We start from the raw sequence: 57671 nt of genomic DNA, 5'->3' as shown, positions 1-57671 counted from the left end.
TCACGGCGCAGCTCGGTCCAGGAGGTGGCGGACCACACGTCGGCGGCCACGCCCCACTCGGCGGCGAGCAGCTTCTGCGCCTCCAGGGCCCAGTGGATGGCCGTGCCGGAGGAGAGCAGCTGGATGCGGGTGGCGTTCGCGGGCAGCTCCAGGCCGGCGGACTCGGCCGTGTTGAAGCGGTACAGGCCCTTGATGATGCCCTCGTCGACCCCGGCCGGCTTGGCGGGCTGCGGCATGGGCTCGTTGTAGACGGTGAGGTAGTAGAAGACGTTCTGGTCCTCGCCCTCGGCCGCCTCGCCGTACATGCGGCGCAGGCCCTCCTTGACGATGGCCGCGACCTCGTAGGCGAACGCCGGGTCGTAGGTCAGCGCCGCCGGGTTGGTGGCCGCGATGACGGGGGAGTGGCCGTCGGCGTGCTGCAGGCCCTCACCGGTCAGGGTGGTGCGGCCGGCGGTGGCGCCGACGAGGAAGCCGCGGCCGAGCTGGTCGCCGAGCTGCCACATCTGGTCGGCGGTCCGCTGCCAGCCGAACATCGAGTAGAAGATGTAGAACGGGATCATCGCCTCGCCGTGCGTCGCGTACGCGGTGGACGCGGCGATGAAGTCGGCCATGGAGCCGGCCTCGGTGATGCCCTCGTTCAGGATCTGGCCGTTGACGGCCTCCTTGTAGTACATCAGCTGGTCGCGGTCGACCGGCTCGTACGTCTGCCCCTTCGGCGAGTAGATGCCGAGCGAGGGGAAGAGGGACTCCATACCGAAGGTACGGGCCTCGTCCGGGACGATCGGGACCCAGCGCTTGCCGGTCTCCTTGTCGCGGACCAGGTCCTTGACCAGGCGGACGAAGGCCATCGTGGTGGCGACGGACTGCGAGCCGGAGCCCTTGTCGAAGGCGGCGAAGGCCTTCTCGGCCGGGGCCGGCAGCGGCGCGAGCGGGTGCACGCGGCGGGCCGGGGCGGGGCCGCCGAGGGCCGCGCGGCGCTCCTGGAGGTAGCGGACCTCGGGGGAGTCGGCACCCGGGTGGCCGTAAGGGACCACGCCGTCGACGAACTGGGCGTCCGAGATCGGCAGGTCCAGCAGGTCCCGCATGGTCTTGAACTCGTCCGACGTCAGCTTCTTCATCTGGTGGTTCGCGTTCTTCGACGCGAAGCCCTCGCCCAGGGTGAAGCCCTTGACCGTCTGCGCCAGGATCACCGTCGGCGCGCCCTTGAACTCCAGGGCGGCCTTGTAGGCGGCGTACACCTTGCGCGGCTCGTGGCCACCACGGGAGAGGTGGAAGCACTCGAGGATCTTGTCGTCGGACAGCAGCTTCGCCATCTCGACGAGCGCCGGGTCCTTGCCGAAGAAGTCCTCGCGGATGTAGGCGGCGTCGCGGGTCTGGTACGTCTGGACCTGCGCGTCCGGTACCTCGCGGAGGCGGCGGACCAGGGCGCCGGTGGTGTCGAGTGCGAACAGCTCGTCCCAGGCGTTGCCCCACAGGGACTTGACCACGTTCCAGCCGGCGCCGCGGAACTGGGCCTCCAGCTCCTGCACGATCTTGAAGTTGGCGCGGACCGGGCCGTCGAGGCGCTGCAGGTTGCAGTTGATGACGAAGGTCAGGTTGTCCAGACCCTCGCGGGCGGCCAGTGCGAGGGCCGCCGTCGACTCGGGCTCGTCCATCTCGCCGTCGCCCAGGAAGGCCCAGACGTGCGAGGAGGAGACGTCCTTGATGCCGCGGTTGGTCAGGTAGCGGTTGAAGCGCGCCTGGTAGATCGCGGAGAGCGGGCCGAGACCCATGGAGACGGTGGGGAACTCCCACAGCCAGGGGAGGCGCCGCGGGTGCGGGTAGGAGGGCAGGCCGTTGCCGCCGGACTCCTGCCGGAAGTTGTCGAGGTGCGACTCGTTCAGGCGGCCGTCGAGGAAGGCGCGGGCGTAGATGCCGGGGGAGGCGTGGCCCTGGATGTACAGCTGGTCGCCGGAGCCGGCGGCCTCGCCGGACTCCTTGCCCTTGAAGAAGTGGTTGAAGCCGGTCTCGTAGAGCCAGGCCGCGGAGGCGAAGGTGGCGATGTGGCCGCCGACGCCGTGCTTGGAGCCGCGGGTGACCATCGCGGCCGCGTTCCAGCGGTTCCACGCGGTGATCCTGCGCTCCATCTCCTCGTCGCCGCCGAACTCGGCGATCGACGGCTCGGCGGAGGTGGGGATGGTGTTGACGTAGTCCGTCTCCAGCAGCTTCGGGAGGGCCAGGCCCGCGCCCTCGGCGTGCTGGAGCGTGCGGCGCATCAGGTAGGCGGCCCGGTGCGGGCCGGCGGCCTTGGTGACGGCGTCGAGGGAGGCCGCCCACTCGGCGGTCTCCTCGGTGTCACGGTCCGGGAGCTGGTCGAGCTCGCTCGGAATCTTGCCTACGGGATCGGTCATGATCGCCGCCTTCCGGACAGGTGGGGGTGGAGATAAAGGGGCCTTGTCTGGCAGGACAGGGCGAAGGGCCGGGGTGCGGCCCGCCGAAGACTGTAAGCCGCCGATCGATGATCGATCAAAGTGTTGAAGCGAAAAACTTGCCCGGAACGAGAAAGTCGGCACAGGGTGCCGCGAAACCGGGCACCCGGTGCCTTGTTTTCGAAGGATCGATGCAGGTGGCAGAGCGGTTGAGAGCCGGGACGCACGAATGAGCGGGCCTGTTCGACACAGACCCGCTCATGTGACTGCTCCGGACTCCGCCGGCGCTCCGGTGGCCGGATCACGCCCTCGGCGCGCACCCCAGCACGTGCGCCTTCACGAGTGCCCCGATGTTCGGGTCGCCCCGGCGGAACGCCTCCACGAGCTCCTCGTGCTCCTCCGCGTACGACTTCTGCACGGTGCCCAGCCAGCGGATCGACAGCGCCGTGAAGACCTCGATGCCCAGGCCCTCCCAGGTGTGCAGCAGCACGCTGTTGCCGGCCGCCTTCACCAGCTCCCGGTGGAAGGCCACCGTGTGCCGCACCTGCGCCGTGCCGTCCGAGGCCGCGTCCGCCTCGTACAGGGCCGCCACGTGCGGCTCCAGGGCCGAGCAGTCCGCGGCGAGCCGGCCCGCCGCCAACTCCGCCGCGATCTGCTCCAGTCCGGCACGGACGGGATAGCTCTCCTCCAGGTCCGCGGCCGTCAGATTGCGCACCCGGACGCCCTTGTTGGGCGCCGATTCGATCAGCCGCAGCGACTCCAGTTCGCGCAGCGCCTCCCGGACCGGGGTCTGCGAGACCTCCAGCTCCGTCGCGATCCGTCGCTCCACGATGCGCTCGCCCGGCTTCCAGCGGCCGCTGACGATGCCCTCCACGATGTGCTCGCGGATCTGCTCGCGCAGCGAATGGACGACGGGCATGGTCATGGGGGCCGCTCCTTAGGAGTCACTGGACACTTAGACAATACGGCGGCGCCCCCGCCCGGAAACACATCCGGGCGGGGGCGCCGCAGGTGAGGCTTGTTACGTTGCCTTTCGGCCGCGTGCCCCGCTGTCCGACCTACAGACCGAGGTCGACCTCGAACTCGCCGGCCTCCAGGATCGCCTTGACGGCCGTCAGGTAGCGGGCGGCGTCGGCGCCGTCCACCAGGCGGTGGTCGTACGACAGCGTCAGGTAGGTCATGTCGCGGACGCCGATGACGGTGCCCTCGGCGGTCTCGATGACGGCCGGACGCTTGACCGTGGCACCGATGCCCAGGATGGCGACCTGGTTCGGCGGCACGATGATCGTGTCGAAGAGCGCGCCGCGCGAGCCGGTGTTGCTGATCGTGAAGGTCGCACCGGACAGCTCGTCCGGCGTGATCTTGCTGGCGCGGACCTTGCCGGCCAGCTCGGCCGTGGCCTTGGAGATGCCGGCGATGTTCAGGTCGCCCGCACCCTTGATGACCGGCGTCATCAGACCCTTCTCGGAGTCCACGGCGATGCCGATGTTCTCCGAGTCGAAGTACGTGATGGTGCCCTCGTCCTCGTTGATCCGGGCGTTGATGACCGGGTGGGCCTTCAGCGCCTGGGCCGCCGCCTTCACGAAGAACGGCATCGGGGAGAGCTTGACGCCCTCGCGGGCGGCGAACGCGTCCTTGGCGCGGGCACGCAGCTTCATCAGCTTGGTGATGTCGACCTCGACGACCGAGGACAGCTGGGCCTGGCCGTGCAGCGCCTTCATCATGTTGTCGCCGATGACCTTGCGCATGCGGGTCATCTTGACCGTCTGGCCACGCAGCGGGGAGACCTCCAGGGCGGGGGTCTTCGGGGCGGCGGCCGGGGCGGCGACGGGGGCGGCAGCGGCGGCCTTCTTGGCCTCGGCGGCCGCGAGGACGTCCTGCTTGCGGATACGACCGCCGACGCCGGAGCCCTTGACGGTCGCCAGGTCGACACCGTTCTCGGTGGCGAGCTTGCGGACCAGCGGGGTCACGTAGGCACCGTCCTCCGCCGGCTGTGCGGCGGCGGGAGCGGCCGGAGCCGGGGTGACCGGGGCCGGGGCGGCGACCGGAGCGGCCGGGGCGGCCGGAGCCGGAGCGGCGACCGGGGCGGCCGGGGCGGCCGGGGCGGGCGCGGGCGCCGGAGCGGCGGGGGCGGCCGGGGCCGGAGCCGCGGCGGGGGCCGGGGCGGCCGGGGCCGGGGCGGCGGCCGGAGCGGCACCGGCGGCGCCGATGACGGCCAGCTTGGCACCGACCTCGGCGGTCTCGTCCTCGCCGACGACGATCTCGAGCAGCACACCGGAGGCCGGGGCGGGGATCTCGGTGTCGACCTTGTCCGTGGAGACCTCGAGCAGCGGCTCGTCGGCCTCGACGGTCTCGCCGACCGACTTCAGCCAGCGGGTCACGGTGCCCTCGGTGACGGACTCGCCCAGCGCGGGCAGCACGACGTCCGTGCCGGTGGCGCCACCGGCCGGGGCGGCCGGAGCGGCCGGGGCCTCGGCGGCGGGGGCCGGGGCGGCGGGGGCCTCGGCGACCGGCGCCGGGGCGGCGGCCGGGGCCGGAGCGGCGGCGGGCTCGGCGGCCGGGGCCGGAGCCGCGGCCGGGGCGCCGGTGCCGTCGTCGATGATGGCCAGCTCGGCGCCGACCTCGACCGTCTCGTCCTCGGCGACCTTGATGGAGGCCAGGATGCCCGAGGCGGGGGCGGGGATCTCGGTGTCGACCTTGTCGGTCGAGACCTCGAGCAGCGGCTCGTCGGCCTCGACACGCTCACCCTCGGCCTTGAGCCAGCGGGTGACGGTGCCCTCGGTGACGCTCTCGCCGAGCGCCGGCAGGGTTACGGAAACCGACATGGTTTCAGTTGCTCCTAACGAATTGCGGAAAGTGGTCGTCGCGCCCGTGTGACGTGAGCGTCAGTCGTGGGAGTGCAGAGGCTTGCCGGCCAGGGCCAGGTGGGCCTCGCCGAGCGCCTCGTTCTGCGTCGGGTGGGCGTGGATGAGCTGCGCGACCTCGGCCGGCAGCGCCTCCCAGTTGTAGATCAGCTGCGCTTCGCCGACCTGCTCGCCCATGCGGTCACCGACCATGTGGACGCCGACCACGGCACCGTCCTTGACCTGGACGAGCTTGATCTCGCCCGCGGTCTTGAGGATCTTGCTCTTGCCGTTGCCCGCGAGGTTGTACTTGAGGGCGACGACCTTGTCCGCGCCGTAGATCTCCTTGGCCTTGGCCTCGGTGATGCCGACGGAGGCGACCTCCGGGTGGCAGTACGTCACCCGCGGCACGCCGTCGTAGTCGATCGGGACGGGCTTGAGACCCGCGAGCCGCTCCGCCACGAGGATGCCCTCGGCGAAGCCGACGTGCGCGAGCTGGAGCGTCGGGACGAGGTCGCCGACCGCGGAGATCGTGGGCACGTTGGTGCGCATGTACTCGTCGACGAGGACGTAGCCGCGGTCCATCGCGACGCCCTGCTCCTCGTAGCCGAGACCGGCCGAGACCGGGCCGCGGCCGATGGCGACGAGCAGCACCTCGGCCTCGAAGGTCTTGCCGTCCGCCAGGGTGACCTTGACGCCGTTCTCGGTGTACTCGGCGGACTGGAAGAAGGTGCCCAGGTTGAACTTGATGCCGCGCTTGCGGAACGCGCGCTCCAGCAGCTTGGAGCTGTTCTCGTCCTCGACCGGCACGAGGTGCTTCAGGCCCTCGATGACCGTGACGTCGGTGCCGAAGGACTTCCACGCCGAGGCGAACTCGACGCCGATGACGCCGCCACCGAGGATGATCGCGGACTCCGGGACCCGGTCCAGGGTCAGCGCGTGGTCCGAGGAGATGATGCGGTTGCCGTCGATCTCCAGACCCGGCAGCGACTTCGGCACGGAACCGGTGGCGAGGAGGACGTGACGGCCCTCGACGCGACGCCCGTCCACGTCGACGGAGGTGGGGGAGGACAGGTGGCCGGTGCCCTCGATGTACGTCACCTTGCGGGAGGCGACCAGACCCTGCAGACCCTTGTACAGGCCCGAGATCACGTCGTCCTTGTACTTGTGCACGGCCTTGATGTCGATGCCCTCGAAGGAGGCCTTGACACCGAACTGCTCCGCCTCGCGCGCCTGGTCGGCGACCTCGCCGGCGTGGAGCAGGGCCTTCGTCGGGATGCAGCCGTTGTGCAGGCAGGTGCCGCCGAGCTTGTTCTTCTCGATCAGTGCGACGTCCAGGCCCAGCTGCGCTCCGCGCAGCGCCGCGGCGTAACCGCCGCTACCGCCGCCGAGGATCACTAGGTCGAAAACGGTGCTGGCGTCGTTCGCCACGTCACGTCCTCCATGCATGTGCGCTCGTCGCCGGTCTTCCCTGACCGGGCGGCGGCTGGTTCCGGCCGCATTTTCTTCGGCCCTGTGGTGGGGGCCCTGTCCTGCCGAGAACCCATCTTCGCACTTGTTGCCGGACGGCGGGACGCGGGGCCGGTGGATGAGACCGGCCGATCGTCCGTACGGACGGGTAACGCGGGCGTACGAACCTACGGATTTCGTCGTCGGCGAACGGGCAAGGCCCCGGGCGGGCTGCCCGGGGCCTTGCGCGATCGTGTGACGGAGGGGTCCCGGTCGGGATCCGCTCAGATCTCGCCCTCGGCGGTCAGCTCCGCCAGGCGCACCAGGGTGCGCACCGAGGAGCCGGTGCCGCCCTTCGGGGTGTAGCCGTACGGGGCGCCCTCGTGGAAGGCCGGGCCCGCGATGTCCAGGTGGGCCCAGGTGATGCCCTCGCCCACGAACTCCTGCAGGAACAGACCGGCGACCAGGCCGCCGCCCATGCGCTCGCCCATGTTGGCCATGTCGGCGGTGGGGGAGTCCATGCCCTTGCGCAGGTCCGCGGGGAGCGGCATCGGCCAGGACTGCTCGCCGACCTCCTCGGCGATCTCGTGGATCGCGGTGCGGTAGGCGTCGTCGTTGGCCATGATGCCGAAGGTGCGGTTGCCCAGCGCCAGGACCATGGCACCGGTCAGGGTGGCCACGTCGACGATCGCGTCCGGGTGCTCCTCCGAGGCCTTGGTCAGCGCGTCCGCGAGGACCAGCCGGCCCTCGGCGTCCGTGTTGAGGACCTCGACGGTCTTGCCGCTGTACATGCGCAGCACGTCGCCGGGGCGCAGCGCGTTGCCGGACGGCATGTTCTCGGCCAGGGCGAGCCAGCCGGTGACGTTGACGGCGAGGCCCAGGCGGGCGGCGGACACGACGGTGGCGAACACGGCGGCGGCACCGCTCATGTCGCACTTCATCGTCTCGTTGTGGCCGGCCGGCTTCAGGGAGATGCCGCCCGAGTCGTAGGTGATGCCCTTGCCGACCAGGGCCAGGGTCTTCTCCGCCTTCGGGTGCGTGTAGGCGACGCGGACGAGGCGCGGCTGGTGGGTCGCGCCCATGCCCACGCCCAGGATGCCGCCGTAGCCGCCCTTGGCGAGCGCCTTCTCGTCGAGCACCTGGACCTTGAGGCCGTGCTCCTTGCCGGCGGTCTGCACGGCGGCGGCGAAGGTGGCCGGGTACAGGTCGTTCGGCGGCATGTTGATCAGGTCGCGGGCGCGGTTGATCTCCTCCGCGACGGCGAGCGCGCGCTCGGCGGCGGCCTTGTGGGCCTTGTCGCGCGGCTTGGCCCCGAGGAGGGCGACGTCGGCCAGCGGCTTCTTGGCGCCCTGGCCGTTCTCCTGGTACGCGGTGTAGGCGTACGCGCCGAGCAGCGCGCCCTCGGCGACGGCGCCGACGGCCTCGGCGGAGGCCACGGGGAGGGCGAAGGCGGCCTTCTTCGAGCCGGTCAGGACCCGGGCGGCGGTGCCGGCGGCGCGGCGGAGCGCCTCGGTGCCGTACGCCTCGCCGTCCTCGGGGGCGGAGCCGAGACCGACGGCGACGACGACGGGGGCCTTGAGGCCGGCGGGGGAGGGCAGCTTGGTCGCCTCACCCTCGGAGCCGGAGGCACCCAGAGTCTCCAGGACAGCGGCCAGCCCGCCGTCGAAGGCCTGGTCGACGGCCTCTGCGCCCGGGGCGACGACGAGCGCCTTGCCCGACTTCGCGACGCCGACGACCAGGGCGTCGGCGCGCAGCGTCGCCGCTCCGGCAGTGCTGAGAGTGAGAGCAGTCACGGTGGTGATTTCTCGCTTCCGTTGAGTTCTGTGGCGGTCGAGGGATGGGCCGACCGTGCCCGCCGCATCGTATTTCGGCCCGATGAGCGCCGGTAACGAGCCTACGCTCGCTCGCTGCCTTCGCTCACGGCGGCGCTGATTCACTCATCCGTGGTGTCTCTGCCGGGTTTACCTCGCGGGTCCGGCGGGCTCGTTTCACACTCGCCTCAACCGTGCGAGGGCGGCGCATCCGTCCTTCGCCCCAGCTGCGACAACTCGCAGGTCCCGACGTTCCGGCGGGCCTGCCGAGGGGGGACACCCAACGATGGATTCCGGCCACTTCCGCACGCCCAGAACCGCCGCCCGCACCTCCGCCGCCGACGCCGCGACCACTTCCGGCACCGCGCCGCAGACCCGTACCGCCCGGGCCGCCCGCAGGCCCCGCGCCGCCCGAGCGCCCCGGGCCGCCCGGCTCGCCGCGCTGGCCGCCGCCGGGCTGCTCGCCACCGTCGTCCCCTCCGCGCACACGGCCGCCGCCGAGCCGACCCCGCGGGTCGACCTCGCCGTGCTCGTCGTCGACGACGGCGGCAGCGCGGTCCGGGCGATCACCGCCGAGCTGACCGGCTCCGGCATCCCGTACCGCACGCTCGACCTGAACGACGCGAACCGCCCGGTCCTCACGCCGGCCTTCCTCAGCGACACGGTCGACGGTCGGCCCCGCGCCCGGTACCAGGGCGTCGTCCTGCCGCACGAGGCGGTCTTCGGCCCCGACTCCGCCGAGCAGACCGCCCTCGTCGCGTACGAGAAGACCTTCGGCATCCCGCAGGTCGACGCCTACACCTGGGCGCACCCCGGCGTCGGCCTCGACTACACCTCCGACGGCGGCTGGTCCGGCGTCCTCGACGGCGCCCGCGCCTACGTCACGCCCGCCGGCCAGGCCGGGCCCTTCCGTGACCTCAGGGGCCCGGTGACCTTCGAGGACAACGCCCCGGACGTCTCCGAGAGCTACGGCTACGCGGGCCGCCCCCGGGCCGGTTACACCAGCTACCTCGACATGCCCGCCGCGGACGGCGGCCGGGTCAGCCTCATCGGCGAGTACGCCCACGACGGGCGCCGCGAACTCGTCGTCACCTTCGCCTACAACCCGTACCAGCGCCAGTTCCGGGCGCTCGCCCGCGGCATCGTCGAATGGCTCACCCAGGGCGTCCACCTCGGCCAGAGCCGCAACTACCTCTCCGTCCACGTCGACGACGTCTTCGCCCCCGACGCCCGCTGGGACACCGTCCGCAACTGCACCCCCGGCGACCTCGACTGCCCCGGCGGCGACGGAGAGGCCGAGAACCCGGTCCGGATGACCGCCGCCGACGCCGTGTACGCCGCCGCCTGGCAGAAGTCCTCCGGCTTCCTCCTCGACATGGTCTACAACGGCGGCCAGGGCGAGCAGTGGAAGACCGAGCACGGGGGCAGCGACCCGCTCGCCGCCCGGCTGATCGCCGACCGCGCCCAGTACCGGTGGATCAACCACACCTACACCCACCCCTTCCTCGGCTGCGTCCAGGACGCCGCCACCGTTCCCTGGAGCTGTGCCAAGACCGCCGCAGGGGCCACCCAGTGGGTCAGCAGGTCCGAGATCTCCGCGCAGATCCGCGACAACCTCAACTGGGCGCTCGGCAAGGGCATCTCCGTCGACCGCAGCGAGCTCGTCACCGGCGAGCACTCCGGTCTGAAGACCCTGCCGCAGCAGCCCGTCGACAACCCCAACCTCGCCGGCGCCCTCGCCGACAACGGCGTCAGGTGGACCGCGAGCGACAACTCCCGCGAACCGGCCCAGCGCTCCGTCGGCACCGGCTCCGGCGCCGCCCGGACCGTACCCCGGCACCCCATGAACGTGTACTACAACGTGGGCACCGCCGCCGAGATGACCGACGAGTACAACTGGATCTACACCTCGCGCGCCGACGGCGGCAGCGGCATCTGCGAGAACAACCCGGTCTCCACCTGCCTGCCCGCGCCCCTCGACACCGCCACCGGCTACGCCGCGTACATCGCCCCGCGCGAGGCCCGCACCGCCCTCACCCACGTGATGGGCAACGACCCGCGACCCCACTACGTGCACCAGTCCAACCTCGCCGAGGAACGCCTCCTCTACCCCGTCCTCGACAAGGTCCTCGCCGACTACCGGGAGCTGTTCGCCGACAACACCCCGCTGGTGAACCCGCGTCAGAAGGACGTCGGCACCGAGCTGAACCGCCGCGCCGCCTGGGAGGAGGCGCTCGCCGCCGGCCAGGTCACCGCCTACCGGATCGGCGGTACCGTCACCGTCAAGGCACCGTCCGGCGTCGCCGTCCCGCTCACCGCCCCCGAGGGCACCCGCAAGCAACTGCTCCTCGGCACCGCCGCGTTCGGCACGTCCTACGCGGGAAGCCGTTCGGCCTGGACCACGCCCGAACTGCTCCAGAGCGGGATCACGCTCAAGCTCCCGACCACCTGACCAGCACGTTCCGTCCGGGGGGAACGCACATGCCGAGCAGTGGCCGCCACGTCACCATGCTCACCGAAGGCACCTATCCGCACGTCCACGGCGGCGTCAGCACCTGGTGCGACCAGCTGATCCGGGGCATGCCCGAGGTCGACTTCCACGTCCTCGCCCTCACCGGCAGCGGCCGCGAACCCGTCACCTGGGAACTGCCGCCGAACCTCACCGCGCACACCTCCTACCCGCTCTGGGGCGCCGCCCCCGAGCGGGCCAGGACGGCCCCGCGCGGCGCCGCCCGCCGCCGCTTCCTCGACACCTACGAGCGCTTCCTGCTCGCCATCCTCGATCCCTCCGCGGGCTGCGACTTCGGCGAGAGCCTCTACGAACTCGCCGCGCACGCCCGCGCCGGACGGCTCACCGCCGCCCTCCGCACCGAGCGGGTGCTCCGCTCCCTGATGTGGATCTGGACCATGCCGCACCTGCCGACGGCCGCGGCCCGGCCCACCGTCCACGACGCCCTCACCGCCACCGACCTGCTCGAACACGCGCTGCGCCCGCTCGCCGCCCGGATATCCGGCGACCGCGTCGCGCACGCCGTCTCCAGCGGACTCGCCACCCTGCCGGCGCTCGCCGCCCAGCACTTCGAAGGGGTGCCCTTCCTGCTCACCGAACACGGCATCTACCTGCGCGAGCGCTACCTCGGCTACCGCACCGAGGCCCAGCGCTTCCCCGTGAAGTCCCTGCTGCTCGGCTTCTACCGGGAGCTCAACTCCCTCGGCTACCGCAAGGCCGACCTCATCACCCCGTGCAACCGGTACAACCGGCGCTGGGAGGAGCGCGGCGGCGCACCCACCGCCCGCATCCGCACCGTCTACAACGGCGTCGACCCCGCCGCCTTCCCCTGGGCCGGACCCGAGCCCGAGACCCCCACGCTCAGCTGGGTGGGCCGGGTCGACCCCATCAAGGACCTGGAGACCCTCGTCCGGGCCTACGCCATCTGCCGGGCCGAACTCCCCGAGCTGCGCCTGCGCCTCTTCGGCCCGGTCCCGGCCGGCAACGAGGACTACCGCACCCGCCTGGAGAAGCTCGCCGCCGAACTCGGCGTCACCGACGGCGTCACCTTCGAGGGCCGCACCTCCGACGTCGCCGGCGCCTACGCCTCCGGAAACGTCGTCATGCTCTCCTCCATCAGCGAGGGCTTCCCCTTCTCCCTGATCGAGTCCATGTCCTGCGGCCGGGCCACCGTCTCCACCGACGTCGGCGGTGTCCGCGAGGCCGTCGGCGACACCGGACTCGTCGTCCCGCCCCGCGAACCGGCCGTCATGGCCGCCGCCACCACCGAACTCCTCCGCGACCACGCCCGCCGCGCCGACCTCGCCCGCCGCGCCCGCCAGCGGGTCGTCGACCGCTTCACCCTGCACCGCTCGGTCGACGGCTTCCGCCGCATCTACCTGGAACTCGCCGGCCGGCCGACCGCCGCGCCCGCCGAACCGGACGACTGGACCGTCCGCCTGACCGACCCCTGGCGCACCGAACTGGCCGCAGGAGCCTGGACATGAGCGGATCCCTCTGGCTGAAGCCCGGCACCACCGGCGACTCCCTCCCGGCGATCCCGCGCCAACGTGCCACGGCGCGGCGGACGGTGGGACAGGGCGTCACCCCCGCCGCGCAACCCGGCCGCCCCGCGCCCTCCGGTCCGCCCGCCCGGGGCCGCCAGGCGGAGGCACGCCCCGCGGGCTGCCCGCAGGGCCGTGGCCCGCGCCCCGCCGGGTCGGCGCTCGCGGTGGCGGCGGCCGCCGGGCCCGCCGCGGGCGCCCCGCCCGCCGACGCACTCGCCCCCGACCCCCTGGACGAGCTCGCCGACCGGCTCGACGCCCTCGCCGCCGTCGCCGTGCACCCCGACGAGATAGCGGCGATCCTCGAGTCCGACGGCATGACGGACGATCACATCCGGCTCACCTACGACCGTGCCGACTCCTTCGCCCTGGCCGAGGACCTCTACGCCCGCACCGAGCGCCGCCACCCGGCCCCGGAGGCCCCGCCCGCCGGGCCCTGGCACACCGGGCTCGCCGGGTGTCTGCTGCGCGGGCTGGTCTTCGCGCTGCCCGGGCTCGCGTACGTGCTCGGGGCGCCGCTGCTGGCCGGCGGACCGGGCCGGTACGGGCTGCCGCCCGGGACCGTGCCGCTCTTCGCGGGGGCGGTCACCGGCTGGGTGTGGAACCAGTCGCTGGCGCATCGCGCCTACACCTGGCTCGGACTCGGCGACCGCCCGGCCGCCGTCCGGGCCCTGCTCACCGGAGCCCCGGCGGGCGCGCTCGCCGGGGCGGCCGTGGCGGCCGTCGCCGCGGGGCCGGGGGAGCGCCCGGCCGCGCTGTTCGGCGCGGGACAGGCGCTGTACCTGGCCGCGGCCACCGTCCTGCTCGTCCTCGGGCGCGAACGGGCCCTGCTGGTCAGCCTGCTGCCGCTCGCGGGCGTCGTCCCCGCGTTCCGTCACGACCTGCCGGAAGCCCTGCGCGTCGCGCTGCTGCTCCTCTCGCTCACGGCCAGCACGGTCTTCGCGGCGCTCGTGCTGCGCCCGGGACTCGGCCGGAGCACCCGGGGCCGCGGCGGACCGCCGTTCGCGCACTCCCTGCCGTACGGCCTGTTCGGTCTGGGCAGCGGGCTGCTCGTGCTGTACGCGGGGGCCGACGCGGTCATCGCTCTGAGCCTCTCCATGGGCCCGGCCGAGTGGCTGCTGCACCGTTTCCGCGGCGCGAGCCTGACCCGGCTGCGGCTCCTGACGTCGGCGTACGAGTTCCGGCGGGCCGTCACCGGCATGCTCGCCCGCTGCCTCGGCGGCTACCTCGCCGTGCTGGGCGTCCTCACGGTGACCGCCGCGCTCCTGTGGCCCGGCGCCGCCGCGGTGTCCGCCGGACGGGTCGGCTCGCTGCTGCTCGTCGGCGCCGTGCTGTGGCTGGGGCTGCTGCTCCAGGCCTTCGGCGCAGTGTCGAGCGCGGCCGTGGTGTGCCTGCTGGCCGCCGTCGCCCAGGCGCTCGCCCCGGCCACGGGTCCGGTCGCGGCGGGCGTGGCGGCGGCGGTGCTGTGCGTGCTGACCTGTGTTCTGCTGGTACGACCGACCGCCCACCGCTTCTAGGGGCCGGACCGTGAACTCCTCCCTCCTCGTGCCGTTCTACGAGCATCCCGCCGACCGCCCCGAGGACTGGGCCGCCGTCGTCGCGGCGGCCCCCTCCCTCTACGGCGTCGTCCTGAACCCGGCGAGCGGCGCGGGCCCGGCCCCCGACCCCGCGTTCGCCGAGGTCGCGGCCCGGCTGCGGGCCGCCGGGGTGCGGGTCCTCGGCTACGCGGACACCGACTACGGGCGCCGCCCGCATGCCGAGGTCGTCGCCGACCTGGTCCGGCACCGCGACTGGTACGGGGCCGACGGCGCGTTCCTCGACCAGGTGCCGACCGCGCCGGACGCGCTGCCGCACTACCGCCGGCTCGCGGTGTCCGCGCGGGCCGCCGGCTCGCGCACCCTCGTCCTCAACCACGGGGCCCACCCGGCCCCCGGCTACGAGGCGCTGGCCGACCTCCTCGTCACCTTCGAGGGTCCGTGGGACTCCTACCGGGGCCTGGACCTGCCGGTCGCCGACCACTACTGCCACCTCGTCTACGCGGCCCCCGTCGACGCGCGGCCGGTCACCCCGGTGCACTGCGCGGTCCCCGGCACCGGGGCGCACCCCTGGGGCACGCTTCCGCACACCCTGGAGCCCGCCCGGTGAGACGCCTCCTGCCCCTCCTGGCCCTGCTGCTGCTCGCGGCCTGCACGACGGCCCCGCCGCCCGCCGACCCCGTGCCGCCGGCCCCCCGCTGGAGGCCCGGTCCGGGCCTCGCCTGGCAGTGGCAGCTCAGCGGCAGGCTGGACCCCGCGGTGGACGTGCCCGTCTACGACATCGACGGCTTCGACCACACCGCCGCGACCGTCGCCGACCTGCACCGGCGCGGCCGCAAGGTCATCTGCTACGTCTCCACCGGCGCGTGGGAGGACTTCCGGCCGGACGCCGCGAAGTTCCCCGGCTCCCTGCTGGGCAGGAGCAACGGCTGGCCCGGTGAACGCTGGCTCGACATCCGCCGCACCGACCTCCTCGCCCCGCTGATGGCCGCCCGCCTCGACATGTGCCGCGCCAAGGGCTTCGACGCGGTCGAGCCCGACAACATGGACGGGTACCAGAACGAGACCGGCTTCCCCCTCACCCCCGCGGACCAGCTCCGCTACAACCGCCTCGTCGCCCGCCTGGCCCACGACCGCGGCCTCGCCGTCGCCCTGAAGAACGACCTCGACCAGATCCCCCAGCTCCTCCCCGACTTCGACTTCGCCGTCAACGAACAGTGCGCCGAGTACGCGGAGTGCGACCGGCTCACCCCCTTCGTGCGCGCAGGCAAGGCGGTCTTCCACGTCGAATACGAGCTGGATCCCCACGAGTTCTGCCCCCGGACCCGCGAGCTGGGCCTCAGCTCGATGCGGAAGGCGTACGAACTGGGGGCGTGGCGCCGGGCCTGCTAGGTCCAGCCCGGCGGATCAGGGTCGAACGGGCCCAGGCCTGCCTAGCCCAGCGTCAGCGTGATCAGCGCCGCCGTCGCCGCGGTCTCCTCGACCGCGCCGAAGACGTCGCCCGTCACCCCGCCGAAGCGCCGCACGCAGCGGCGGAGCAGCAGTTCGGCCGTGCCGAGGGCGACGAGGGCCGCCAGGAGGTGGCGGAGGGCGTCGTACCCGGAGAAGAGGACGCCGGACGCGGCGCACAGGGCGAGGACCGCGGCGGTCGTCAGGGCGGCGGCGCGGAGCGGGACGGTGGCGGCGACGATCGCGCCGAGGCCCTCGGGGCGGGCGGCCGGGACGCCGTGGCGGGACGCGTGGGTGAGGGCGAGGCGGGCGACCGTGGCGGCGAGGGCGGCGGCCACCGCGCCCTGGGCCCAGCCCTGGCCGTAGAGGTGGTGGAGGGCGGCGACCTGCGCCAGGAGCACGAAGAGCAGGGTGATCACGCCGAAGGGGCCGATGTCCGACTGCTTCATGATGCGCAGCGCGTCCTCGGCGGGCTTCGCGCTGCCGAGGCCGTCGGCGGTGTCGGCGAGGCCGTCGAGATGCAGGCCGCGGGTCAGCAGGGCGGGGACGGCGACCGTGAGGACGGCGGCGAGCAGCGGGCCCGAGCCGAGCAGCAGGAACACCCCGCCGACCGCGGCCGCGAACAGGCCGACGACGAGGCCCGCGAGCGGCGCCCAGAGCATCCCGGCGCGCGCCGCGTCGCGGTCCCAGCGGGTGATGCGCGCGGGGATCACGGTGAGGGTGCCGAAGGCGAAACGCAGGCCGTCCATCCGCGAAGGGTAATGCCTCGTCACGAACGCTAGATTGTCGATAACGTCTTGAAACCGATCAAAGCGGACCGATCGTCAGAGGATGGCATGGGTCACTGGTTCTCGCGCAACATCATCGAACCCGGGAAGCTCCCGACGTTCCTCGCCCTGACCTCGTTCGTGCTTACCTTCGTCGTCACCCGGACCGTCACCCGGCTCATCCGGGCGGGCAAAGGCCCCTTCCGGAACGTCTCCTCGGGCGGGGTGCACATCCACCACGTGGTGCCGGGCGTGGTGCTCACCGTCCTCGGCGGGTTCGGGGCGGTCGGCAGCGGGCGGCACGGCGTCGGCGCGGCCGTCTTCGCCGTGGTCTTCGGGATCGGCGCCGGACTCGTGCTCGACGAGTTCGCGCTGATCCTGCACCTCGACGACGTCTACTGGTCGGACGACGGCCGCAAGAGCGTCGAGGTCGTCGTCCTGACCGCCGCCCTGGTGCTGCTGGCGCTCGCCGGCTTCTCGCCGCTCGGGGTGAACGACATGTCGGCCGAGGAGAAGCAGGACCGGGCGACGTTCATCCTCACCCTGGTGCTCAACTTCGTCCTCGTGCTGGTCACCCTGTTCAAGGGGAAGTTCCGGATGGCCGTGCTCGGCTGCCTGATCCCCTTCGTCGCGATCGTCGGCGCCGTCCGCCTGGCCCGCCCCGGCTCCTGGTGGTCCCGGCACCTCTACACCCGGCGGCACCGGGCCCGGGCCCGCTCCCGGATCCGCACGTACCGGCACGACAAGCGCTGGGTCCGGGTGCGCCGGAGGGCTCAGGACCTGATCGGCGGCTTCCAGGAGCGCGTCCCCGGGCGCGGATCGGCGCCGCACTGACCCCGCCCGCGTCGCTCCCGCCACTCCTGCACGGCGATGACGGCGAGGACCGCGGCGATGGCGGCCAGGTGCTCCTTGCCGGCCAGGTTGTTCTTGATCAGCACCTCGACCACCATCGCGACGATCACCAGGGCCCCGGTCCAGCGGGCCCCGTAGCGCCAGCACACGTAGACGGCGAGGCCGACCACGGCCGCCGACGGGCCGGTGTCGACGACCTGCGCGTCGGTGCCGGGCAGCCCCAGCGGGTTGTCGGGGCCGAGCGCGATGCCCACCCGGGCGTACAGCGTGCCCGCGAGCGTCGCCACGTACGCCAGGGCCAACGTCCGCCACCGGCCCAGGCAGATCTCGGCGATCCCGAACACCAGCAGGACCTGCGCGAGCGCCCCCCACACCGGCAGGTCGAGCGCCGGTACGAACAGGGACAGCGGGGTGCGGAGCAGGGCGAGCACCAGCGGGTCCTCGGCCCGCACGGAGCCGATGTCCTGCACCGGCTGGTAGCCCCAGTCCTGGTTCTGCACGATCTGGAACACCGAGGTGAGGCACACCGCGGCCAGTGTCATCGGGACGGCCCGCCACTTCCGGGTGGCCAGGGCGGTCCGCACGGTGCTGTGGAGCGGGCCCCACTCGCGCCGGGCGAAGCCCTTCACCGAAGGGCTCAACGCCGGCCCTCCAGATGTCTGCGGTGCATCCACTTCGGCAGCCCGGGGGCCTCCAGGAAGCCCTCGGCGCGGCCGGCGGCGAGGCCGATGCGCAGCAGGTCGGCGCTCTTCTCGAAGAGCATGAATCGGGGCTCCCAGATCGGTCGGTACTTGGCGTTGGCGCGGTACAGCGACTCGATCTGCCACCAGCGGGAGAAGAAACTGAGCAGTGAACGCCACATGCGCAGCACGGGTCCCGCCCCGAGCTTCGAGCCGCGTTCGAAGACGGAGCGGAACATCGCGAAGTTCAGCGAGACCTGAGTGATCCCGATCTCCTTCGCCCGCTGCAGCAGCTCGATGACCATGAACTCCATCAGGCCGTTCTCGGAGTCCCGGTCCCGGCGCATCAGGTCGAGCGAGAGCCCCTTGGGACCCCACGGCACGAAGGACAGCAGCGCCCGCAGCTCGCCCGACTCGTCGGTGCACTCCAACATCACGCAGCGCCCGTCCCTGGGGTCGCCGAGCCGCCCGAGCGCCATCGAGAAGCCGCGCTCGGTGGCGCCGTCGCGCCAGTCGTCGGCCTTGCGGAGCAGCTCGTCCATCTCGTCGGACGGGATGTCCTCGTGGCGCCGGATGCGGACCTCGTAGCCGGCCCGCTTGACCCGGTTGAAGGCCTGCCGGACGGTGCGCATGGCGCGCCCGTCGAGGGTGAACTCGTCGGTCTCCACGATCGCCTCGTCGCCCAGCTCCAGGGCGTCGAGCCCGTGCCGGGCGTAGATCTGGCCCGCCTCCTCGCTCGCGCCCATCACCGCCGGGATCCAGCCGTGCTCCCGCGCCTCGGCCAGCCACGGCTCGATCGCGCCGGGCCACGCCTCGGGGTCGCCGATCGGGTCGCCGGAGGCCAGCGAGACGCCGCCGACCACCCGGTACGCGATGGCCGCCTTCTCGCTGGGGGACCAGACGACGCTCTTCTCGCGGCGCAGCGCGAAGTAGCCGAGCGAGTCCCGGTCTCCCTGCTTGTCGAGCAGCGTCCGCAGCTTGTCCTCGTCCTCCTCGGTGAGCGGGTCGACGGCCCGGCGCGCGCGGAAGGCGGCGAACAGCACCGCGAAGAGCAGCAGCGTCGACATGACGTTGATGACGACGTCGACCCAGCCGGGGGTGCTGATGGCGGGGAAGCGGGAGTCGTCGGTGGCGAGCGTGATCAGCCGCATCACGCCGTACCTCCAGCGCTCCAGGAAGGTCGAGGGGGCGGTCGCCGTGTTGGTGACGGTGACCAGGGCGGCGGCGAGCAGCGAGGTGACGAGCAGTCCGCCGATCGCGACGACGGTCGCGGCCAGCGGGTTGGAGCGGTCGCCCTTCGCGTAGAACTCCTTGCGGCCGAGCAGCAGCGCCACGAAGAAGGCGGCCGTCAGGACCAGCGAGATCCAGTTCTGGGCGTGCTGCCGGATCTCCGGGAAGATCATCACCAGCGCGAACAGCAGCAGGAAGAGCCCGCTGAGCACGAAGTTCAGGATCCAGGCGGCCCGCTTGCGGCGGCGCATGGTGATCGCCAGGAAGAGGGTGAAGACACCGGAGGCGAAGCCGGCGGTGAGCAGGTACGGGGTGAAGTAGTTGTCCTCGTTGTGCCGGCGCAGGTCATTGCCGAACGACACCCACACCGCGCTCAGGAAATTGATGAACGTGACGACCCGCAGATACCAGACGGCGAACGCGGCGCTGCGCCGCGTTCGGACCGTGCTCCGGGGCGCTCCTTCGCTGGACAAACGGACCTCTCCCATGAAAAGCGATCATATGGGGCACCGTTCGGCATGGCCTCGCGTGAGGTGCGCCCGTGCCCGCGTGGCGGGCCGGACACACCCCGGTCGACCGTCGGCTCAGTCCTCCGCGCCGGGCTCCGCGTCGTCGACCACGGCGTCCGAGGCGGTCCGTTCCGGCAGCTCCGCCGCCAGGGCGGCGGCGGCCCGGACGAGCGGGAGCGCGAGCAGCGCCCCGGTCCCCTCGCCCACAGTGACGCCGTGGTCCAGCAGAGGGTTGAGCGCCATCCGGTCCAGCGCCTTCGCCTGCGCCGGCTCCCCGCTCACCTGACCCGCCAGCCACCAGTCCGGCGCCCGGAACGCCGCCCGCTGCGCCACCAGCGCGCAGGCCGCGCCCACCACGCCGTCCAGGATCACCGGCATCCGGCGCACCGAGGCCTGCAGCAGGAACCCGGTCGTCGCCGCCAGGTCCGCGCCGCCCACCGCCGCCAGCAGCTCCACCTGGTCGCCCAGGACCGGCCGGGCCCGGCGCAGCGCGTCCCGGACCGCCGCGCACTTGCGCATCCACGCCAGATCGTCGATCCCGGCCCCGCCCCGGCCCGTCACCACCGAGGCGTCCGTCCCGCACAGCGCCGCGATCAGCGTGGACGCGGGAGTCGTACCCCCCACGCTCAGATCGCCGAGCACCACCAGATCGGTCCCCGAGTCGGCCTCCTCGTCGGCGACCGCGATCCCGAGTTCCAGAGCCGCCCGGGCCTCGTCGGCGGTCAGCGCGTCCTCGACGTCGATCCGCCCCGTGCCGCGCCGCACCCGACGCCGCGTCACCTCCGCCGGGAGCAGCTCCGGATCGCAGTCCAGACCCGCGTCCACGACCCGGACCGGCACCTGCTGGGCCCGCGCGAGCACCGCGAGGGGGCTCGCCCCGTCCAGCACCCCGCGCACCAGCTCGTACGCACCGCCCGCGGACCGCCCGGACACACCCAGCGAGGCCACCCCGTGGTCGCCCGCGAACAGCACCACCTTCGGCTGCTCGACCGGGCGCACCGGGACCTGGCCCTGGGCCGCCGACAGCCACTCGCCCAGCTCGTCGAGCCGGCCGAGCGCGCCGGGCCGCACGGCGAGCCGCTCCCTGCGCTCCTCGGCGTCACGCCGTATCCCCCCGTCGGGGCGCTCGATCAGATCGGAGAAGTCGTCGAGGTTCAAGGTTGGTTCCGCCTAGGACGTCATCGGTCGTGGGGCATGTGTTCGCACCCTACCCGCGCAGCACCAGCGCCTGACCCGCCACCACGAGGAGCACCTGCTCGCACTCGTCGCCGAACGCCGCGTTCAGCCGCCCGAGCTCGTCGCGGAAGCGCCGCCCCGCCGCCGTCGCGGGCACCACGCCCGAGCCCACCTCGTTGGTCACCGCCACGACCGTACGGGCCGTCTCCCGCACCGCGGCGACCAGTTCGGCGACCCGCTCGGCCAGGGCCTCCTGCCCGCCCTTCGCCCAGGTCTCGTCGTCCCAGGCGCCGACCCGGTCCATGGCGTCCGTCAGCCACAGCGACAGACAGTCGATCAGGAGCGCGGGTCCGTCCTCCCGCAGCAGCGGCACGAGGTCGCAGGTCTCCTCCGTCCGCCACGACCCCGGCCGCCGGTCCCGGTGCAGCGTCACCCGCCGCGCCCACTCCGGGTCGCCCTCGCGCGTGCCGCCCGTCGCCACGTACAGCACCTCGGGGACCGTCTCCAGGCGTCGCTCGGCCTCCACCGACTTCCCCGACCGGGCCCCGCCCGTCACGAGGGTCCGCCGCGGGACCTCCGGTACCGCGTGGTACTCGCCGACGTACAGCGTCGTCCCGTCCGGCACCGCCCGCGCCCCCGCCGCCGCGAGCCGGCGGTCGAGCTCCGCCCCCGCCGGGGCGTCGTGGTCCAGATGCACCGCGATGACCTCGGTGCTCGCCCCCACCGCCCCCGTCGCCCGGAGCCGGGCCAGCCCGTCCGGCCGTCCCGTCACATCGGCCACCACCATGTCGTACGGCGCCGCCGCCCGGTGGTTCTCCGTCAGACCGGCCGCCGCGCCACCGGGCGGCAGGTACAGCAGCCGCTCACCGTCCACCGAGGTCACCTCGTACCCGGTCCCCGGCGAGTCCATCGCCACCGCCCGCACCCGGTGACCGCTGATCAGCGTCAACTCCCGTCCGTCCGGCACCCGCCCCGCGGTGGGCAGCCCCGCCGGCATCTCCACGGCCGGTCCGTCGTGCGGATGCGTGAGCAGCACCTGCCGCACGCCGACCAGCGAATGCCCCGAACGGGCGGCGGCCAGCGCGGCCCCCGGGGTCAGATCGAGCAGCAGGGCCCCGTCCACGAGCAGCGAGGTCGCGGCCCGCGCCCGCTCCCCGCGGGACACCGCGCACACGGCGCAGGGGCAGTCGGGGCGGGGGAGTCCGAGGGGTGCGCCGGTGCCGAGCAGAGTCAGTTCCACCCCTAGATCCTCCCGCGTCACCGCAAGGGGTGCGCGCCCGGCTACGCTGCGGGCAGGAAACCGATCATCCGGAGGCTGACATGGCATGGACGTGGCGGTTCGAGAAGTCCGACGGCACCGAGGTCACGCCGTCGGTGACCCCGGAGGAGTTCAGCACCCAGGGCGACGCGGAGTCCTGGATCGGTGAACACTGGCGCGACCTCCTCGACGGCGGCGCGGACCAGGTGACCCTGTCGGAGGACGGCGCGAAGATCTACGGCCCGATGCCGCTGGACGCGGAGGGATAGTCGGGGGCGGCGGTGGGTGCGGGCCCGCCCGGCGCGGGACCCGCCCCCACCGCGCGCACGCCCGCCCCGCACCCCCCCGCGCACGCCCGCCCCCGCCGTCCGCCGGTACGGCCTTCCGGGACCGTTCGCGCTGCCTGCCGGCCCCTGCCTGCCTCGCGGAGTCTCCGCGCGGTGGCGCGGCCCCCCGCTCAGGCCGTCGCCAGGAACTGCGTCGCCGCCAGCTCCCCGTAGAGCGCGTCGCCCTCCACCAGCTCCGCGTGGGTCCCGATCGCGCGCACCCGGCCCGCCTCCATCACGACGATCCGGTCCGCGAGCGTCACCGTCGACAGCCGGTGCGCCACGACGAGGACCGTCGTCTCGCGCGCCACCTCCGCCACCACGTCCCGCAGCGCCAGCTCGTTCACCGCGTCCAGCTGCGAGGTCGCCTCGTCGAGCAGCAGCAGCCGCGGCCTGCGCAGCAGCGCCCGCGCGATGGCGACCCGCTGCCGCTCGCCGCCCGACAGCTTGGAGCCGCGGTGGCCGACCACGGTCTCCAGGCCCTCCGGCAGCCGCTCCACGAGCGCGTCGAGCCGGGCCCGCACGAGCACCTGCCGGATGTCCTCCTCGCTCGCGTCCGGCGCGGCGAAGGTGAGGTTCTCGCGGAGCGTGCCGGACAGGACGGGCGCGTCCTGCTCCACGTAACCGATGGAGGCCCGCAGCTCGGCCAGAGACCAGTCCCGTACGTCACGGCCGTCGACCAGGACCCGGCCGCCGGTCGCCTCGTAGAAGCGCTCGACGAGCCCGAACAGGGTCGTCTTGCCGGCCCCCGACGGCCCCACGAAGGCCGTCATCCCCCGCCCGGGCACCTCGAAGGACACGCCCCGGTGCACGTCCGGAAGGCCGTCGCGGTACCGGAAGGAGACGTCGTCGAAGACGACGGACGCCGGCCCGCGGTCCGGCGGGGCCGCCACCCCGTCGCCCGGCTCCTCGACCTCCAGCGCCTCGGCCTCCAGGATCCGCGCCACCGCCGCCGAACCCACCTGGAACTGCGTCGCCGCCTCCACCAGCTTGGAGATCGGCTCGATCAGGTAGAAGAGGAAGAGGAGGAAGGCGATCAGCGACGAGACCGTGGTCGCCCCGGACGCGACCCGCGCGCCGCCGATGCCGAGGACGGCCAGGAACGACACCTGGACGGCGAGCCCGATCGAGGAACCCGCGAGCGACTGCCACTTGGCCGACTTCACGCCGTGCCGCCACGCCTCCCGCGCCGCCGCGTCGACGACGCCCGTCTCCCGCGCCTCCGCGCCCGACGCCTTGATCGTCCGGAACGCCCCGAAGGCCCGCTCCAGGACCGTGGAGATCTCGCCGACGGCCTCCTGCGAGCGCCGGGTCGCCGCCGCGATCCGCGGCATGAGGACGGCGACGGCCCCGCCGATCAGCACGATCACGCCGACCGTGACGCCGAGCAGGACCGGGTCCATGAAGCCCATGAGGACGAGCGTCGCCACGAAGGAGAGCCCGCCGGTCGCCGCCGACACGACGGACTGGGTGGTGACCGCCCGGAGCAGGGTGGTGTCGGAGGTGATCCGGGACATCAGATCGCCGGGCTGGGTCTTCTCGACCTCCGGCAGCCGCAGCCGCAGCAGCCGCCCGATCAGCGAGCGCCGGGCCGCGAGCACCACCGACTCGGCGGTCCGCTCCAGGACGTACGAACCGAGCGCCTCGACGGCCGTGCCGAAGACGACCAGTCCCGTCAGGACCAGCAGGATCGCGGCGATCGGCTCGTCGTGGCCGAGCCGGTCCACCAGCGCCTTCGCGGCGAGCGGCTGCGCGAGCCCGCTCGCCGCGCCGACCAGGGCGAGCACCGCCCCCAGGGCGACCGCGGCCCGGTGTGGCCGGAAGTGGGCGTAGAGGGCGCGCCACACCTGACGGGCGGGTACGGCGGGGGCGGCAGGGGGTGCGAGGGGGGTGGTCACACCGGTCAGGACGCGAAAGGCCCGCGATCACCTGACCGGCGGAAGGATCACCCGCGCCGGGCGTTCAGCCCCGGACCCCGCACAGGTGCAGCAGCCCGGCGATCCGCCGGTACGGATCCGTCCGGCCCGCCCGGTCCTCGGCGGTCAGCAGCCGGTCCAGTTCGTCCGCGGCCGGCAGGCCGATGTCGCCCGGGATGCCGTCGGTGAAGACCCGCACCCCGTACCAGGCGTGCAGCGGCGCCGCGATCCCGGCGAGGGTCGTGGTCAGCGCGTCGAGCCGGTCGGCCCGCACCTTGGTGCCGTTGCGGTCGGCGTACACGTCCGACTCGAAGCCGGTGAGCGCGCCCGCCCAGTCCCCGGCGAGGCCCGGCCGCATCGCGAGGGCCTCCGCGTTCCGTACCACCAGGGACAGCAGGCCGCCCGGGGCCAGCATCCGGGCCAGGCCGGCGAGCAGCGCGTCGGGCTCGTCGGCGTACATGAGGACGCCGTGGCACAGGACGACGTCGAAGCTGCCGGGCAGGAAGTGCACGCCGGTCTCGCGTCCGTCGCCCTGGAGCAGCCGGACCCGCTCACGGATGCCGGCCGGTTCGGTCGCGAGCGACTCGCGGGCGGCCTTCAGCAGCTCGGGGTCGGCCTCCAGGCCGGTCACGGTGTGACCGGCCCGGGCGAGACGCAGGGCCTGGGTGCCCTGCCCCATGCCCGCGTCGAGGATCCGGAGCCGCTGCCCCACCGGGTAGCGCGCGGCTATCTGCTCGTCGAGCTGGCGGGCGATGAGCTCCTGGCGGACGGTGTCGCGCAGACCGCCGGGCACGACCGGCCAGTGGCCGACGACCGGAAGTCCGCCCGCGTCCGACAGCACCCCACCCGAACCCGGAGTCTCCGCGCTCAGGGCCGCTCTCCGCGCTTGACCTGCGGCTTCGGCAGCCGCAGCCGGCGCATCTGGAGCGTGCGCATCAGGCCGTACGCGACCGCGCCGCGCTTCGACTCGTTCGGGAAGCGCTGGTTCAGCTGCTTGCGCAGGCGGATCGTGATGCCGATCGAGTCGATGACGATCATCACGATGACACCGGCCCACAGCAGCAGCGAGATGTTCTGCAGCGAGCGGTTGGTGTTGCCGAACAGCGACAGCACGAGGATCACCACGGCCATCGGCAGGAAGAACTCGGCGACCGCGAAGCGCGAGTCGACGAAGTCACGGACGAAGCGACGCACCGGGCCCTTGTCGCGGGCCGGCAGGTAGCGCTCGTCACCGCTCGCCAGCGCCTCGCGCTGACGGGCGAGGTCCGTGCGGCGTGCTTCGCGCTGGCGCTTCATCGCCTCCTTGCGGTCCAGCGGCGCGGACTGCGCACGGCGACGCTGGGACTGCGCGTCGCTCCGCCTGGGGGTCGGTCGGCCCTTGGGGGCCTCGGGGTCGCGGGGCTGCTTGGAGAGGTCCGCCGTCACCTTGTCGGTGGGGGCCTTCTCATCCTTCGAACGGCTACGGAACACAAGGCCAAGGGTACGTGGTGCCCGGCATGGACCCCAGCGTCGGCGGGAACGATCCGCTAACGGCCTGCGTCCTTGCCGGTACCACCGGGGGTTCCCTACTCCTTGGGCGGGAGGGGGCGTGATCCCCACTCGTCCTTGGGGAGGAGCACATCGGGGCCCGAACAGTGCGGTAATGGAGTCATGAACCGTACTGTGGTTCATGTTGGAGAGCTGCAGCCGAGTCCGTCAGAAGGGGGCGCGCGAAGCCCATGAGCGGTGTGATGAAGCGTATGGGGATGATCTTCCGCGCGAAGGCAAACAAGGCCCTCGACCGGGCCGAGGATCCGCGCGAGACCCTCGATTACTCCTACCAGAAGCAGCTGGAGCTCCTGCAGAAGGTGCGCCGGGGCGTCGCCGACGTGGCGACCTCCCGCAAGCGCCTCGAACTGCAGCTGAACCAGCTCCAGGGCCAGTCCGCCAAGCTGGAGGACCAGGGCCGCAAGGCGCTGGCACTCGGCCGTGAGGACCTGGCGCGCGAGGCGCTGTCCCGGCGGGCGGCGCTGCAGCAGCAGGTCAGCGACCTGGAGGTGCAGCACCAGACCCTGCAGGGCGAGGAGGAGAAGCTCACCCTCGCCGCGCAGCGGCTGCAGGCCAAGGTCGACGCCTTCCGCACCAAGAAGGAGACGATCAAGGCGACGTACACGGCCGCCCAGGCGCAGACCAGGATCGCCGAGTCCTTCTCCGGCATCTCGGAGGAGATGAGCGACGTCGGCCTGGCGATCCAGCGCGCCGAGGACAAGACCGCCCAGCTGCAGGCGCGGGCCGGAGCGATCGACGAGCTGCTCGCCTCGGGCGCGCTCGACGACCAGTCGGGTCTGGCCAAGGACGACATCCAGGCCGAGCTCGACCGGCTGTCCGGCGGCACGGACGTCGAGCTGGAGCTCCAGCGGATGAAGGCCGAGCTGGCCGGCGGACCGTCGGCGCAGCAGCAGGCGATCGAGGGCGGCAACGGCAGCGCCCAGAGCCAGAACCAGCAGCAGTCCCAGCCCCGCTTCGACAAGCAGTAGGCGACCGGAAGAGGACGCGTCATGATCGTGCGGATCATGGGGGAGGGCCAGTTCCGGCTGGCCGACGGCCACTTCGCCGAGCTGAACACGCTCGACGACGAGCTGCTCGCAGAGATGCAGTCGGGGGACGAGGCCGGCTTCCGGCGCACGCTGGGCGCGCTGCTGGACGCGGTGCGGCGGCTCGGCGAGCCGCTGCCGGACGACGCCCTCGAACCCTCCGAACTGATCCTCCCGGCTCCTGACGCGACCCTCGACGAGGTCCGCCAGATGCTCTCCGACGACGGCCTCATTCCGGGCTGACGCCCCGCGGGCGAACAGGCCGCCCGGGCCGGGACCACCACCTCGGCCCGGCCCCGCCGGCCCTGCCCGGCCCCGCCGGCCCTGCCCGGCCCCGCCGGCCCTGCCCGGCCCCGCCCGGCCCTGCCCGGCCCTGCCCGGCCCCGCTGGCCCGCCCGCCCGGCCCCGCCCGGTCAAGCCCTTCCCCGGCCCCCGCGTGCCGCTGTGGGCCGAGGCGACGCCACGGGCTCCGTCGCACCCCGTACCGTTCTCCGGGTGACGACCGACCGCACCCTTCTCTCCCGGAGCCGGGAACGCCTGCGGGACCACCCCCTCGCCTTCGACACGGCGCTGGCGTTCTGCGTGCTCGTGGCGATGGTCATCGCGTCCTTCACCGACCCGCAGGGGAGTCCCGACGGGCCGACGTTCGGGGACCGGTCACCCAGTGGCACCGCGGTGGTGGTGATGCTCGTCGGGGCCGTCGCGCTGGTGTTCCGGCGCCGGCAGCCGATCCCCGTGCTCGTGTTCACGACGACCGTGTCCTTGGTCGCGCTCCTCGGCGACGAGCGGCCCGCGCCCGTGGCCATGGCCGCCGTCGTGGCGCTGTACACCGTCGCCTCCCGTACCGACCGGCCCACCACCTGGCGGCTCGGGCTCGCGACCATGGCCCTGCTGACCTGCGCCGCCATGCTCTTCGGCCCCACGCCCTGGTACGCGCAGGAGAACCTGGGCGTCTTCGCCTGGACGGGGATGGCCGCGGCGGCCGGGGACGCGGTGCGCAGCCGCCGGGCGTTCGTGGACGCCATCCGGGAGCGCGCCGAGCGGGCCGAGCGGACCCGTGAGGAGGAGGCCCGGCGCCGGGTGGCGGAGGAGCGGCTGCGGATCGCCCGCGATCTGCACGACGTCGTCGCCCATCACATCGCCCTGGTCAACGTGCAGGCCGGCGTCGCCGCCCACGTCATGGACAAGCGGCCCGACCAGGCCAAGGAGGCACTCGCGCACGTCCGCGCCGCCTCCCGCTCGGCCCTGGACGAGCTGCGCGCCACGGTCGGGCTGCTGCGCCAGTCGGGCGACCCGGAGGCGCCGACCGAGCCCGTGTCGGGCCTCGCCGTGCTGGACGACCTGCTGGGCACCTTCCGCAGCGCCGGGCTCCCGGTCGAGCTGGCCCGCACCGACGGCGGCAGCCCGCTGCCCGCGGCCGTCGACCTCGCCGCGTACCGGATCATCCAGGAGGCGCTGACCAACGTGCGCAAGCACGCGGGCCCCGACGCCCGGGCCGAGGTGAGCGTCCTGCGGGTGGGCCGCACCGTGGAGGTCACCGTGCTCGACGACGGCCCGCCGCAGACGCCGCCCGTGGACGTGGACGGCGGCGGCCACGGCCTGATCGGCATGCGCGAGCGGGTGACCGCCCTCGGCGGCACGCTCACCGCCGCACCCCGCTACGGGGGCGGCTTCCGCGTGCAGGCGATACTGCCCGTGACCGGCCGCACGGGGGAGGACGAGGCATGACGGAGACCGACGGCACAGCGGAGTCGCCACGGCCCATCAGGGTGCTGCTCGCCGACGACCAGGCCCTGCTGCGCAGCGCCTTCAAGGTCCTGGTGAACTCCGAGCCCGACATGGAGGTCGTCGCCGAGGCAGCCGACGGGGCGGAGGCGGTGGCCCAGGCCCGCGCCACCCGGGCCGACGTGGTCCTGATGGACATCCGGATGCCGGGCACGGACGGGCTGGCCGCGACCCGCATGATCACGGCTGACCCGGAGCTGTCCGACGTGCGGATCGTGATGCTGACGACCTTCGAGGTCGACGAGTACGTGGTGCAGTCGCTGCGCGCGGGGGCCTCCGGGTTCCTCGGCAAGGGCGCGGAGCCGGAGGAGCTGCTCGGCGCCATCCGCGTCGCGCACGCGGGGGAGGCGCTGCTGTCCCCGGCCGCGACCAAGGGCCTGATCGCCAGCTTCCTCGCCCAGGGCGGCGGCGCCGACCTCGAGGACGGGACGGGACCGGCGTACTCGGAGCGCCTCACGGCGCTGACCGCGCGCGAGCGCGAGGTCCTGGTCCTCGTGGCGGGCGGCCACTCCAACGACGAGATCGCCGAGCGCCTCGACGTCAGCCCGCTGACCGTCAAGACCCATGTGAACCGGACGATGGCGAAGCTGGGCGCCCGGGACCGGGCCCAACTGGTGGTCACGGCCTACGAGTCCGGACTGGTACGTCCAAGGGTGGAGTGACCCGGGGGTCCGGCGTACTCCAGACGCGGTATGCGCGGCATAAGGATTTGGGCCCGGGGGCCGAGGATCGGGCCCTTCCCGTGGCTGATCGTATAAGCGGACACCCCTGGGGGCCCCTGAGGGTGTCCGGCCGCCGAGTACGCCACAGAAGAGAGTCCCCATGTCCTGGCTGTCCAGATTCAGCCTCGCGCAACGGGCCCTGATCGGGCTGATGTCCCTCGTCGCGCTGCTCTTCGGAGCCATCGCGATCCCGCAGTTGAAGCAGCAGCTGTTCCCCTCGATCGAGCTCCCGATGGTCTCGATCCTCGCCCCGTACCAGGGCGCCTCGCCCGACGTGGTCGAGAAGCAGGTCGTGCAGCCGCTGGAGAACAACCTCAAGGCCGTCGACGGCATCAAGGGCATCACGTCCACCGCCTCCGAGGGCAGCGCCGTCATCATGGCCAGCTTCGACTACGGGGACGAGGGGACCAAGCAGCTCGTCGCCGACGTCCAGCAGGCCGTCAACCGGGCCCGGGCCTCGCTGCCCGACTCGGTCGACCCCCAGGTGGTGGCCGGTTCCACCGACGACATCCCGACCGTCGTCCTGGCCGTCACCTCGGACAAGGACCAGCAGGCCCTCGCCGACCAGCTGGAGCGCACCGTCGTCCCGGTCCTGGAGGACATCGACGGAGTCGCCCAGGTCACCGTGGACGGTGTGCAGGACCTCCAGGTCTCCGTCACGCCCGACGACCGCAAGCTCGCGGCGGCGGGCCTGACCTCGATGAAGCTCGCCGAGGCGATCAGGAACGGCGGCGGCACGATGCCCGCCGGCGCCTTCTCCGAGGCCGGCAAGAGCCGCACCGTCCAGGTCGGCGGCGGCTACACCTCGCTGCGGCAGATCGAGGACCTGCGGATCAAGCCCGAGCGGGGCAGGGCGGTCCGCCTCGGCGACGTCGCCACCGTCGAGCAGGAGGAGTCGCGCCGCGTCTCCATCACCCGCACCGACGGCAAGCCCAGCCTCGCCGTCATGGCCACCATGGACAAGGACGGCAGCGCCGTCGCCATCTCCGACGCGGTCAAGGACAAGCTGCCGGAGCTGCGCAAGGACCTCGGCGCGGGCGCCGAGCTGACCGTGGTCTCCGACCAGGGTCCGGCCGTCGCCAAGTCCATCTCCGGGCTCACCACGGAGGGCGCGCTCGGCCTGCTCATGGCCGTCCTGGTCATCCTGGTCTTCCTCGCCTCGCTGCGCTCCACCCTGGTCACCGCGGTCTCCATCCCGCTCTCGGTCGTCCTGGCCCTGATCGTGCTGTGGACCCGTGACCTGTCGCTGAACGTGCTGACCCTCGGCGCGCTCACCATCGCCATCGGCCGGGTCGTCGACGACTCGATCGTGGTCCTGGAGAACATCAAGCGGCACCTCGGCTACGGCGAGGAGCGCGAGGCCGCGATCGTCACGGCGGTCAAGGAGGTCGCGGGCGCGGTCACCTCCTCGACGCTCACCACCGTCGCCGTCTTCCTGCCGATCGGCCTGGTCGGCGGCATGATCGGCGAGCTGTTCGGCTCCTTCAGCCTGACCGTCACGGCGGCCCTCCTCGCCTCGCTGCTGGTCTCGCTGACGGTCGTCCCGGTCCTCTCGTACTGGTTCCTGCGCGCCCCCAAGGGCACCTCGGAGGACCCGGAGGAGGCCCGCAGGCTGGCCGAGGAGAAGGAGACCAGGAGCCGGCTGCAGCGCGCGTACGTCCCGGTGCTGCGCTTCGCGACCCGTCGCCGCCTCACCAGCCTGGCCATCGCCCTCGTGGTCCTGGTCGTCACCTTCGGCATGGCGCCGCTGTTGAAGACCAACTTCTTCGACCAGGGCGAGCAGCAGGTCCTCACGGTCAAGCAGAAGCTGGCGCCCGGCACCAGCCTCTCCGCCTCCGACGAGGCCGCGAAGAAGGTCGAGAAGGTCCTCGCCGGCACCAAGGGCGTCAAGGACTACCAGGTCACCGTCGGGTCCTCCGGCTTCATGGCGGCCTTCGGCGGCGGCACCGGCTCGAACCAGGCCTCCTTCCAGGTGACCCTGGAGGACTCAGCCTCGTACGAGGAGACCCGCGACGCGATCGACGGGGCCCTCGGCAAGCTCGACGGCATCGGCGACACCACGATCGCGGCCGGTGACGGCTTCGGCAACCAGGACCTGAGCGTCGTCGTCAAGGCCGGCGACCCGGCCGTCCTGAAGAAGGCCTCGGAGCAGGTCCGGAACGCGGTGGCGGAGCTGAAGGACGTCACCGACGTCCAGAGCGACCTGTCCCAGTCGGTGCCCCGGATCTCGGTGAAGGCCAACGCGAAGGCCGCCGACGCGGGCTTCGACGACACCACCCTCGGTCTGATCGTCTCGCAGGCCGTACGCGGCACCCCGGCCGCCAAGGCGACCCTGGACGACACCGAGCGGGACGTCCTGATCACCTCGGCGAAGCCGGCCACGACCCTGGCCGAGCTGAAGGCGCTGCCCCTGGGCCCCGTCACGCTGGGCGACGTCGCCACCGTCGAGCTGGTGCCCGGCCCGGTCTCGATGACCCGGATCGACGGCGCCCGCGCGGCGACGATCACGGCCAAGCCGACCACGGACAACACCGGCGAGGTCAGCGCGGCGCTCCAGACGAAGCTCAACGGCCTCGACCTCCCGGAGGGCGCCACCGCCACCGTCGGCGGTGTCTCCGAGGACCAGGCCGAGGCGGCGAGCAGCATGGCCCTGGCGATGCTCGCGGCCGTCGCGATCGTCTTCATGCTGCTGGTCGCGACCTTCCGGTCGCTGGTCCAGCCGCTGATCCTGCTGGTCTCCATCCCGTTCGCGGCGACCGGCGCCATCGGCCTGCTGGTCGCGACCGGCACGGCCATGGGCGTCCCGGCGATGATCGGCATGCTGATGCTGATCGGCATCGTGGTCACCAACGCGATCGTCCTGATCGACCTGATCAACCAGTACCGGGCCCAGGGCCTGGGCGTGGTCGAGGCGGTGATCGAGGGCGGCCGGCACCGGCTCCGTCCGATCCTCATGACGGCCCTGGCGACGATCTTCGCGCTGCTCCCGATGGCGCTCGGCGTCACCGGCGAGGGCGGCTTCATCGCCAAGCCGCTGGCCGTGGTCGTGATCGGCGGTCTGATCACCTCGACGCTGCTGACCCTCCTGCTCGTCCCGACGCTCTACGCGATGGTGGAGCTCCGCAAGGAGCGCCGCGCGAAGAAGAAGGCGGCGAAGAAGAAGGCGAAGAAGGGCGACGGCACGATCAACCCGGAGCAGCCGGACGTCACCCCGGCGGACGCCACGCTCCTGGACGCCCTGGACCTGTGATCCGTACGGCATGACGAAGGGGCGCCCCGCACTCGTGGGGCGCCCCTTCCGTGTGTCCGTACCGATGAATCGTTACGGCAGAGCCAGCATCCGCTCCAGGGCGAGCTTGGCGAAGGACTCGGTCTCCTTGTCGACCTGGATCTGGTTGACCAGGTTGCCCTCGGCCAGGGACTCCAGGGTCCACACCAGGTGCGGCAGGTCGATCCGGTTCATGGTCGAGCAGAAGCAGACCGTCTTGTCGAGGAAGACGATCTCCTTGTCCTCGGCGGCGAACCGGTTCGCCAGGCGGCGGACCAGGTTCAGCTCGGTGCCGATGGCCCACTTCGAGCCGGCCGGGGCCGCCTCCAGGGCCTTGATGATGTACTCCGTGGAGCCCACGTAGTCCGCCGCGGCCACGACCTCGTGCTTGCACTCGGGGTGGACGAGCACGTTCACGCCCGGGATGCGCTCGCGCACGTCGTTGACCGAGTCCAGGCTGAAGCGGCCGTGCACCGAGCAGTGGCCCCGCCACAGGATCATCTTCGCGCCGCGCAGCTCCTCGGCGGTCAGGCCGCCGTTCGGCTTGTGCGGGTTGTAGACCACGCAGTCGTCCAGGGACATGCCCATGTCGCGGACGGCGGTGTTGCGGCCCAGGTGCTGGTCCGGCAGGAAGAGCACCTTCTCGCCCTGCTCGAAGGCCCAGTCCAGGGCCTTCTTCGCGTTCGACGAGGTGCAGATGGTGCCGCCGTGCTTGCCCGTGAAGGCCTTGATGTCGGCGGAGGAGTTCATGTACGAGACGGGCACGACCTGCTCGGCGACACCGGCCTCGGTCAGCACGTCCCAGCACTCGGCGACCTGCTCGGCGGTGGCCATGTCGGCCATCGAGCAGCCCGCGGCGAGGTCCGGCAGGACCACCTTCTGGTCGTCGGTGGTCAGGATGTCCGCCGACTCGGCCATGAAGTGCACGCCGCAGAAGACGATGTACTCGGCCTCCGGCTTGGCGGCCGCGTCGCGCGCGAGCTTGAAGGAGTCGCCGGTGACGTCGGCGAACTGGATGACCTCGTCACGCTGGTAGTGGTGCCCGAGGACGAAGACCTTGTCCCCGAGCTTCTCCTTGGCGGCGCGGGCGCGCTCGACCAGGTCGGGGTCGGACGGCGACGGCAGGTCGCCGGGGCACTCCACGCCGCGCTCGCTCTTGGGGTCGGCCTCCCGGCCGAGCAGGAGAAGGGCGAGCGGCGTCGGCTGGACGTCCAGGGGCTGGGCGGTGGTCACGTCACGCACCCTTTCTACAGTGAGCTCGACAAGCCTTTTCGTCTAAATGACGCTATCTATCATAACCGGTTCACGTCACTTTGACGATGTCCATAGTGTCGATGTGACGAATTCGCCTTCCGCGTCTGTGGACACGGTGTGCGAGCATGAAAGGGAAAGACACGCCTCGGCCCGGAATGAATCCGCGGCCCCGCCGGTTGCAACCGTCGGCAAGCAGTCTCCGTACCAACCCGGGAGAGAAGCAGATGTCCGTATCGGACGAGAAGACCACTGTCAGCGACGGCATCCTCCTGTCCGACGCCGCCGCGGCCAAGGTCAAGGCCCTGCTCGACCAGGAGGGCCGTGACGACCTGGCGCTGCGCGTCGCCGTTCAGCCCGGTGGCTGCTCCGGCCTGCGTTACCAGCTGTTCTTCGACGAGCGCTCGCTCGACGGCGACGTCGTCAAGGACTTCGACGGCGTGAAGGTCGTCACCGACCGCATGAGCGCTCCCTACCTGGGCGGCGCCTCGATCGACTTCGTCGACACCATCGAGAAGCAGGGCTTCACGATCGACAACCCGAACGCCACGGGCTCCTGCGCCTGCGGCGACAGCTTCAGCTAGGCCTGAGGCTCCCCGGAGCCCGACGCACGCGTGAGGGCGGCACCCGGATCCCCGGGCGCCGCCCTCACGCGCGTTCAGCGCCGAGGCGGGCTCACTGCCGCGGCACGGCCTGGTCGCTCGCCCCGTCCACCACCGGCCGGTCGCCCAGCGGTGCCTGCAGGGTCACCGTCCTCGTGACCTCGAGGGCGATCATGATGCAGGCCCGGCCCGGTTCCGTCGGCGTCTCCTTCACCCGCACCACGACCTGCCGCGCGGACTCCTCGGCCGTCACGGTGTACGTGCTGCACGCCCCGCCCCAGAACGTCACCGACAGCTTCCGGCCGCTCGCGTCCGTCGTGAACGAGGAGATCTGCCGCACGGGAGCCGTGCCCTGGTTCGGCGTCGGCGTGGGGGAGGGGGTCGGCTTCGCCGGCGGCACCAGGTACTTCGCGTCCACCGCCGTCCGCACCACCGTGTAGGGCCTGCTGCCGGGCGCCTCGCCGCGGGCCGTGAACAGCCACGCCGGCACGAGCGCCTGCTCGCCGTCCACGTACTGCGCGGCCAGACCGAAGACCGCGCCCGTGACCGCCACCTCGTGCGGCGGCGCGGGGTCCACCACGACCTGACAGGGTGCGTCCGGATTTCCGCCCGGCTTGCCGCCGGGGCGCTCCGCCGTGCCCGCCGGCGGGTCGGTGGCACAGCCGCCGATCCCGATCGGCCCGGCGCCCTTCGCGTCCTCGTTCAGCTCGGCCAGCGCCTTCTTCGCGCCGATCACCGGATACGTGTCGCCCTTCGCGGGCTCCTTCAGCCGGCCGCTGCCGGCCACCAGGGAGCCGTCGGGGCCCACGTGGATCCCGGTCGACCAGCCGTACGTGGGCAGGCCGCCCACCACCGGATCGGCGTTGACCACCCGCTCCGAGCCGTTCATGACCTGGCGCGCGTCGAGCTTCGCGTCGTCCTGGCCGATGGCCTTGAGGACCGGCGCCACGGCCGCCTTCGCCGCCGCCTCGCCGACCGGGGAGCCGCCGCGCGAGGGCTTCGCCTCACCGGGCGGCGGACAGGCCTTGCCCTTCAGGCAGGTGTCGCCCACCGGGCCGCCCTCGTACCGGCTGAAGGTCCAGCTGCCCGGCGCCTTCGCCGACACGTCCAGGCGCAGTCCCGAGCCGTCCTTCTCCGGGGCCAGCTGCCACACCTCGCCCACCAGCCGAGGGGTGCCCGTGAGGCCGAGGGCCGTTGCCAGCCGGGTCACCTCTGCCGCGGTGACCCGGCCCTCGGGCCGGTGGACCGCGGCCGAGGAGGGCCCAGGGGGGAGGGGGCCCTTGGCCTTGTAGACGGTCCCGGCGGGATCACCGCCCGGGTCGGGTTCGCCCGGTGCGATCCCCGTACCGCCACCCTGCTCGCCCAGGCGCAGCGGCGGGGGAGCGGCGGGCGCGTCCTGCACCGCGCTGTCGCCGCCACCGCCGTCACCCGAGGCCGTGGCGGCGTAGTACACGCCCCCACCGCCCACGAGGAGCACTCCCGCCGCCACCGAGGCGACCAGGAGCGGACCGCGCTTCCTGGGCCCGTTCTCCGTACTGCTGCTCACCGCGCGCTCCTCCAGACCGTGGCATCCCTGCGGAAGACACCCCTGGGACGGGAGCGGCGCGCGATCGGTTCCGTGTGCGGTGTCCTCAGACTCCGTACTCGGAGGTGGCCGCGATCAGCCGGGCCGAATCGGCCGGCACGTCCACGCCGTGGATCAGCGCGGGGGACACGGGGGCGGCCACCGGCTCGGACGGGATCACCCAGTGCGGGGCCATCCGCGCGCTGTCTCCGCACAGCTCGGCGAGGCTGAACTCGGACTCCTGGGGCTCACGAGGAGCGGGGTACTGGGTCATGGCGGCACCGTACGCACGCTCCGCCTTCGGAGAAAAGCCCTACTCTGGGGTAGTTTCCCCTGTTCGGCTTCCGCGCTCGCAGCCGGTAGCGTGAACTGTCAATGCCGTCATCCCCGCAGGAGCGCCCAGCCGTGCGTATCGCAGTCACCGGCTCCATCGCCACCGACCACCTCATGACCTTCCCGGGCCGGTTCGCCGACCAGCTCGTGGCGGACCAGCTCCACACGGTCTCCCTGTCGTTCCTCGTCGACAACCTCGACGTGCGCCGGGGTGGCGTCGCGGCGAACATCTCCTTCGGCATGGGACAGCTCGGCGGCAGGCCGATCCTGGTCGGCGCGGCCGGCTTCGACTTCGACGAGTACCGCGCCTGGCTCGACCGGCACGGCGTGGACACCGGTTCCGTCCGCATCTCCGAGGTCCTGCACACCGCCCGCTTCGTGTGCACCACGGACAAGGACCACAACCAGATCGGCTCCTTCTACACCGGCGCCATGAGCGAGGCCCGGCTCATCGAGCTGAAGGCCGTCGCCGACCGCGTGGGCGGCCTCGACCTGGTCCTCATCGGAGCCGACGACCCGGAGGCCATGCTGCGCCACACCGAGGAGTGCCGGACCCGCGAGATCCCCTTCGCGGCCGACTTCTCGCAGCAGATCGCGCGCATGGACGGAGAGGAGATCCGCACGCTGCTCGACGGTGCGACCTACCTCTTCTCGAACGAGTACGAGAAGGGCCTCATCGAGTCGAAGACCGGCTGGACCGAGCAGGAGATCCTCGGCCGCGTCGGCCACCGGGTCACCACCCTCGGCTCGCGCGGCGTGCGCATCGAGCGGGTCGGCGACGACCCGATCGAGGTCGGCTGCCCGGACGAGGAGGCCAAGGTCGACCCGACCGGCGTCGGCGACGCCTTCCGGGCCGGCTTCCTGACCGGTCTCGCCTGGGGCGTCGGCCTGGAGCGCGCCGCCCAGGTCGGCTGCATGCTCGCCACCCTGGTGATCGAGACCCTGGGCACCCAGGAGTACACCCTGCGCCGCGCCAACTTCATGGAGCGCTTCACCAAGGCGTACGGCGACGAGGCCGCCGCCGAGGTCCAGGCCCACCTCGCCTGACGCCCTCGCGGCCGCCTCGCGAGGCCCGGGCCCCGTGGCCCGGCCGTCGAGGACCTGTACGCCGGAGCCCCGGGCCGCGCGCCCGGGGCTCCGGCGCGTCCCGGCGGGCCGGACGCCGTCCCGCGGGCGTCCGGAACGCGCCGCTCGCCGCACCGCGTGCGTCGTCCGGACTACGCCGCCCGCCGCACCACGTACGCCGTCCCGCCCTTCGGGGACGGCTCCTCGCCCACGTACTCCTGGCCGCGCATCTCGCACCAGGCCGGGATGTCGAGCCGGGCCGCCTCGTCGTCCGAGAGGACGGTGACGGTGCCGCCCACCGGCACGTCGCCGATCACCTTGGCCAGCTCGATGACCGGGATCGGGCAGCGCTTGCCGAGGGCGTCGACCACGAGGGCGTCCGGCGCGCCGGACGCCGTGGCGGCCGGGTGCGGGGCGCCGAGCCGGTCGCGTACGGCACCGACGACGCCCGGCAGGACCGTGAGGAAGCGGTCCACGTCCTCCTCCGAGGTGCCCGCCGGGAGCGACACGCGGACGTTGCCCTCGCTCAGCACTCCCATCGCGCGCAGCACATGGCTGGGTGTCAGTGTCGAACTCGTGCACGACGAACCGGACGAAACGGAGAAACCCTCCCGGTCCAGCTCGGCCAGCAACGTCTCCCCGTCGACATAGAGACAGGAGAAGGTGACGAGATGGGGGAGCCGGCGCACCGGGTCGCCCACCACCTCCACGTCCGGCACCAGCTCCGGCACCCGCGCCCGGATCCGCTCCACCAGCCCCCGCAGGCGCGCCGCTTCGGCCGCCGCCTCCGCCCGTACGGCGCGCAGCGAGGCGGCCGCCGCCACGATCGCCGGCAGGTTCTCGAAGCCGGGGGCCCGACCCGACTCCCGCTCGTCCGACGGGCCTTGCGGGGCGAACCGGACACCCTTGCGCACGGCGAGCAGACCCACCCCCGCGGGGCCGCCCCACTTGTGCGCGCTCGCCGCGAGCAGCGACCAGCCCTTTGGCACCGGCCCCCAGCCGAGCGACTGCGCCGCGTCCACCAGGAGCGGCACCCCGGCCGCCCGGCAGGCCGCCGCGACCTCGGCCACCGGCTGCTCGGTGCCCACCTCGTGGTTGGCGGACTGCAGGCAGGCGAGCGCGGTACGGGAGTCGAGGGCCGCCGCGAAGGCCGCCGGGTCGACCGCCCCGGTCCGCCCCACCGGCACCTCGGTCACCGTCCCGCCGGCCGCGGCGAACGCCTCGCCGGCGTGCAGCACGGAGGAGTGCTCGACCGCGGACACCACGAGCCGGTCCCCGACACGCCGACGGCCCGCGAGCGCCCCGGCGATCCCGGCGTGAACAGCGCGCGTCCCCGAAGGGGTGAAGACGAGCTCGTCCGGGCGGCACCCCACGGCCTCCGCCGCGGCCTCCCGCGCCGCGTCCAGCATCAGCCGGGCCCGCCGCCCCTCCCGGTAGAGCCGGGCGGGATCCGCCCAGCCCTCGTCCAGGGAGGCGAGCAGCGCCTGGCGGGCGACGGGGTGCAGCGGAGCCGCGCTGGCGGCGTCGAAGTACGGCATCCGCCCACGGTAGAGCCTGCTGCGTAAGGGCCCGTCAGAAGGCCCGCCCGCACGGCCGATCGGCCCCCCGGAAGCCGCCCGCGGAACGAAGGAGTCCACCCCTTCGGGGACTCGGACGGCGCGTTGGGCACCCTCCCCGCGCGACCCCAAATAGCGTCCAGTAGGGTTTGGTCCGCATAAACATCCAAACCCCTGCCCGCGGCCGGGGCGGCGACCGACCAGCGAGACGGACGGCCGTGGCCGACCAACGCGGGCCGAGACTCTCGGGAAGGCGCTACGTGAGTCCCAACGGCTCCGACCGCTCGTCGCGGCGCCCGATGCGGCGGAAGCTGCCGCAGGTGCTGACTGCGGGCCTGATCCTGGCGACAGCCACCGGCTGCTCGTACAACTGGGAAGACTTCCCCCGCCTTGGTATGCCCACCCCGGTGACGGAAGAGGCTCCCACGATCCTCTCCCTCTGGCAGGGCTCGTGGGCGGCTGCGCTCGCCACCGGCGTCCTGGTGTGGGGCCTGATCCTGTGGGCCACCATCTTCCACCGGCGCAGCCGCACCAAGGTCGAGGTACCTCCGCAGACCCGTTACAACATGCCCATCGAGGCGCTGTACACGGTCACCCCGCTCATCATCGTCTCGGTGCTCTTCTACTTCACCGCGCGCGACGAGTCGAAGCTCCTCTCTCTTGCTCCCAAGCCCGCCCACACCATCAACGTGGTCGGCTACCAGTGGAGCTGGGGCTTCAACTACATCGAGAACGTGCCCGGTGTGCCCGGCGACGCCCAGAAGGCTCCGAACCTCGCGGCCATTCCGGACAAGTACAAGGACGACTTCCCGGCGAACGCCGGTGGCGTCTACGACGCCGGCATCCCGGGCGACCGGAACCCGCAGACCGGCAACCCGGGTCCGACCCTGTGGCTGCCCAAGGGCGAGAAGGTCCGTTTCGTCCTGACCTCGCGTGACGTCATCCACTCCTTCTGGGTGGTCCCCTTCCTCATGAAGCAGGACGTCATTCCGGGTCACACCAACGCCTTCGAGGTCACCCCGACCCAGGAAGGCACCTTCCTCGGCAAGTGCGCCGAGCTCTGCGGTGTCGACCACTCCCGGATGCTCTTCAACGTCAAGGTGGTCTCCCCGGAGCGCTACCAGCAGCACCTGAAGGAGCTGGCGGAGAAGGGGCAGACCGGCTACATCCCGGCTGGCATCGAGCAGTCGGACCCGGCCAGGAATGCGGAGACGAACAAGCTGTGAGCATTCTCAACGAACCCCACGGGGCGGCCGCGGCTGAGGACTCGTACGAGAACGAGCTCCCGGTACGCCGCAAGCAGCCCGGCAACGTCGTGGTGAAGTGGCTGACGACCACCGACCACAAGACCATCGGCACGATGTACCTGGTCACGTCGTTCGCCTTCTTCTGCATCGGCGGTCTCATGGCGCTCTTCATGCGCGCCGAGCTGGCCCGTCCGGGTACGCAGATCATGTCGAACGAGCAGTTCAACCAGGCGTTCACGATGCACGGCACGATCATGCTGCTGATGTTCGCGACGCCGCTGTTCGCCGGTTTCGCGAACTGGATCATGCCGCTGCAGATCGGCGCGCCCGACGTGGCGTTCCCGCGGCTGAACATGTTCGCCTACTGGCTGTACCTCTTCGGCTCGATCATCGCCGTGGCCGGCTTCCTCACCCCGCAGGGTGCCGCCGACTTCGGCTGGTTCGCCTACTCCCCGCTGTCGGACGCCGTCCGCTCGCCGGGTGTCGGCGCGGACATGTGGATCATGGGTCTGGCCTTCTCCGGCTTCGGCACGATCCTCGGTTCGGTCAACTTCATCACCACGATCATCTGCATGCGCGCTCCGGGCATGACGATGTTCCGCATGCCGATCTTCACCTGGAACGTGCTGCTGACCGGTGTCCTGGTCCTGCTGGCCTTCCCGGTCCTGGCGGCCGCGCTGTTCGCCCTGGAGGCGGACCGCAAGTTCGGTGCCCACGTCTTCGACGCGGCCAACGGCGGCGCCCTGCTGTGGCAACACCTCTTCTGGTTCTTCGGACACCCCGAGGTGTACATCATCGCCCTGCCGTTCTTCGGCATCATCTCCGAGGTCATCCCGGTCTTCAGCCGTAAGCCGATGTTCGGCTACATCGGTCTGGTCGCCGCGACGATCGCGATCGCCGGTCTGTCCGTGACCGTGTGGGCGCACCACATGTACGTCACCGGTGGCGTGCTCCTCCCGTTCTTCTCCTTCATGACGTTCCTCATCGCCGTTCCGACCGGCGTGAAGTTCTTCAACTGGATCGGAACGATGTGGAAGGGCTCGCTGTCCTTCGAGACCCCGATGCTGTGGGCCGTCGGCTTCCTGATCACCTTCACCTTCGGTGGTCTGACCGGCGTCATCCTGGCCTCGCCCCCGATGGACTTCCACATCTCCGACTCGTACTTCGTGGTGGCGCACTTCCACTACGTCGTCTTCGGCACCGTCGTGTTCGCGATGTTCTCCGGCTTCCACTTCTGGTGGCCGAAGTTCACCGGCAAGATGCTGGACGAGCGCCTCGGCAAGATCACCTTCTGGACGCTGTTCATCGGCTTCCACGGCACGTTCCTGGTGCAGCACTGGCTGGGTGCCGAGGGCATGCCGCGCCGTTACGCGGACTACCTGGACGCCGACGGCTTCACCACGCTGAACACGATCTCGACGATCTCGTCGTTCCTGCTCGGCATGTCGATCCTGCCGTTCTTCTACAACGTCTGGAAGACCGCCAAGTACGGCAAGAAGATCGAGGTCGACGACCCGTGGGGCTACGGCCGTTCGCTCGAGTGGGCGACGTCCTGCCCGCCGCCGCGGCACAACTTCCTCACCCTGCCGCGGATCCGTTCCGAATCCCCGGCGTTCGACCTGCACTACCCGGAGATCGCGGCTCTCGACCAGCTCGAGAACAAGCCTCACGAGGTGGCGGCCCTCAGCGGCGGCAAGGAGGCCGGCAAGTGAAGATCCAGGGCAAGATGTTCATCTGGCTGAGCGTCTTCGTCCTCGCCATGGCAGTGCTCTATGGCGTGTGGTCGAAGGAGCCGGTCGGTACGACGGCGCTGTTCCTGGCGTTCGCCCTCTGCATCATGATCGGCTACTACCTGGCCTTCACGGCCAAGCGGGTCGACGCCATGGCGCAGGACGACAAGGAGGCCGACGTCGCGGACGAGGCCGGCGAGGTGGGCTTCTTCGCCCCCCACAGCTGGCAGCCGCTCTCGCTGGCCGTCGGCGGTGCGCTCGCCTTCCTCGGTATCGCGATGGGGTGGTGGATCATGTACTTCTCCGCCCCGCTGATCCTGGTCGGCATCTTCGGCTGGGTGTTCGAGTTCTACCGCGGTGAGAACCAGAACCAGTAGCAGCACCCCGCAACACCCCGAGGGGCCCGGTCACTTCGCAGCCGAGGTGACCGGGCCCCTCGTTTGCATGCGCTCGGCGCGCCGGGTGCGAGGAATGTTCTTAGCGTGAGGTCATGAACGACACGCCGCGCATTCGGACTGTTCCGATCTGCACTCTTCTGGCCCTCACCGTCGCCGCGGGCGCCACCGCGTGTGCGGGTTCCGGGGACCATCCGCTGTCGGCGAGGCCCTACGACGCCGCGGACGAGATCTCCTTCAACGCGCCCGCCGAGGGGAAGAAGGCCGACCCCGAGAAGCCCCTGGAGATCAGCGTCAAGGGCGATGACGGGCGCATAGCCGACGTCACCGCCACCGACGAGTCGGGCCACCACCTGGCCGGCGAACTGACCGCCGACGGGCACAAGTGGCGCTCCACGGCGGCCCTGGCGGCCGGCGCGCGCTACACCGTCCGGGTGGCCACCGAGGACGAGGACGGGGCTCCAGGCGCCCGTACGTTCACGTTCGAGACGGCACCGGCGAAACGGGCGCTCACCGCCACCTTCGGCCCGCAGGCGGGCACGTACGGCGTCGGCCAGCCGATCACCGCCGAGCTGAGCCTCCCGGTGAAGGACCGGGCGGCCCGCGCGGTCGTCGAACGGGCCCTCAAGGTCCGCTCGGCACCCGCCGTCGAGGGCTCCTGGTACTGGGTGGACGACAAGAAGCTGCACTTCCGTCCGAGGGAGTACTGGCCCAGCGGCGCGTCCATCAGCGTCACCGGCAACCTGGACGGCCTCAAGGTCGGCGACAAGCTCTACGGCGGTGCCTCCAAGCCGCTCAAGCTCACCATCGGCGACCGCATCGAGGCCGTCGCGGACGCCGGCTCGCACTACATGACGGTGCGCAAGAACGGAGAAGTGATCAACACCATTCCGGTGACCACCGGGAAACCGGGCTTCTCCACCCGGAACGGGATCAAAGTCATACTCGGCAAGGAGTACTACGTACGGATGCGGGGCACCAGCATCGGCATAGCCGAGGGCAGCTCGGAGTCCTACGATCTGCCCGTCTACTACGCCACACGGGTCACCTGGAGCGGTGAATACGTGCACGCCGCCCCGTGGTCCGTCGGCTCCCAGGGCGTCGCCAACGTCAGCCACGGCTGTGTCGGCATGTCGACCGAGAACGCGGCCTGGTTCTACGAGACCGTCCGCCCCGGAGACATCGTCAGCGTCGTCAACAGCTTCGGCGACACGATGGACACCTTCGGCAACGGCTTCGGCGACTGGAACCTGGACTGGGGCAAGTGGCGCCAGGGCAGCGCCCTGGTGGCGGACGGCGGGAACGCGACCGTCACCGAGGACGCCAAGGCCCGTCTGCGGCCCTCCATCTAGGCCGGGATGCGCCTAGGAGGCGATCGACAGGCGCGAACGCAGCAGGGACGCCAAGGACGCCGCGAACTCGACCGGTTCCACCGGAAGGGTGACCGCGGCGTCCGCACGGCTCCACGTGGCCAGCCAGGCGTCCTGCGGGCGGCCGATCAGCAGCAGGACCGGCGGGCACCGGAAGACCTCGTCCTTGATCTGGCGGCACACGCCCATGCCGCCCGCCGGCACCGCCTCGCCGTCGAGCACGCACACGTCGATGCCGCCCTCGTCCAGCGCCGCCAGGACCGCGGGCAGCGTCGCGCACTCGACGAACTCGACCGGGGGAACATCGGCGGCGGGCCTGCGCCCGGCCGCGAGGCGGACCTGCGCGCGAGTGTTCGCGTCGTCGCTGTAGACCAGGACCGTGGCGCTCGACTGCATCGTTCCTCCGTGAAGGTGGTCGGTCGTTGCGCGGATGCTACTCCGGTCCACACCCCGTCAACACCCGTTCAACACCTGTTCGAAGGGTGCCGGAACCCCCCTCCGATGGGCCGTTCGGGCAGGACACGCGCCCCGGACACTCCGAACGGCACCCCCCGGAGTGAGGGCGGGATAAGCGACCGACATAATGTCGGTCGTGGCGACAGTAACGACAGTAGAAACCGGGCACGCGCACCCGTCGGTCAATCGACCGAACCTCACCAGCGTCGGAACCATCATCTGGTTGAGCTCCGAGCTGATGTTCTTCGCGGCCCTCTTCGCGATGTACTTCACCCTGCGATCCGTGATGGGCGCGGAGTTCTGGACGGAAAAGGCCGACGCCTTGAACCTTCCGTTCTCCGCGACGAACACCACGATCCTGGTGCTCTCCTCCCTCACCTGCCAGCTCGGCGTCTTCGCCGCCGAGCGGGGCGACGTGAAGAAGCTCCGGACGTGGTTCATCATCACCTTCGTGATGGGCGCGATCTTCATCGGCGGCCAGGTCTTCGAGTACACCGAGCTGGTCAAGAAGGACGGCCTCTCGCTGTCCTCGGACCCGTACGGCACGGTGTTCTACCTGACCACCGGCTTCCACGGCCTGCACGTGACGGGCGGTCTCATCGCCTTCCTGCTGGTCCTCGGCCGGACGTACGCCGCCAAGAGGTTCACCCACGAGCAGGCAACCGCCGCCATCGTCGTGTCCTACTACTGGCACTTCGTCGATGTCGTCTGGATCGGCCTCTTCGCCACGATCTACTTGATCAAGTAATCGGGCTCCGCCTCCGGGCGGAGACACATCCAGCAAGCATCGACGCAGAAGATCCTGACACCGGGGTAATCCGTGAAAAAGCTCTCCGCACGACGACGCCATCCGCTGGCGGCGGTCGTCGTCCTACTCCTCGCGCTGGCGGCAACTGGGGGGCTGTACGCCGCGTTCGCGCCCGCGGGCACGGCGCAGGCCGATGAAACCGCCCAGTCCCTCGCCATCGAGGAGGGCCAGAAGCTCTACGCCGTCGGCTGCGCCAGCTGCCACGGAACCGGCGGTCAGGGCACCTCTGACGGCCCGTCCCTGGTCGGCGTGGGCTCGGCGGCCGTGGACTTCCAGGTCGGCACCGGCCGTATGCCGGCGCAGCAGCCCGGCGCCCAGGTCCCGAAGAAGAAGGTCATCTACTCGCAGGCCGAGATCGATCAGCTCGCGGCGTACGTGGCCTCCCTCGGCGCCGGACCGATCACGCCGAAGGCCGGCCAGTACAGCCCTGAGGGCGCCGACATCGCCAAGGGTGGCGAGCTGTTCCGCTCCAACTGCGCCCAGTGCCACAACTTCACCGGTGAGGGCGGCGCGCTGACCTACGGCAAGTACGCCCCGAACCTCGAGGGCGTGGACCCGAAGCACCTCTACGAGGCCATGCAGACGGGCCCGCAGAACATGCCGTCCTTCCCCGACACCACGCTGCCGGAGAAGCAGAAGAAGGACATCATCGCCTACGTCCAGGCCGTGAACAGCGACAAGGCCGACAACCCGGGTGGTCTCAAGCTCGGTGGCCTCGGCCCCGTCAGCGAGGGTCTGTTCGCGTGGGTCTTCGGTCTGGGTGCGCTGATCGCAGTTGCCGTCTGGGTCGCGGCCCACACCGCTAAGGCCAAGAAGTCATGAGTACCCAAGAGAATCCAGAAGAGAACCTGCCGACCGAGCAGGCCACCGCGCACGGCGCGGTGAAGGTCGCCGACGACCCGTTCGCCGACCCGGGCCTCCCGCCCCACAAGCCGCGCATCCAGGACATCGACGAGCGCGCAGCTCGCCGGTCCGAGCGCGCGGTCGCGTTCATGTTCACGCTGTCGATGCTGGCCACGATCGGCTTCATCGCCTCGTACGTGATCTTCCCGGTCGACAAGATCGTGTACATCTGGCCCTTCGGCCGGGTGTCCGCGCTCAACTTCGCCCTGGGCTGGACCCTCGGCGCGGCCCTGTTCTTCATCGGCGCGGGCGCGGTCCACTGGGCCCGCACCCTGATGTCCGATGTCGAGGTCGCCGACGAGCGTCACCCGATGGAGGCGACGCCCGAGGTCAAGGCCAAGGTCATGGCGGACTTCGCGGCCGGTGCCGCCGAGTCCGGCATGGGCCGCCGCAAGCTGATCCGCAACACGATGTTCGGCGCGCTGGCCCTGGTGCCGCTCTCCGGCGTGGTGCTGCTGCGTGACATGGGTCCGCTGCCCGAGAAGAAGCTGCGCTCCACCCTGTGGGCCAAGGGCAAGCTGCTCATCAACATGAACACCAACGAGCCGCTGCGTCCCGAGGACGTCGCGGTCGGCTCGCTGACCTTCGCGAAGCCCGAGGGCCTCGAGGAGCACGACCACGACTTCCAGGTCGAGATCGCCAAGGCCGCCCTGATGATCGTCCGGATCCAGCCGGAGGACATCAAGGACAAGCGCGAGCTCGAGTGGTCGCACGACGGCATCGTCGCCTTCTCGAAGATCTGCACCCACGTCGGTTGCCCGATCTCCCTGTACGAGCAGCAGACGCACCACGTGCTCTGCCCGTGCCACCAGTCCACCTTCGACCTGTCGGACGGCGCCCGCGTCATCTTCGGCCCGGCCGGCCACGCCCTCCCGCAGCTGCGGATCGGCGTGAACGACAAGGGCTTCCTCGAGGCGCACGGCGACTTCGACGAGCCCGTCGGTCCTGCCTTCTGGGAGCGCGGATGAGCACTGTGACCAATACGCAGAAGAAGGCGCCCGCCGGTGAGCGGATCGCCGACTGGGCCGACGGCCGCCTGGGGATCTACACGCTGGCCAAGGCCAACATGCGGAAGATCTTCCCGGACCACTGGTCCTTCATGCTGGGCGAGGTCTGCCTCTACAGCTTCCTCATCATCATCCTGACGGGCGTCTACCTGACGCTGTTCTTCCACCCGTCGATGAACGAGGTGGAGTACGTCGGACCGTACGTCCCGCTCCAGGGACAGCTGATGTCCGAGGCGTTCAACTCGACCATGCACATCTCCTTCGAGGTGCGCGGTGGCCTGCTCATCCGGCAGATCCACCACTGGGCGGCGCTGATCTTCCTCGCCGGCATGTTCGTGCACATGATGCGCGTGTTCTTCACCGGCGCGTTCCGCAAGCCGCGTGAGATCAACTGGCTGTTCGGCTTCCTGCTGTTCTTCCTGGGCATGTTCACCGGCTTCACCGGTTACTCGCTCCCGGACGACCTGCTCTCCGGCACCGGTGTGCGCTTCATGCAGGGCGCGATCCTGTCCGTCCCGATCGTCGGCACCTACCTGTCGATGTTCCTCTTCGGCGGCGAGTTCCCCGGCGGCGACTTCGTCGCGCGCTTCTACTCGGCGCACGTGCTGCTGCTCCCGGGCATCATGCTCGGCCTGGTGGTCGCGCACCTCATCCTGGTGTTCGTCCACAAGCACACGCACTTCGAGGGCCCGGGCCGCACGAACAAGAACGTCGTCGGCATGCCGCTGCTGCCCGTGTACATGGCGAAGGCCGGAGGGTTCTTCTTCCTGGTCTTCGGCGTCATCGCGGTCATCGCGGCGATCGCCTCGATCAACCCGATCTGGGCCATCGGCCCGTACCGCCCGGACCAGGTGTCCACCGGCGCCCAGCCCGACTGGTACATGGGCTTCGCCGAGGGCCTGATCCGTGTCATGCCGGGCTGGGAGATCAACCTCTGGGGCCACACCCTGGTCCTGGGCGTCTTCATCCCGCTGGTGATCTTCCCGGTGGTCCTGGCGGCCATCGCGGTCTACCCGTTCATCGAGTCCTGGATCACGGGTGACAAGCGCGAGCACCACATCGCGCAGCGCCCGCGCAACGCTCCGACGCGCACCGCCTTCGGTGTCGCCTGGATCACCGCGTACATGGTCATGCTCATCGGTGGTGGAAACGACCTCTGGGCGACCCACTTCCACCTGTCGATCAACTCGATCACCTGGTTCGTCCGGATCTTCTTCTTCGCCGGCCCGGTCATCGCGTTCGTCGTCACCAAGCGGATCTGCCTCGGCCTGCAGCGCCGCGACAAGGACAAGGTGCTGCACGGCCGCGAGTCCGGCATCATCAAGCGCCTGCCGCACGGTGAGTTCGTCGAGGTCCACCAGCCGCTCAGCCAGGGCGAGCTGCACCGCCTCACGGCGCACGAGCAGTACGCGCCGGCCGAGCTGCCGCCGGCCGTCGACGAGAACGGCGTGGAGCGCAAGATCGGCCGGATGCAGAAGCTCCGGGTCAAGCTCAACAGGGGCTACTACGGCGAAGACAACCAGATCGCCAAGCCCACCGTCGAGGAGTACAAGGAGATCCAGAGCGGCCACGGCCACCACTGATCACCTCGACCTCCTGACGTAGGTCGCCACGGCGAGAGCCCCGTCCATTCGATGGACGGGGCTCTTTGCCGTCCCCGGAGATCGATAGGGTGGGAGACAACCCTTGTAGGTCCGTACGGAGACATCAGGAGCGACCATGAGCGCAGTGAACCCCGCTGGAGGCGACACCGCGGCGGGCCGCTCCTGGCCCGCCCTGCTGAACGGGCTGCTCGAAGGCCGGGACCTGTCCGCCGACGACACCGCCTGGGCGATGGACCTGATCATGCGCGGTGAGGCGACCGACGCGCAGATCGCCGGGTTCATGGTGGCCCTGCGGGCCAAGGGCGAGACGGTGGAGGAGATCACCGGTCTCGTCCGGACCATGTACGAGCACGCCAACGTGATCGAGGTGCCCGGGCCCGCCGTCGACATCGTCGGCACCGGCGGGGACGGCGCCAAGACGGTGAACATCTCCACGATGGCGTCCATCGTGGTGGCCGGCACCGGAGTGAAGGTCGTCAAGCACGGCAACCGGGCCGCCTCCTCCGCCTCCGGCTCCTCCGACGTCCTGGAGAAGCTCGGCATCAATCTGCACCTGACCCCGCAGCGGGTCGCCGAGGTCGCCGAAGAGGCCGGCATCACCATCTGCTTCGCGGTGAAGTTCCACCCCTCGCTGCGGCACGTCGCCGCCGCCCGGGGCCAGCTCGGCATCCGCACGACCTTCAACGTGCTCGGTCCGCTGACCAACCCCGCCAAGGTGCGGGCCCAGGCCGTCGGCGTCGCGGACCCGCGCATGGCGCCCATCGTGGCCGGGGTGCTCGCCGAGCGCGGCAACTCCGCCCTGGTGTTCCGCGGTGACGACGGCCTGGACGAGCTGACGACCACCTCCACCTCCCGCGTCTGGGTGGTCCGCGGCGGCACGGTGACCGAGGAGCGCTTCGACCCGCGCGACGCCGGCCTCGAACTCGTGACCCTGGAGGACCTGCGCGGCGCCGACGCCTCGTACAACGCCGACGTGGCCCGTCGCCTGCTCGCCGGCGAGACCGGACCCGTACGGGACGCGGTGCTGCTCAACGCGGCGGCGGCGCTGACCGCCCTGGAGCCGGGGGAGGGCACCCTGGTGGAGCAGCTGCGCACGGGCATGGCGAAGGCCGCGGAGTCGATCGACTCGGGCGCCGCCCGGCGGGCCCTGGAGCGGTGGGTGGCGGCCAGCAACGCCTGACGCCCATGAGAACGGAGCATGGCGACCCCGTCCCGGATGCCGGGACGGGGTTGCGTCGTCGTGATCGACTGGCATAGGTTCTGTGACAGGTCATGAGTGACAGCGACAAAGCCCCGGCTGGCTGTCCGGCAACCCTCCGTCCGTGGCGGGGTGCCCCGGGTGAAGACCAGGCCGTACGAGCAGAAGCCTGCGGCAAGCGCGGACCCCTGCGCACAACCCTGGGGTCCTTGGTCCTCTAGGGAGCAGTGTCTCGTGAGCAAGCGAATGCGCTAGGGCCCTCCGGCCCCCTTCTCCACCACCACCCGTACGCGGCACCCCTTTGCGCGCTGCCGTCGCGCGGGCCTCTTCACGCCATTTCGCGCCCTTTTTATGCCGGGAGATACCGTCATGTCCGCACGCCCGAACGCCGCCGTCGCCGCCGTCCCCGTCGCCACCGACACCGTCTCCACCACCGTCCCTTCCGCCGCCCCCGCTCCCGCCTCGGCGTCCGGCGACTCCGACCCCTGCTGCGACGCCCCGCTGCCGGTCCTCGGCCGGGACGTCACGGTCCCGCTGGTCACCGGCGGCGAGGTCGGCTACGCGGCGCTCGACTACGCGGCCAGCGCCCCGGCCCTGCAGCGCGTGTGGGACGACGTCGCCGCGTACGCGCCGTACTACGGCAGCGTCCACCGCGGCGCCGGGTACCTCTCCCAACTCTCCACCGACCTCTTCGAGAACAGCCGGACCGCCGTCGCCGAGTTCCTCGACTGCCGCCCCGGCGACCAGGTCGTCTTCACCCGCTCCACCACCGACTCGCTCAACCTGCTCGCCCAGGTGATCCCCGCCGACTGCCAGGTCTTCGTCTTCGAGACCGAGCACCACGCCTCGCTGCTGCCCTGGGGGTCCCCCCACGCCCCCGGGCGTAGGGGGAGCGACGCCCGCGTCACCCACCTCAACGCGCCGCGCACCCCGCAGCAGGCCGTCGAGACCCTCGAGCGCGCGCTCGCCGACCGCGACCCCTCCGGCCCCGCCCTGGTCTGTGTGACGGGCGCCTCCAACGTCACCGGCGAGCTCTGGCCGGTGCGCGAACTCGCCGCCGCCGCGCACGCGCACGGCGCGCGGATCGTCCTGGACGCCGCCCAGCTGGCGCCCCACCACCCCGTCTCCGTACGGGAGTCGGACGTCGACTGGGTCGCCTTCTCGGGGCACAAGCTGTACGCCCCGTTCGGCTCCGGCGTCCTCGCGGGGCGGGCCGACTGGCTCCAGGACGCCGAGCCCTACCTCGCGGGCGGTGGAGCCTCCCGCAAGGTGGCCCGCCGGGCCGACGGTGGTGTGGACGTGGAGTGGCACACCACCGCGGCCCGGCACGAGGCGGGCTCGCCCAACGTGATCGGCGTCTACGCCATCGCCTCCGCCTGCAAGGCGCTCACCGAGGCCGGCTTCGACCGGCTCGTCGCCCGCGAGCGGCACCTGATCGCGAAGGTCCGCGAAGGCCTCGCCGAGGTGCCCGCGGTGCGGGTGCTCTCCCTCTTCGGCGACGACGCCGACAGGGTCGGCGTCATCTCCTTCGTCGTGGACGGCTGGAACAGTTCCCACTTCGCCGCCGCGCTCTCCGCCGAATACGGCATCGGCGTCCGGGACGGCCTGTTCTGCGCCCACCCGCTGGTGCGCACCCTGCTCGGCAGCGACCCGCAGGACCCGGGCGAGTGCGGCGCCCCCGAGGCCGCCCCGGGGGAGCGGTCGCTGAACGCCATCCGGGTGAGCTTCGGCGCCGGTACGCCGGACGAGCACGTGGAGCGGTTCGTCGGCGCGGTCAAGGAGCTGGTACGCGACGGCGCCCGGTGGAACTACCGCACCGAGGACGGCCGCTGCGTCCCGGACCGCGGCTGAACTGTCCCTCGTACGGGTGAAGCCGGCCTCCCGTGGGGAGGCCGGCTTCGTCGACGGTGCGCGGGCCCTACGACTCCAGGCCGATGGCGAACGCCGCGTCCAGATCGTGCTGGGAGTAGGCGCGGAAGGCGACGTGGGTGTCGGTGCCCTCGACGCCCGGGATCTTGGAGATCTGGCCGGGGATGATGTCGGCCAGGTCGTCGTGGCGGCCCACCCGGACCATCGCGATCAGGTCGTAGGTGCCGGTGACCGAGAAGACCTCGCTGACGGAGTCGATCGCGGCGATCGCCTCGGCGATCTCGGGGATCCGGTCCACGCTGGTCTTGATGAGCACGATCGCGGTGATCACGGCTGGCTTTCTCCCTCGGTGGCCGCGGCTGGTGGTTTCACTCTATCCGCCCTCCCGTCACCCGCCACCGCCCCTCCGAGGAAGCGCTGCGCGAGCCCCTTCTCCCTCCCGTCACCCGCCACCGCCCCTCCGAGGAAGCGCTGCGCGAGCCCCTTCTCCCTCCCGTCACCCGCCACCGCCCTCCTGGGAAAGCGCTTCGCGAGCCCCTCTCCCTCTGTAGCGCGCCCACGCGTAGAGGAACCCGATCCCGAACCCCACCACGTGCGCCAGGTACGCGACCCCCGGCCCCGATCCCGCCGAGCGTGCCGCCAGCCACTGCAGCGCGAACCAGAAGATCAGCACGATCCAGGCCGGGAAGCGCAGCGGCAGGAAGAAGAGGAAGGGGAACAGGCTGGTGACCCGGGAGCGCGGGAAGAGGTAGAGGAAGGCGCCGAGCACCCCGGAGATGGCCCCGGACGCCCCGACCAGGGTCTGCCCGCTGTCGGCGTGCGCCGCCGCGTACCCCACCAGCGCCAGGTAGCCGCAGCCCAGGGAGAACAGGCCGAACTCGGCCGCCCCCATCCGTTCCTCCGCCATGGCCCCGAAGACGTACAGGAACAGCATGTTCCCGAGCAGGTGCAGCCAGCTGCCGTGCACGAAGAGGGCGGTCAGCGGGGTGAGCAGGGCCCGCGGATCCCCTCGCAGGAGATCCGCCGGGATCACGCCCCAGCGCTGGAAGTAGCTGCTCTGCGCCGCGAGCAGGGTGTCGCCCGTGCCGTACGCGGGATTGAGCCCCGACACCGGGCCGACGGCGAACAGCAGCACGCAGGCGGCGATGAGTCCGTACGTCACGGTCGGCCCGTTCCGGGCGCCCCGCCAGGCGCCGAGGGCCGCGTCCCGCCAGTCGATCATGGACAGATCATGGCGTACCGGTGCCCACCTGGACAGAGTGCCTCGCCGTGACACGGGAGACCCGGGAGGCCGTAGGGTTACGGGCAGTACTCCCGCAGTTCGACGGCGCACCGCGGGCCCGTAAGCCTCGTACGGAAAGAGGACGGCACGATGACGACGGTTCCCCTGCCGACCGCCGAAACCCGCTGGCGCTGCACTCTCTGCGGCAACCTGACCCGCTTCGACGTGACCCGCTCGTCCAAGGTCGTGGAGTACGTCCATCTGGACCTCGCCGGAGAGCCCAAGGTAGAGGAGCGCGAGGTGGTCAGTGAGACCATCGAGTCGGTCCGATGCCGCTGGTGCAACGCGGTGGACCAGATCGAGTTGGTGGACAGGCCCGGCGCCGCTTCCTGAGAAGCGGCCCCACGAGGGCGACGACAGGGAGAGGGGTGACGGATCGTGGAGCAGCCCGCGCACGGTGATGAGCCGGCGGGCCCGGCAGACGACGCTGCCGAGGCGCTCGACCGACCCCTGCCCGAGGCCGTCCGGCGGAAGGTCGTCGCACTGGTCGCCGACGCCTTCGGCGGCCTCACCGTCTCCGACCTGCCGGCCCCGCTGCGGCAGTACGCCCGCTTCACCGCCTCCCGGCGGGCCAAGTTCGCCGGGAACGCGATGGCGGCCGCCCTGGAGGGCGATCCGCTGTTCCGGCAGCGGATCGGCGAACGCTTCAAGGCGTCCCAGCCCGAGCTCGCCGGCGCCGTCGAGTCCGGTGCCCCGCCCGCCGCCGCCGACCCCGTCGACGTCGCCGCGGCCGCCTATGTGCTGCGCCCGGCCGGTTGGGGCAAGCTCGTGGCCGCCGCCGGCGAGGAGGCGGAGCGCGCCGACGCCGAGCGCGCCGACGAGGCGAGTCGCCGCGAGCTGGAGCGGCTGCGCGAGGAGGTCGCGGGCGCGAAGGAGCGGGGCAAGGCCGAGACCGAGCAGTTGCGGCACGACCTGGAGGTCGCCCGCAAGGAAGCGGAATCGCTTCACCGGAAGCTGCGCAGCGCCCAGAGCGACGTGAAGCGCGGCGAGGCGGCGCTCCGGCGCGTCCAGGCGGAGATCGACGCCGTGAAGGCCGACGCCGCCGCCCAGGTGTCGGCCGCCGAGAGCGAGACCCGGCGGCTCAAGTCCCGGCTCGGCGAGGTGGAGGCCGCCCTGGAGGCCAGTCGGCGGGCCGCCCGCGAGGGCCGCTCGGTGGAGGACATGCGGCTGCGGCTGCTCCTGGACACGGTGCTCGACGCCGCGCAGGGGCTGCGCCGCGAACTCGCCCTGCCCCCGGTGTCGATGCACCCGGCGGACACCGTGGACGCCGTGGAGCCCGGCCGGATGTCGCCGAAGGACATCGCGGCCCGTGCCCTGTCCGAGACCGACCCGGCGCTCCTGGACCAGCTGCTCGAACTGCCCCAGGCGCACCTGGTGGTGGACGGCTACAACGTCACCAAGACCGGCTATCCGACGATGCCGCTGGAGAAGCAGCGGCTGCGGCTGCTCGGCGGTCTGTCCGCCCTCGCGGCGCGCTCCGGCGCGGAGATCACCTGTGTCTTCGACGGGGCCGAACTGGCGGCGCCGGTGCTGCTCGCTCCGCCGCGCGGGGTGCGGGTGCTGTTCTCCAAGCCCGGCGTCACGGCCGACGAGTTGATCCGTCAGCTGGTGCGGGCGGAGCCGCCGGGGCGTCCGGTGGTGGTGGTCTCCACCGACCGCGAGGTGGCCGACGGGGTCGCCAAGTCCGGTGCGCGGCCGGTCGCGTCCGCCTTGTTGCTCAAGCGCCTTTCGCGCCTCTCGTGATGTCTCGTCACCTTGGTCTGCTTTTTCCGGCATGCCCGTTTTCTGATCCACGCAGGGTCAAGTGGCCATTGCTGCCTGTGGGATGCGCGTAAATAATGTGTTGAGCGGGCGAGATTTTGCCTGCTGGGATTTGAACTGATCACAAGATGGTCACTAGGGTCGGGCCTCGAACCTTCGCGCGGTTGATCATCCATCGGGGATGACAGCGTGGGTCCCGCCTGCCGCAGCCCGGCCGGGCGGCTCGAGGAAGAAGGAGACCGCCCGAGTGGCGTCCCACCGTCGTCCCAAGCAGCCGAGCCGCACCCGTGTGACCGTGCTCACCGCGACCGCCGCAGCCGCCGTCGCGCTCTCCGCCCAGACCGGTGCCCAGGCGGCCCCGAAGCCCAAGATCGACGAGGTCAAGTCGAAGGTCGACAAGCTGCACCACGAGGCCGAGGAGGCCACGGAGCAGTACAACCTCGCCGAGGAGCGGCGCGAGAAGCTGCAGAAGGAGATCGGCGCCCTCCAGGACAAGGTGGCCCGCGGCCAGCAGGAGCTCAACACCCTGCGCGGGCAGATCGGTTCGGTCGCCACCGCGCAGTACCGCTCCGGCGGCATCGACCCGGCGCTCCAGCTCTTCCTCTCCTCCGACCCGGACACCTACCTCGACAAGGCGTCCGCGATCGACCAGCTCGGCGCCAAGCAGGCCGACGTCCTGCAGTCCATCCAGGCCAAGCAGCGCACCCTCGCCCAGGAGCGCGCCGAGGCGACGACGAAGCTCGCCGACCTGGAGGACGTGCGCAAGACGCTCGCCGAGAAGAAGAAGAAGTTCCAGGGCAAGCTCGCCGAGGCCCAGAAGCTGCTCAACACCCTGACGGCCGCCGAGCGCGCGAAGATCCAGCAGGACGAGCAGCGCGCCAGCCGTGCCGCCGGCGACCGCGTCGACCTCGGCAACGAGGTGCCCGCCTCGCAGCGCGGCGCCGCCGCCCTCAACGCCGCCGCCACGCAGCTCGGCAAGCCGTACGTCTCCGGCGCCGAGGGCCCCAACTCCTACGACTGCTCGGGCCTGACCCAGTGGTCGTACCGCCAGGCCGGCGTCGGCATCAGCCGTACCACCTACACCCAGCAGAACGACGGCGTGAAGATCGGCCGCAGCCAGCTCAAGCCGGGCGACCTGGTCTTCTTCAACAGCCTGTCGCACGTGGGTCTGTACGCGGGCAACAACACCATCCTGCACGCCCCGAAGCCGGGCGCGGTGGTCCGCTACGAGTCCATGGACTACATGGGCACCTTCCAGTTCGGCGTCCGCATCTGACGCGGTCGTCCGACGCGACGCGCACCGTCCGACACCCCGGACACCCCCCGCGAACCGCCCTCCGAACGGGTGGTTCGTCGGATCCCGGACTGACCTGACGCCCCGCCGGTGACCTTGTGGTCTCCGGCGGGGCGTCACTTTGTGTGCCCGGCGCCTTCGTTGGACGCGGAGTGAACAGCGGCTACTGTCTGCCGCGCCAGTCCGTCGAACCGAACGGAGCGCGATCCGTGGCGTCCCACCGACGACCCGCCAGGGTCACCGTCCTCACCGCAGCCGCGGCCACCGCGGCCACGGCCCTCGGTGCCGTCCCCGCGCACGCCGACCCCGGCGCCACGGCCCAGAGCACCCGAGCCGCCGTCGACCGCCTCTTCGAGGAGGCCGAGCAGGCCACCGAGCGCTACAACCGGGCCGACGAGAAGGCGGACCAGCTGCGCAGGACGGTCTCCCAGGCGCAGGACAGCCTCGCCCGCGGCCAGGAGCGGATCAACCGCATGCGCGGCGCGCTCGGCTCGGTGGCCGGCGCCCAGTACCGCTCCGGCGGCATCGACCCGGCCCTCGCCCTGCTGCTCTCCTCCGACCCGGACAGCTACCTCGACCGGGCCTCGGTCCTCGACCGGGTCACCGCCCGCCAGGGCGCCGCCCTCGACGAACTCCGGCGCGAGCTGCGCGAGCGGGCCCAGGAGCGCGCCGAGGCGGGCACGGCGCTCGCCGAACTGGAGCGCAGCCGGGCCGAGGTGGCCCGTCACAAGCGCACCGTCGAGGGCAAGCTCGCCGAGGCACGCCGACTGCTCGCCTCGCTCTCCGCCGCCGAGCGCGCCGGCTTCGACCGCGCCTCCCGCTCCGGCCGCGAGTCCCTCGACGAGGAGCTGCCGCCGCTCGGCGACCTCGGCCCCTCGCGCGCCGCCGCCGCGGTGATCGCCGCGCGCAGCGCCATCGGCCGGCCGTACGTGTGGGGCGCCGCGGGCCCGTCCGCCTTCGACTGCTCGGGCCTGATGGTCTGGTCGTACCGGCAGGCGGGCATCGCGCTGCCCCGCACCTCCCAGGCGCAGCGGAGCGCCGGGCGCCGGATCCCGCTCTCCCAGGCGCAGCCGGGCGACCTCGTCACGTACCGCAGCGACGCCAGCCATGTGGCGATCTACGCCGGCAACGGCCAGGTCATCCACGCCCCCTACCCGGGCGCGCGGGTTCGCTACGACCCGGTCACCATGATGTCGCACGTCACCGTGACCAGGGTCTGAGGCCGCCTCCGCGGCTCCCCCCGTACGATCGGGGGCGTGGCAGGTCAGGGGAGCGGAGCGGCGCGCGGCGCCCTCGCCTGCCTGCTGACCGGACTGCTCGCCCTCGCCGGGTGCGCCGCCCCGGAGCCTGGTCGCCCGGCCTCCGCCGAGGTGCAGCGCCTGCTCGACCGGCACGCCGAGGCGCTCCTCGACCGCGACGAGGCCGGCTATCTCGCCGACCTCGATCCCGCCCTCGTCCCCGCGGCGCGCACCGAGTTCGGGCGGCTCGCGAGGATCCCGCTCGGCGGCTGGAGCTACCGCGTCACGGGCGTCGACCCGGTCGGCCAGGGGCGGGCCACCGTCGAGGCCGACCTCGGCTACCGCATCAAGGGGTACGACTCCGGTCCCGCCACCACCCGGCGCGTCCTCGACCTCGTCGAGCGGGACGGGCGCTGGTACGTCACCGGCGACCGGGCCGCCGCCGGGGCCCCGCAGCAGCTGTGGCAGCAGGGCGAGGTCACCGCCGTGACCGGCAGCCGCAGTCTGGTGCTCGGCGTGGGCCAGCGC

49 protein-coding genes and 1 riboswitch (2 of these 50 cut by a window edge) are annotated in these 57671 nt (G+C 71.9%); of the genes, 29 read left to right on the top strand and 20 right to left on the bottom strand.

From position 1 onward, the window contains the following. The 5 genes from aceE to AB0M16_RS27265 form a co-directional block, all read right to left on the bottom strand. Nucleotides 1-2390: the 5' portion of a pyruvate dehydrogenase (acetyl-transferring), homodimeric type gene (gene aceE / locus AB0M16_RS27285; RefSeq protein ID WP_365347389.1), read on the bottom strand. It extends 325 nt beyond the left edge of the window; the window shows 2390 of its 2715 coding nt (coding positions 1-2390); it begins with the start codon at nt 2388-2390; the stop codon falls past the left edge of the window. A gap of 319 nt (nt 2391-2709) precedes the next feature. After that, the gene (locus tag AB0M16_RS27280) at nt 2710-3333 is read right to left on the bottom strand and encodes a GntR family transcriptional regulator (RefSeq protein WP_365347387.1); all 624 of its coding nucleotides are present in this window, start codon (nt 3331-3333) and stop codon (nt 2710-2712) included. 133 nt (nt 3334-3466) lie between these two features. Then, nucleotides 3467-5233, bottom strand: coding sequence for a 2-oxoglutarate dehydrogenase, E2 component, dihydrolipoamide succinyltransferase (gene sucB, locus AB0M16_RS27275; protein ID WP_365347385.1), 1767 nt, complete (start codon nt 5231-5233; stop codon nt 3467-3469). A gap of 60 nt (nt 5234-5293) precedes the next feature. Further along, nucleotides 5294-6682 (bottom strand): dihydrolipoyl dehydrogenase, encoded by a 1389-nt coding sequence (gene lpdA / locus AB0M16_RS27270; RefSeq protein WP_365347383.1) that lies wholly within the window; start codon nt 6680-6682, stop codon nt 5294-5296. A 302-nt stretch (nt 6683-6984) separates the two neighbouring features. Next, nucleotides 6985-8493, bottom strand: coding sequence for a leucyl aminopeptidase (locus AB0M16_RS27265; protein WP_365347381.1), 1509 nt, complete (start codon nt 8491-8493; stop codon nt 6985-6987). A gap of 304 nt (nt 8494-8797) precedes the next feature. On the opposite strand from AB0M16_RS27265, the gene AB0M16_RS27260 reads away from it, so the two are divergent. The 5 genes from AB0M16_RS27260 to AB0M16_RS27240 are packed head-to-tail and all read left to right on the top strand — an operon-like array spanning nt 8798 to nt 15491. Continuing rightward, nucleotides 8798-10963 carry a hypothetical protein gene (locus tag AB0M16_RS27260; protein ID WP_365347379.1) on the top strand — a complete coding sequence of 722 codons (2166 nt, stop codon included), beginning with the start codon at nt 8798-8800 and terminating at the stop codon, nt 10961-10963. Between the two features lie 29 nt (nt 10964-10992). Continuing rightward, complete coding sequence (gene pelF / locus AB0M16_RS27255) at nt 10993-12507, top strand: GT4 family glycosyltransferase PelF (RefSeq protein ID WP_365347377.1); 1515 nt, start codon at nt 10993-10995, stop codon at nt 12505-12507. Further along, nucleotides 12504-14081: a hypothetical protein gene (locus AB0M16_RS27250; protein ID WP_365347375.1), complete on the top strand. Its 1578-nt coding sequence runs from the start codon at nt 12504-12506 to the stop codon at nt 14079-14081. The genes pelF and AB0M16_RS27250 overlap by 4 nt, the downstream gene beginning before the upstream one ends. Before the next feature lie 10 nt (nt 14082-14091). Continuing rightward, the gene (locus AB0M16_RS27245; RefSeq protein ID WP_365347373.1) at nt 14092-14709 is read left to right on the top strand and encodes a spherulation-specific family 4 protein; all 618 of its coding nucleotides are present in this window, start codon (nt 14092-14094) and stop codon (nt 14707-14709) included. Further along, the gene (locus AB0M16_RS27240; RefSeq protein ID WP_365347371.1) at nt 14706-15491 is read left to right on the top strand and encodes an endo alpha-1,4 polygalactosaminidase; all 786 of its coding nucleotides are present in this window, start codon (nt 14706-14708) and stop codon (nt 15489-15491) included. Before AB0M16_RS27245 ends, AB0M16_RS27240 begins: the two co-directional genes overlap by 4 nt. 41 nt (nt 15492-15532) lie before the next feature. On the opposite strand, the gene cobS is transcribed toward AB0M16_RS27240, so the two are convergent. Then, nucleotides 15533-16297, bottom strand: a complete 765-nt coding sequence (gene cobS / locus AB0M16_RS27235; protein WP_365347369.1) for an adenosylcobinamide-GDP ribazoletransferase — start codon at nt 16295-16297, stop codon at nt 15533-15535. A gap of 87 nt (nt 16298-16384) precedes the next feature. Here cobS and AB0M16_RS27230 point away from each other — a divergent pair, with 87 nt between their 5' ends. Further along, nucleotides 16385-17149: a hypothetical protein gene (locus AB0M16_RS27230; RefSeq protein ID WP_365347367.1), complete on the top strand. Its 765-nt coding sequence runs from the start codon at nt 16385-16387 to the stop codon at nt 17147-17149. Here AB0M16_RS27230 and AB0M16_RS27225 read toward each other — a convergent pair. The 4 genes from AB0M16_RS27225 to AB0M16_RS27210 all read right to left on the bottom strand — a co-directional run bounded on the left by AB0M16_RS27225 (nt 17089) and on the right by AB0M16_RS27210 (nt 22002). Next, the gene (locus tag AB0M16_RS27225; RefSeq protein WP_365347365.1) at nt 17089-17808 is read right to left on the bottom strand and encodes a hypothetical protein; all 720 of its coding nucleotides are present in this window, start codon (nt 17806-17808) and stop codon (nt 17089-17091) included. The two genes, AB0M16_RS27230 and AB0M16_RS27225, sit on opposite strands and share 61 nt — an antisense overlap. Continuing rightward, a complete protein-coding gene (locus tag AB0M16_RS27220) occupies nt 17805-19565 on the bottom strand; it encodes a phosphatidylglycerol lysyltransferase domain-containing protein (RefSeq protein WP_365347363.1) in 1761 nt (586 codons plus the stop codon). The genes AB0M16_RS27225 and AB0M16_RS27220 overlap by 4 nt, the downstream gene beginning before the upstream one ends. Nucleotides 19566-19661: 96 nt before the next feature. After that, nucleotides 19662-20744: a nicotinate-nucleotide--dimethylbenzimidazole phosphoribosyltransferase gene (gene cobT / locus AB0M16_RS27215; RefSeq protein WP_365347361.1), complete on the bottom strand. Its 1083-nt coding sequence runs from the start codon at nt 20742-20744 to the stop codon at nt 19662-19664. A gap of 49 nt (nt 20745-20793) precedes the next feature. Then, nucleotides 20794-22002: a bifunctional adenosylcobinamide kinase/adenosylcobinamide-phosphate guanylyltransferase gene (locus tag AB0M16_RS27210; protein ID WP_365347359.1), complete on the bottom strand. Its 1209-nt coding sequence runs from the start codon at nt 22000-22002 to the stop codon at nt 20794-20796. 80 nt (nt 22003-22082) lie between these two features. Here AB0M16_RS27210 and AB0M16_RS27205 point away from each other — a divergent pair, with 80 nt between their 5' ends. After that, entirely contained in the window at nt 22083-22289 is a 207-nt protein-coding gene (locus AB0M16_RS27205) for a hypothetical protein (RefSeq protein WP_365347357.1), read from the top strand. Nucleotides 22290-22477: 188 nt separating this feature from the next. Here AB0M16_RS27205 and AB0M16_RS27200 read toward each other — a convergent pair whose 3' ends face one another. The 3 genes from AB0M16_RS27200 to AB0M16_RS27190 form a co-directional block, all read right to left on the bottom strand. Then, nucleotides 22478-24244: an ABC transporter ATP-binding protein gene (locus tag AB0M16_RS27200; RefSeq protein WP_365347355.1), complete on the bottom strand. Its 1767-nt coding sequence runs from the start codon at nt 24242-24244 to the stop codon at nt 22478-22480. Between the two features lie 64 nt (nt 24245-24308). Then, nucleotides 24309-25103, bottom strand: coding sequence for a methyltransferase domain-containing protein (locus tag AB0M16_RS27195; protein ID WP_365347353.1), 795 nt, complete (start codon nt 25101-25103; stop codon nt 24309-24311). Nucleotides 25104-25129: 26 nt separating this feature from the next. Continuing rightward, entirely contained in the window at nt 25130-25732 is a 603-nt protein-coding gene (locus AB0M16_RS27190; protein WP_365347351.1) for a DUF3043 domain-containing protein, read from the bottom strand. A 248-nt stretch (nt 25733-25980) separates the two neighbouring features. Here AB0M16_RS27190 and AB0M16_RS27185 point away from each other — a divergent pair, with 248 nt between their 5' ends. The 5 genes from AB0M16_RS27185 (at nt 25981) to AB0M16_RS27165 (ending at nt 32592) form a co-directional block, all read left to right on the top strand. After that, nucleotides 25981-26778, top strand: coding sequence for a PspA/IM30 family protein (locus tag AB0M16_RS27185; RefSeq protein WP_365347349.1), 798 nt, complete (start codon nt 25981-25983; stop codon nt 26776-26778). Nucleotides 26779-26799: 21 nt separating this feature from the next. Further along, complete coding sequence (locus tag AB0M16_RS27180; RefSeq protein ID WP_365347347.1) at nt 26800-27078, top strand: hypothetical protein; 279 nt, start codon at nt 26800-26802, stop codon at nt 27076-27078. Nucleotides 27079-27330: 252 nt separating this feature from the next. Further along, nucleotides 27331-28563, top strand: a complete 1233-nt coding sequence (locus tag AB0M16_RS27175) for a sensor histidine kinase (RefSeq protein WP_365347345.1) — start codon at nt 27331-27333, stop codon at nt 28561-28563. Beyond that, nucleotides 28560-29282 carry a response regulator transcription factor gene (locus AB0M16_RS27170; protein WP_365347343.1) on the top strand — a complete coding sequence of 241 codons (723 nt, stop codon included), beginning with the start codon at nt 28560-28562 and terminating at the stop codon, nt 29280-29282. The genes AB0M16_RS27175 and AB0M16_RS27170 overlap by 4 nt, the downstream gene beginning before the upstream one ends. Before the next feature lie 160 nt (nt 29283-29442). Next, nucleotides 29443-32592, top strand: a complete 3150-nt coding sequence (locus AB0M16_RS27165) for an efflux RND transporter permease subunit (RefSeq protein ID WP_365347341.1) — start codon at nt 29443-29445, stop codon at nt 32590-32592. Nucleotides 32593-32664: 72 nt separating this feature from the next. Here AB0M16_RS27165 and nadA read toward each other — a convergent pair whose 3' ends face one another. Continuing rightward, complete coding sequence (gene nadA, locus AB0M16_RS27160) at nt 32665-33852, bottom strand: quinolinate synthase NadA (protein WP_365347339.1); 1188 nt, start codon at nt 33850-33852, stop codon at nt 32665-32667. A 236-nt stretch (nt 33853-34088) separates the two neighbouring features. Between nadA and AB0M16_RS27155 the strand changes: the two genes are divergently transcribed. Next, nucleotides 34089-34445, top strand: a complete 357-nt coding sequence (locus AB0M16_RS27155) for an iron-sulfur cluster assembly accessory protein (RefSeq protein WP_018848827.1) — start codon at nt 34089-34091, stop codon at nt 34443-34445. A gap of 91 nt (nt 34446-34536) precedes the next feature. Here the strand turns inward: AB0M16_RS27155 and AB0M16_RS27150 are convergent, their stop codons facing one another. Both AB0M16_RS27150 and AB0M16_RS27145 read right to left on the bottom strand, forming a co-directional pair. After that, on the bottom strand, nt 34537-36009 hold the full coding sequence (locus AB0M16_RS27150; RefSeq protein ID WP_365347337.1) for a hypothetical protein: 1473 nt from the start codon (nt 36007-36009) through the stop codon (nt 34537-34539). A gap of 85 nt (nt 36010-36094) precedes the next feature. Continuing rightward, complete coding sequence (locus AB0M16_RS27145; protein WP_365347335.1) at nt 36095-36301, bottom strand: hypothetical protein; 207 nt, start codon at nt 36299-36301, stop codon at nt 36095-36097. Between the two features lie 131 nt (nt 36302-36432). On the opposite strand from AB0M16_RS27145, the gene AB0M16_RS27140 reads away from it, so the two are divergent. Continuing rightward, the gene (locus tag AB0M16_RS27140; RefSeq protein WP_365347333.1) at nt 36433-37407 is read left to right on the top strand and encodes a carbohydrate kinase family protein; all 975 of its coding nucleotides are present in this window, start codon (nt 36433-36435) and stop codon (nt 37405-37407) included. A gap of 170 nt (nt 37408-37577) precedes the next feature. On the opposite strand, the gene AB0M16_RS27135 is transcribed toward AB0M16_RS27140, so the two are convergent. Then, complete coding sequence (locus AB0M16_RS27135) at nt 37578-38963, bottom strand: aminotransferase class V-fold PLP-dependent enzyme (RefSeq protein ID WP_365347331.1); 1386 nt, start codon at nt 38961-38963, stop codon at nt 37578-37580. Nucleotides 38964-39241: 278 nt separating this feature from the next. Between AB0M16_RS27135 and coxB the strand changes: the two genes are divergently transcribed. From coxB to AB0M16_RS27115, 4 genes are all read left to right on the top strand, one after another. Next, nucleotides 39242-40207 carry a cytochrome c oxidase subunit II gene (gene coxB, locus AB0M16_RS27130; RefSeq protein WP_365347329.1) on the top strand — a complete coding sequence of 322 codons (966 nt, stop codon included), beginning with the start codon at nt 39242-39244 and terminating at the stop codon, nt 40205-40207. Continuing rightward, entirely contained in the window at nt 40204-41940 is a 1737-nt protein-coding gene (gene ctaD / locus AB0M16_RS27125; RefSeq protein ID WP_365347327.1) for a cytochrome c oxidase subunit I, read from the top strand. Before coxB ends, ctaD begins: the two co-directional genes overlap by 4 nt. After that, complete coding sequence (locus tag AB0M16_RS27120; RefSeq protein ID WP_365347325.1) at nt 41937-42335, top strand: cytochrome c oxidase subunit 4; 399 nt, start codon at nt 41937-41939, stop codon at nt 42333-42335. Before ctaD ends, AB0M16_RS27120 begins: the two co-directional genes overlap by 4 nt. A 113-nt stretch (nt 42336-42448) precedes the next feature. Further along, a complete protein-coding gene (locus tag AB0M16_RS27115; RefSeq protein WP_365347323.1) occupies nt 42449-43705 on the top strand; it encodes an Ig-like domain-containing protein in 1257 nt (418 codons plus the stop codon). A gap of 12 nt (nt 43706-43717) precedes the next feature. On the opposite strand, the gene AB0M16_RS27110 is transcribed toward AB0M16_RS27115, so the two are convergent. After that, nucleotides 43718-44119 carry a hypothetical protein gene (locus tag AB0M16_RS27110; protein ID WP_365347321.1) on the bottom strand — a complete coding sequence of 134 codons (402 nt, stop codon included), beginning with the start codon at nt 44117-44119 and terminating at the stop codon, nt 43718-43720. A 187-nt stretch (nt 44120-44306) separates the two neighbouring features. Between AB0M16_RS27110 and AB0M16_RS27105 the strand changes: the two genes are divergently transcribed. From AB0M16_RS27105 to AB0M16_RS27080, 6 genes are all read left to right on the top strand, one after another. After that, nucleotides 44307-44927, top strand: a complete 621-nt coding sequence (locus AB0M16_RS27105) for a heme-copper oxidase subunit III (protein ID WP_356064572.1) — start codon at nt 44307-44309, stop codon at nt 44925-44927. Nucleotides 44928-44999: 72 nt separating this feature from the next. Then, nucleotides 45000-45809: a c-type cytochrome gene (locus AB0M16_RS27100; RefSeq protein ID WP_365347319.1), complete on the top strand. Its 810-nt coding sequence runs from the start codon at nt 45000-45002 to the stop codon at nt 45807-45809. Then, nucleotides 45806-46858, top strand: a complete 1053-nt coding sequence (locus tag AB0M16_RS27095) for a Rieske 2Fe-2S domain-containing protein (protein WP_365347317.1) — start codon at nt 45806-45808, stop codon at nt 46856-46858. Before AB0M16_RS27100 ends, AB0M16_RS27095 begins: the two co-directional genes overlap by 4 nt. Then, complete coding sequence (locus AB0M16_RS27090) at nt 46855-48480, top strand: cytochrome bc complex cytochrome b subunit (protein WP_365347315.1); 1626 nt, start codon at nt 46855-46857, stop codon at nt 48478-48480. Before AB0M16_RS27095 ends, AB0M16_RS27090 begins: the two co-directional genes overlap by 4 nt. A 136-nt stretch (nt 48481-48616) precedes the next feature. Continuing rightward, the gene (gene trpD, locus AB0M16_RS27085) at nt 48617-49681 is read left to right on the top strand and encodes an anthranilate phosphoribosyltransferase (RefSeq protein ID WP_365347313.1); all 1065 of its coding nucleotides are present in this window, start codon (nt 48617-48619) and stop codon (nt 49679-49681) included. An 88-nt stretch (nt 49682-49769) separates the two neighbouring features. Further along, nucleotides 49770-49886, top strand: a riboswitch (SAM riboswitch). A 182-nt stretch (nt 49887-50068) separates the two neighbouring features. Next, nucleotides 50069-51550, top strand: a complete 1482-nt coding sequence (locus AB0M16_RS27080; RefSeq protein WP_365347311.1) for an aminotransferase class V-fold PLP-dependent enzyme — start codon at nt 50069-50071, stop codon at nt 51548-51550. A 67-nt stretch (nt 51551-51617) separates the two neighbouring features. On the opposite strand, the gene AB0M16_RS27075 is transcribed toward AB0M16_RS27080, so the two are convergent. Both AB0M16_RS27075 and AB0M16_RS27070 read right to left on the bottom strand, forming a co-directional pair. Further along, on the bottom strand, nt 51618-51899 hold the full coding sequence (locus AB0M16_RS27075) for an Lrp/AsnC ligand binding domain-containing protein (RefSeq protein ID WP_365347309.1): 282 nt from the start codon (nt 51897-51899) through the stop codon (nt 51618-51620). 165 nt (nt 51900-52064) lie between these two features. After that, nucleotides 52065-52790, bottom strand: coding sequence for a rhomboid family intramembrane serine protease (locus AB0M16_RS27070; protein ID WP_365347307.1), 726 nt, complete (start codon nt 52788-52790; stop codon nt 52065-52067). Between the two features lie 150 nt (nt 52791-52940). Between AB0M16_RS27070 and AB0M16_RS27065 the strand changes: the two genes are divergently transcribed. From AB0M16_RS27065 to AB0M16_RS27045, 5 genes are all read left to right on the top strand, one after another. Then, nucleotides 52941-53183 carry a hypothetical protein gene (locus AB0M16_RS27065; RefSeq protein ID WP_128976779.1) on the top strand — a complete coding sequence of 81 codons (243 nt, stop codon included), beginning with the start codon at nt 52941-52943 and terminating at the stop codon, nt 53181-53183. A 45-nt stretch (nt 53184-53228) separates the two neighbouring features. Next, complete coding sequence (locus AB0M16_RS27060) at nt 53229-54593, top strand: NYN domain-containing protein (RefSeq protein ID WP_365347305.1); 1365 nt, start codon at nt 53229-53231, stop codon at nt 54591-54593. 265 nt (nt 54594-54858) lie between these two features. Beyond that, entirely contained in the window at nt 54859-55887 is a 1029-nt protein-coding gene (locus AB0M16_RS27055; protein WP_365347303.1) for an NlpC/P60 family protein, read from the top strand. A gap of 227 nt (nt 55888-56114) precedes the next feature. Continuing rightward, nucleotides 56115-57125 carry an NlpC/P60 family protein gene (locus AB0M16_RS27050; protein WP_365347301.1) on the top strand — a complete coding sequence of 337 codons (1011 nt, stop codon included), beginning with the start codon at nt 56115-56117 and terminating at the stop codon, nt 57123-57125. 36 nt (nt 57126-57161) lie between these two features. Continuing rightward, on the top strand, nt 57162-57671 hold the 5' end (the start) of the coding sequence (locus tag AB0M16_RS27045) for a hypothetical protein (protein WP_365347299.1). Its footprint extends 714 nt past the window's final position; only the first 510 of its 1224 coding nucleotides appear in the window; its start codon is at nt 57162-57164; its stop codon lies beyond the right edge, outside the window.

The organism is Streptomyces sp. NPDC051921, assembly GCF_040680975.1.
GTDB lineage: Bacteria > Actinomycetota > Actinomycetes > Streptomycetales > Streptomycetaceae > Streptomyces.
Note: the sequence above shows the minus strand (reverse complement) of the source record. Positions and strands in the feature narration are given on the sequence as shown.

What these genes read in the sequence shown, in the direction of transcription:
- AB0M16_RS27280 (WP_365347387.1), bottom strand. Translation starts at nt 3,333, where the DNA reads ATGACCATGCCCGTCGTCCATTCGCTGCGCGAGCAGATCCGCGAGCAC.
- sucB (WP_365347385.1), bottom strand. Translation starts at nt 5,233, where the DNA reads ATGTCGGTTTCCGTAACCCTGCCGGCGCTCGGCGAGAGCGTCACCGAG.
- AB0M16_RS27260 (WP_365347379.1), top strand. Translation starts at nt 8,798, where the DNA reads ATGGATTCCGGCCACTTCCGCACGCCCAGAACCGCCGCCCGCACCTCC.
- pelF (WP_365347377.1), top strand. Translation starts at nt 10,993, where the DNA reads ATGCCGAGCAGTGGCCGCCACGTCACCATGCTCACCGAAGGCACCTAT.
- AB0M16_RS27250 (WP_365347375.1), top strand. Translation starts at nt 12,504, where the DNA reads ATGAGCGGATCCCTCTGGCTGAAGCCCGGCACCACCGGCGACTCCCTC.
- cobS (WP_365347369.1), bottom strand. Translation starts at nt 16,297, where the DNA reads ATGGACGGCCTGCGTTTCGCCTTCGGCACCCTCACCGTGATCCCCGCG.
- AB0M16_RS27230 (WP_365347367.1), top strand. Translation starts at nt 16,385, where the DNA reads ATGGGTCACTGGTTCTCGCGCAACATCATCGAACCCGGGAAGCTCCCG.
- AB0M16_RS27220 (WP_365347363.1), bottom strand. Translation starts at nt 19,565, where the DNA reads ATGGGAGAGGTCCGTTTGTCCAGCGAAGGAGCGCCCCGGAGCACGGTC.
- AB0M16_RS27205 (WP_365347357.1), top strand. Translation starts at nt 22,083, where the DNA reads ATGGCATGGACGTGGCGGTTCGAGAAGTCCGACGGCACCGAGGTCACG.
- AB0M16_RS27185 (WP_365347349.1), top strand. Translation starts at nt 25,981, where the DNA reads ATGAGCGGTGTGATGAAGCGTATGGGGATGATCTTCCGCGCGAAGGCA.
- AB0M16_RS27180 (WP_365347347.1), top strand. Translation starts at nt 26,800, where the DNA reads ATGATCGTGCGGATCATGGGGGAGGGCCAGTTCCGGCTGGCCGACGGC.
- AB0M16_RS27170 (WP_365347343.1), top strand. Translation starts at nt 28,560, where the DNA reads ATGACGGAGACCGACGGCACAGCGGAGTCGCCACGGCCCATCAGGGTG.
- AB0M16_RS27165 (WP_365347341.1), top strand. Translation starts at nt 29,443, where the DNA reads ATGTCCTGGCTGTCCAGATTCAGCCTCGCGCAACGGGCCCTGATCGGG.
- AB0M16_RS27155 (WP_018848827.1), top strand. Translation starts at nt 34,089, where the DNA reads ATGTCCGTATCGGACGAGAAGACCACTGTCAGCGACGGCATCCTCCTG.
- AB0M16_RS27145 (WP_365347335.1), bottom strand. Translation starts at nt 36,301, where the DNA reads ATGACCCAGTACCCCGCTCCTCGTGAGCCCCAGGAGTCCGAGTTCAGC.
- AB0M16_RS27135 (WP_365347331.1), bottom strand. Translation starts at nt 38,963, where the DNA reads ATGCCGTACTTCGACGCCGCCAGCGCGGCTCCGCTGCACCCCGTCGCC.
- AB0M16_RS27115 (WP_365347323.1), top strand. Translation starts at nt 42,449, where the DNA reads ATGAACGACACGCCGCGCATTCGGACTGTTCCGATCTGCACTCTTCTG.
- AB0M16_RS27110 (WP_365347321.1), bottom strand. Translation starts at nt 44,119, where the DNA reads ATGCAGTCGAGCGCCACGGTCCTGGTCTACAGCGACGACGCGAACACT.
- AB0M16_RS27105 (WP_356064572.1), top strand. Translation starts at nt 44,307, where the DNA reads ATGTCGGTCGTGGCGACAGTAACGACAGTAGAAACCGGGCACGCGCAC.
- AB0M16_RS27095 (WP_365347317.1), top strand. Translation starts at nt 45,806, where the DNA reads ATGAGTACCCAAGAGAATCCAGAAGAGAACCTGCCGACCGAGCAGGCC.
- AB0M16_RS27090 (WP_365347315.1), top strand. Translation starts at nt 46,855, where the DNA reads ATGAGCACTGTGACCAATACGCAGAAGAAGGCGCCCGCCGGTGAGCGG.
- trpD (WP_365347313.1), top strand. Translation starts at nt 48,617, where the DNA reads ATGAGCGCAGTGAACCCCGCTGGAGGCGACACCGCGGCGGGCCGCTCC.
- AB0M16_RS27080 (WP_365347311.1), top strand. Translation starts at nt 50,069, where the DNA reads ATGTCCGCACGCCCGAACGCCGCCGTCGCCGCCGTCCCCGTCGCCACC.
- AB0M16_RS27070 (WP_365347307.1), bottom strand. Translation starts at nt 52,790, where the DNA reads ATGATCGACTGGCGGGACGCGGCCCTCGGCGCCTGGCGGGGCGCCCGG.
- AB0M16_RS27065 (WP_128976779.1), top strand. Translation starts at nt 52,941, where the DNA reads ATGACGACGGTTCCCCTGCCGACCGCCGAAACCCGCTGGCGCTGCACT.